This window comes from Marinobacter gelidimuriae (assembly GCF_000372805.1).
In the GTDB taxonomy this organism is placed as follows: domain Bacteria; phylum Pseudomonadota; class Gammaproteobacteria; order Pseudomonadales; family Oleiphilaceae; genus Marinobacter; species Marinobacter gelidimuriae.
This window is the reverse complement of record NZ_KB889872.1, coordinates 1-57,671: the sequence shown is the minus strand read 5'-3', so window position 1 is coordinate 57,671 and position 57,671 is coordinate 1. Positions and strand designations below refer to the sequence as shown.

The following is a 57,671-nucleotide window of genomic DNA, read 5'->3' as shown; positions in this document are numbered from 1 at the left end:
CGACGCCGGCCTGGTAAAAGTGATCACCGTTCACAAATCCAAAGGCCTGGAATACCCGCTGGTATTTTTGCCCTTTGGCACCGCCTGCCGCGCTGAAAACGAGAAACAGGCGTTTGTGCGTTATCACGACGACAACGACCAGCTGATCACCGTGTTCGACCCCACACCAAACGACGTCGAACAGGCGGACAAAGAGCGCCTGGGCGAAGACATCCGCAAACTCTACGTCGCCTTGACTCGCGCCCGGTTTGCCACCTGGGTAGGCGTGACCGAAATTGAAAACTGGCAGCTTAGCGGCTTGGGGTATCTGCTAAGCGGTAACCCTGCCGCCAAACACTCGCTGAGTGGCGCCCTGCAGCAGCTGGCCGTTGACCACAGCGAACTCTTCGTGGAATCGTTACCGGAAGCCACCGGCCAGCACTATGCAGAACCGGCGCCTGGAGCCCTGGGGCTCGCACGGGTGTCTACCCGCGAGGCTCGCGAAGACTGGTGGATTGCCAGCTACTCATCCCTGGAATACGGCGGCCTGTCTGGCACCGGCATTGTGTTTGACAGCGAGTTCGAAGACGCTGAAACCCAGAACCTGCTCGAAGAAAGCACGCACACCAACGATGAAGAAGACGCTGCCATTGTGCTCAGCCACAGCCTGCACTATTTTCCCAAAGGCGCAGGCCCCGGCACCTTTCTGCACGATATTCTGGAATGGTGTGTACAACAGGGCCTGCAACACCTTGTGGACAACCCACCGCTGCTGCGAGAACAGCTCACCCGCCGCTGCAGTACCCGGGGCTGGAGCGATTGGGTAGACACTCTGGAACATTGGATACTCGCGCTGATCCGCCAGCCGCTGCCGCTGGGCCATGGCAGTGACAGCAGTAATAGCGGCGACAGCACCAGCCTGGCCAGCCTGAAAACGCTGCGCCCGGAACTGGAGTTCTGGTTTGAAAGCCGCAACGTCAGCACCCGCGCACTGGACAAGTTGGTTACCCAACACACCCTCAATGGCGCTGACCGTCCACGAGTAGAAGGCGGGCGTTTCAACGGCATGCTCAAAGGTTTTATTGATCTGGTGTTTGAACACAACGGGCAGTATTACGTGCTGGACTACAAATCCAATGTGCTGGGTGACAACGACAGCGCCTACACCAACCAGGCCATGGGCGAAGCCATTTTAGAAAAACGCTATGACCTGCAATATGTACTTTATCTGCTGGCCCTGCACCGGCTGCTGAAAGCACGTCTGCCAGATTACGATTACGATCAACACGTGGGCGGTGCGGTTTATCTGTTTTTGCGCGGCATCCATGCGCCCGGAGCCGGGGCGTTTTGCGACAAGCCACCGAAAGCCTTGATGGAGCAACTGGATGCCATGTTTGATGGCGAAGCCGCCGCCGCGGAGGAAGCAGCATGAGCAAAACCCGGAATTTCGATGACCAGTTTGCCTTTGATCTGGACGAGACGACACCTGTTGTCGCCAGCTCCCGTGATAACAGGCTTGCCCTGCAGCACACCGATGCTCTGCTAGAACAGCTGGACGCATGGCAACAAGCCGGCTGGATACGCCCGCTAGACGTACGCTTTGCGCAGCTGATCCGGGATTTATCAGACGAACAGGGTAAAGCACCGGCACCACTGGTTTTACTGCTCGCCGCACTGGTCTCCCATCAAGTGGGCCGCGGCCACGTGTGCGTGGACCTTGCGACTCTGATGGCTGATGCCGCAACAACATTGTCACTGCCGCCCGAAGAGCCAACGGCAGCCAGCAGCCAGAACAAGGCAAGCCGGGCCAGTTCTGATAAAGAGCTTTTCGCAGATCCGACAAACACCGACCCTGGCCAAACCCGGCCAAGTGATCTGTTGGCACAGGTGTCCGTGCCGGAGTGCCTTGCCGTACTGAACGATGCGTTAGCGGTCAGTGATGGCTCGCACACCACGCCGCTGGTGCTGAGTGGAACCCGGCTGTACCTGCGCCGCTTCTGGCGCTACGAACAGTACATTGCTGCCGGCATTCAACAGCGACTGGCGCAGCCATCCCCTCTGACTGACCCGCTATCGCCCGCGGCGGCCACTTTGACCCAGGCGCTGGACGTGCTGTTTAAACCGCAGGGCTCTTTAAATTCTCAAAGCTCTCAAAATTCTCAAAGCGCTTTAAACTCGCAGAATCCCCAAAGCTCTGTCGATTACCAAAAGCTGGCCTGTGCCCTGGCGGCCCGCAACCGCTTTGCAGTGATTACCGGCGGCCCCGGCACCGGCAAAACCACCACTGTGGTCAACCTGCTTGCGGCCTTGCAGTCAGTCGCAGGCGAGTCACCGGAGCGGGAAGGGCGGGACGGGAAGAAAGGTAGAAAGTACCGCATTCGCCTGGCCGCGCCGACAGGCAAAGCCGCGGCGCGACTGAACGAATCCATCGGCGGCGCTGTCAGCCGGCTGCCCTTGGCACAATTACCGGGGCAGGTCGCATTGGCGGATATACCCACCAAGGTAACCACCCTGCACAGGCTGCTTGGCAGCCGTCCGAACACTCGCAAATTCCGCCACAACCGGGACAACCCCCTGTTGGTGGATATTCTGGTGATTGACGAAGCCTCCATGGTGGATCTGGATATGATGGCGTCGGTGTTCGATGCACTGCCGGCAAGCGCCCAGCTGATACTTCTGGGCGACAAAGATCAGCTAGCCTCGGTAGATGCCGGTGCGGTGCTGGGCGAATTGTGCCAGCGCGCGTCTGACGGGCATTATCTGCCAGCAACAGTGCAATGGCTGAAAGCCGTCACCGGCACCGACATTCCAGCGGTCTTGCAGGGTTCAAACGGCCAGCCTCTGGACCAGGCGGTGGCCATGCTGCGTAAGAGTTACCGCTTTGCCGAAGGCAGCGGCATTCGCCATCTGGCCGAAGCGGTTAACACCAACACGCTGAGCGCCGACACCCTGCAGCAGGCCCGTGACGCAACCTTTGAGGACGTAGTGTGGCTGAATGGCCGCAGCAAAAAATCATCCCTGGAGAGCACCCAAGCGCTGATCTGTGGCCATGCGGTCAGTGGTAGCCAGCAGGCGTTCAATAATAACGGGGAAGGACGAGTTGATGGCAACGGCCAGCCTCTTCCGCCACCGGTGGGTTACCGCCGCTACTTAACACTGATGCAGGATCACAATCTGGACAGCAACAGCACAACCGGGCAGTGGGACCAACTGGCCAAATCGGTATTGCAAGCTTTCAGTGATTTTCAAATACTTTGCGCCCTGCGCCGAGGGCCCTGGGGCGTAGATGGGCTGAACGACTTGATCGCCCGTCACCTGCTGGCGCAACGGCTGATTCCGCGAGCCGAAGGCTGGTACGCCGGGCGGCCGGTGCTGGTTACCGGTAACGATTACAACCTGGGGCTGATGAACGGCGACGTCGGCATTACCTTCAGCGTTCCCTTGGCCATGGGCGCGGTCACGGACCCGCAAAGCGATGACGAGAAAACACAGACAGTGTTGCGCGTGGCTTTTCCCACCAGCGACGGCAGCGGCGACATCCGCTGGATTTCACCCAGCCGACTGCAACAGCTGGAAACCGTGTACGCCATGACCGTGCATAAAGCCCAGGGTTCGGAGTTCAACCACACCTGCCTGATACTGCCCGACCGAGTAAGCCCGGTATTAACGCGAGAGCTGATTTACACCGGCATTACCCGGGCAAGAAACTGGTTCAGTTTGATAACCGGTGACGCCAGCGTATTCAGCGACAGCGTGGGGCAGCAGGTGGTGCGGGCTTCGGGGTTGGGTGCGGTGCTTGGTGCGACACCAGTGAACTGATAATGCTGCTATGGCGGTGACGCTGGCATTTAATTCTCTGCTGATGTTTCATCATCGCTATGCTGTTGCTGTAACCAAAGCCTTGCGTAGTAACCATCTTTCGCCAGCAACTCATTATGCCCACCGCTCTCCACAATCTGGCCCTCGTCCATCACCAGAATGGTGTCGGCGTCGCGCACAGTGGATAGGCGGTGCGCGATTACCAACGTCGTGCGCTGTTGGGTAACCTCGTTAAGGGCATCCAGAATGGCCTGTTCAGAGATCGAGTCCAGCGATGAAGTGGCTTCGTCCAAAATCAGCAACGGCGGGTTTTTCAGTAATACACGAGCAATGGCAACGCGTTGTTTTTCGCCACCGGAAAGCTTCAGTCCACGTTCACCCACTCTGGTGCTATAGCCATCCGGCAGGCTACGGATAAACCCATCCAGGTTGGCCTGGCGGACCGCGTGGTGTATTTCGGCTTCGCTGGCGCCGGGGCGGCCGTAGGCCAGGTTGCTGTAAAGGGTGTCGTTGAACAGCACGGTGTCTTGCGGCACCACACCAATGGCCGAGCGCAGGCTATCTTGGGTAATGTTGCGAATGTCTTGCCCATCAATGGTGATGCTGCCGCTGTTTACATCAAAAAAGCGGAACAGCAGCCGTGCCAAGGTGGATTTACCAGCACCGCTGGCGCCAACTACCGCAATGGTGTGGCCTGCGGGTATGGTGATGTTCACGCCTTTCAAAATGGCCCGTTCCTGATGGTAGCTGAAGCGCACGTCGTGGAATTGCACGTCACCTTTTGTGATCGCCAGGGCTTTGGCATCGGCGGCGTCTTCAATCGCCGGCTTGTCGCCCAATAAACCGAACAGGCGCTCTACATTCACCAGTGACTGGCGAATTTCGCGGTACACAAACCCCAAAGCATTCAGCGGAATGAACAACTGGATCAGGTAGGCATTCACCATGGTGAAGTCGCCCAGGGTCATCTGCCCACTGGCCACTTCGCGTACGGCCATGGCCATAATGGCCACCATAGAGGACCCAATAATAAACGCCTGGCCAATGTTCAGCACCGCCATAGACGTGCGGTTTTTAAGCCTCGCCTGCTCCCACAAATCCAGATCTTCGTCGTATTGCTCGGCTTCAAAGCGCTCGTTATTAAAGTATTTAACGGTTTCGTAGTTCAGCAGGCTGTCGATAGCACGGGAGTTAGACTGGTTGTCGCGGTTGTTGGCTTCGCGCACGAAGGCCGTGCGCCATTCGGTCACGCGGATAGAAAAAACCACGAATACCACCACTGACACCAGTATCGCCAGCACGTAACTGACGTTGAAGGCGACCAGCAGAATGCCTGCCACCATCGCGATTTCGAGCAGGGTGGGCACAATATTGAACAGGGTGCTACCAAAACGCAGCGCGCCATAGGCCAGCACTAACATCAGCGGGATCCACAGCACCATGTCAGCGCCACGATTTTGATCCAGATAATCGACGATGTATTTCAATGCAATCGGCGTAGTGACTATGGCCACTTTCGCCATGATCAGCATGCTGACCGCCAGTATCACCCGGCCACGGTATTCCGCCAGGTAGGGCCACAGGCCGGCGATGATTTTCCAGTCCGGCTTATGGTTGGCAGGGTAGTCGTTATCGGCGTAGGGGCGCACAGAGATTCCTTAATGGTCACAGAGCAGAGGGGCGTATGATAAACCCTTTGGCAATACAGATCGTAAGTCTGCGGGAGTTTACAGTACCCACTCATCAGGAGGCACACTATCAACACCGTTCATCGCGAGGCTTTGAAACTGGTTGTCGGGTTTATTCATCCCTATCGCAAAGCCGTTGCTGGTGCGATAGTGGCCCTAGTTATTACGGCGGGAATCACCCTTGGATTAGGTCAGGGGCTACGTATTCTGGTGGACCAAGGGTTGGCCACCGAGTCACCGGCCAATCTGGCGCGGGCTGTGGGACTGTTTTTTGTTTTGGTTCTTGGCCTGGCGGCGGGTTCTTTCGCCCGGTTTTATCTGGTGTCGTGGATTGGCGAGCGGGTAGTCGCCGATATCCGTAAACGGGTGTTCAACCACTTGATTGATCTGAACCCAGGATTTTTCGAGAGCAACCGGGCGCTGGAAATACAGTCGCGATTTACGGCTGATACCACGGTGCTGCAATCAGTGATTGGCTCCACGGTGTCGATTGCGCTGCGAAACGCGCTGATGCTGGTCGGCGGTTTGCTGCTGTTGTTTATCACCAACGCCAAGCTGGCGTCAGTAATAGTGCTGGGTTTTCCGCTGGTGATTGTGCCCATCGTTATTTTTGGCCGCCGCGTGCGGCAGCTGTCGCGCTTAAGCCAAGACCGGGTAGCCGATGTGGGCAGCTACGTGGGCGAAAATTTAACCCAGATAAAAACCGTGCAGGCGTTTAACCATCAGCCCCACGACCGCCAGCATTTTTCTGAAGTTTCTGAAAACGCCTTTGATATCGCCCATGCCCGCATTCGCCAGCGCGCCTGGCTAACCACCATGGCCATTACTCTGGTGATGGGAGCGGTGGGCGTGGTGATCTGGATTGGGGGTCTGGATGTGATTTACGGCCGCATTACACCAGGCGAGCTGGCCGCCTTTGTATTTTACAGCTTATTAGTAGGTGTTGCCGCCGGCGCCATCAGCGAAGTGATCGGAGAACTGCAACGGGCGGCAGGGTCGGCCGCACGACTGTTCGAACTATTGCAGACCAAGTCTGAGTTTCAGCGCGCGGTCGATTTACCCGAGCAGTTTCCTCAGCCGGTAAAAGGTGGAATACGTCTTGAACACCTGACGTTCAGCTACCCGGGCCGCAGTGCTCAACCCGCCCTGCAGGACGTGTGCCTTGAGGTGCGGGCAGGCGAGACGTTAGCGATCGTGGGACCATCAGGGGCGGGCAAATCCACCTTGTTTGATCTACTGCTACACTTTTATCAACCCAGCGGCGGCTGCGTGCGCATTGATGGCACGGATACCCGTGATGTATCACTGCAAGCCCTGCGCTGCTGCTTTGCCTTGGTGCCACAGAACCCTGCGCTGTTCCACGGTACGGTTGCCGATAACATTCGCTACGCACGTCCGCAGGCGACTCAGGCAGATGTCGAAGAGGCCGCCGGCATTGCCCACGCCCATGAGTTTATCGTGGCTCTACCCGACGGCTACCAAACCCGACTGGGTGATGGCGGGTTGGGGCTGTCCGGTGGCCAGAAGCAACGCCTGGCCATTGCCCGTGCGCTATTGGCGGATGCTCCCATTCTGCTGCTAGACGAAGCCACCAGCGCGCTGGATGCCCATAGCGAGAACCTGGTTCAGCAGGCCATGCCAGCACTCACAACCGGCCGTACCACGCTGGTGATTGCCCACCGCCTGGCCACGGTGCGGGATGCAGATCGCATTGCGGTGTTTGACCAAGGCCGTTTACTGGCGGTGGGCAGCCATCAGCAATTAATGCAGGAAAACAGCCTCTACCAGCGCCTGGCGCAGCTCCAGTTCCGCAGCCAAACTGGAGAATAGCGTTGTTTTGTGCTACCGTAGCTCTCATAATTTTGCAATAAATCGAACCAAATTTAATCCAGGTTCGTCCAAATATACCCACTCAGGGAGAACAGCAACGTGAGTAACAAAGAACTTCAAGCACTTAAAGAACGTTACGTAGCCGCCGGAGCCGCAAGCCCCAACGAGCAGTTTGCAGACCATGCCACCAACGCCGAGCTGTGGGATGCAGACGGCAAACGCATGATCGACTTCGCCGGCGGTATTGGCGTGCTGAACATCGGCCACCGCCATCCGAAAGTGGTGGAAGCAATAAAAGCCCAGCTGGACAAACTAATGCACACTTGCCAGACGGTCATGCCCTACGAGGGCTATGTGCGGCTGGCGCAGAAACTCAGCGACGTGGTACCTGTTCGCGGCCACGCCAAAGTTATGCTGGCCAATTCCGGAGCCGAAGCCCTGGAAAACGCGGTGAAGATTGCCCGCGCAGCGACCGGTCGCACTAACGTGATTTGTTTCGATGGCGGCTATCACGGCCGCACCTTCATGACCATGGCAATGAACGGCAAAGCGGCTCCTTACCAGACCGACTTCGGCCCCATGCCGGGCATGGTGTACCGGGCTCCCTATCCAGTGCCCTATCACGGCGTCAGCGAAGACGAAGCGCTGCGTGGCCTGGCCATGACCATGAAAGCGGACTCACCGGCCCGCAACACCGCCGCCATTGTTATTGAACCCGTATTGGGCGAGGGCGGCTTCTACCCGGCACCTACCAGCTTTATGAAAGCCCTGCGCACAATCTGCGATGACAACGGCATCGTGTTGATTGTGGATGAAGTACAAAGCGGGTTTGGCCGTACCGGCAAGATGTTTGCAATTGAGCACACAGGCGTTGAACCAGACATGATGACCATGGCCAAGAGCATGGCCGACGGTATGCCAATTTCTGCCATTGTGGGCACCGACAAAATCATGGACTCGTGTGGTCCCAACTCTTTGGGCGGCACCTACGCCGGCAGCCCCACTGCCTGTGCAGCTGCGCTAGCGGTGTTTGAAGTATTCGAGACCGAGGATATTCTGGGCAAAAGCCAGCGCCTGGGCGAAAAACTGAACCAACGCTTCAGCCAGTGGCAGGAGCAGTTTGCCCACGTTGACAACGTGCGTACCCTGGGTTCCATGGCCGCGTTTGAATTGGTAGAAAGTAAAGATACCCACAAACCCATGCCAGAGCTGGTCGGAGCTATTACCAAACTTGCCAAAGCCAAAGGGTTGATTTTGCTTGGCTGTGGTTTGTACGGCAACACGCTACGTTTTCTGATGCCGGTTACCATCGAAGACGAGGTACTGGAAGAAGGTTTGGCCATTTTGGAGCAGTGTTTGAAAGAAGCTGGCGCCTAATCCGCACTCGCTTACTCTGATAAGCCGGGCAAAGTGCCCGGCTTTTTTGTGTCTGTTAGTCACCAGAAATTGAATCGACCGTGCCAGGCTCGGCGTATTTACCCAGGTGCCCTTATTTCTCGTATACTGTGCCCAGTGAGGCTCGCGTAACTTTGCCAGCCTCGTCGCCGTTTCATTAACCAGGCAGAATCATGACGTCACCGAATACTGCATCTGTATCCGATCACAAACCCAGGCCCTGGATAGACCTGCTGGTCAGTATTGTTATCCCTTCCGTTATTCTGATGAAGTTCAGCGGCGATGAATACCTGGGCAGCGTAAATGCGCTGATTGTTGGCCTGGCGTTTCCCCTGGGCTGGGGTCTGTTTGAATTAATTCGCTATGGAAAAAAGAACTTTATCGCCCTGTTGGGGATAATCAGTGTGACCCTCACCGGCGGCATTGGCTTGCTGGAACTGGACGCCGGCTGGCTGGCCATCAAAGAAGCCGCGGTGCCTGCGGTGATTGGTCTGGCAGTGCTGGTGTCTACACGCACCCGTTACCCACTGGTGCGCACCTTGCTGTACAACCCCAACGTGCTGGACGTGGATAAGATTCACCAAACGTTGGCAGAGAAGGGCAAAGTCGCAGAATTTGAAGCCCGGTTGCTGAACGCCAGCTACTTTTTTGCCGCTACTTTTCTGTTCTCATCCATCATGAACTACGTGCTTGCACGCTGGATTGTGACCAGTGACGCCGGCACCCAAGCGTTCAACGAGGAACTGGGGAGAATGACGCTGGTCAGCTATCCGATGATTGCCATTCCTTCTATGGTGATGATGATGCTTATTTTCTGGTATTTGTGGCGCACCATCAGCCGCTTGACGGGTTATAAGTTAGAACAGGTAATGGCTTCTCATCTAGCTGATAAATAAAGTAAATTTCAAGTATAAAAAAACGGCGAAGATGTAAATCTTCGCCGTTTTTTTATCCCGAATTTTAGAAAGATCAGATATCCAGGTTGGTCACTTCCAAAGCGTGTGTCTGAATGAAGTTACGGCGCGGCTCAACATCGTCGCCCATCAACGTGGTGAACATCTGGTCAGCGGCGAAAGCGTCTGCAATGGTCACTTTCATCATACGGCGGGATTCCGGGTCCATGGTGGTTTCCCACAGCTGTTCCGGGTTCATCTCGCCCAGACCTTTATAACGCTGAAGGGTCAGGCCGCGCTGAGCTTCTTTCATCAGCCAGGCAAGGGCGCCTTCAAACGACAAAACAGCCTGCTTACGCTCACCACGCTGGACGTAAGCTCCTTCTTCAACCAGAGCGTCCAGGGTTTCACCCAGGCGGGCGATGGCTTTGTAAGACGGCGCCTCAAAGAACGTATGGCTAAAAACGTGCTCGTGGGCCATGCCGTGCAAATGCACGGTTACCATTGGCAGATACAGATCGCGCTCGGTATCGTGATGTACCGAGAACACGTATTTGGTGCCAGTGCGGGTATCCAGTTCCAGGTTATTACCCAAGCGACCTACCCAGCTTGCAACGGCTGCTTCGTCTTTCAGCTGTTCCGATGTGAGGGTGTTATTGTGCAGCATCTGCGCCAGCACCTTAGACGGGTAAGCCCGTGACAGGCGGTCAATCATGGCCATCACGGCTTGATAGTCCTTCACCATGGTTTCCAGAGCAGAATCCTTGATGGCAGGCGCATCGGCGTTAACGAACAGCTGCGCGCCTTCCAATGCGGTCTGGGTCAAATAGCTCTCGCGGGCATTTTCATCCTTTAGATACTGCTCTTGCTTGCCACGCTTTACTTTGTAAAGCGGTGGCATGGCAATGAACACGTGGCCTCGCTCAATCACTTCACGCATTTGACGGAACAGGAAGGTCAGCAGCAGGGTGCGGATGTGCGAACCATCTACGTCGGCGTCAGTCATGATGATAATGGAATGATAACGCAGTTTTTCAACGTTAAACTCTTCGCGCCCAATGCCACAGCCCAGAGCCGTAATCAGGTTACCGACTTCTGCTGATGACAGCATCTTGTCAAATCGGGCTTTTTCAACATTCAGGATTTTACCCTTCAGCGGCAAAATCGCCTGGTTTCGCCGTTCCCTACCCTGCTTTGCGCTACCGCCCGCGGAATCACCCTCCACTATAAACAATTCGGAAAGAGCGGGATCTTTTTCCTGACAGTCGGCCAGTTTGCCGGGAAGACCGGCAATATCCAGAGCGCCTTTACGGCGGGTCATGTCCCGGGCTTTACGCGCTGCTTCGCGGGCACGGGCGGCCTCAATCATCTTGTTGACGATTAGCCGCGCTTCACTGGGCTGCTCCTGAAGATAAGCTGTAAAGCTCTGATAGAGCTCCTGTTCTACAGCAGTTTTCACCTCGGAGGAAACCAACTTGTCTTTGGTCTGGGAAGAAAACTTTGGGTCTGGTACTTTCACACTGATGATAGCCGTCAGACCTTCGCGAGCGTCGTCGCCGGAAGTGCTTACTTTGGCCTTCTTACCCAAGCCTTCGTGCTCAATGTAGCTGTTCAAAGAACGAGTCAGCGCCGTGCGAAACCCAACGAGGTGCGTACCGCCGTCACGCTGTGGAATATTATTGGTAAAACAGTAGATATTTTCCTGGAAGGCATCGTTCCACTGCATAGCCACTTCCACTTCAATACCGTCTTCACGCTGTTGGGTAAAATAGAACACCCGATTGATAGGGGTTTTGTTGGTGTTCAGGTGTTCTACAAACGCCCTCAAACCACCCTCATATTCAAAGAGTTCTTCTTTTCCACTGCGCTCATCGGTCAGGCGAATGCGTACACCGCTGTTCAAAAACGCCAGTTCCCGAACCCGTTTTGCCAGAATTTCGTAGTGAAACTTGATGTTGGTGAACGTAGCTTCTGAAGGAATGAAGTGTACCTTGGTGCCGCTGGCGTCAGTGCTGCCAACCTCGTGCAAAGGCGCCGCCGGAACACCGTGGTTATAAGTCTGCTCGTATACTTTGCCGCTGCGACGAATGGTTAACGTCAACACCGACGATAGGGCATTAACAACCGACACGCCCACACCGTGAAGACCACCCGACACTTTATAGGTGTTGTCGTCAAACTTACCGCCAGCGTGAAGTACGGTCATGATAACTTCGGCAGCAGAAATGCCTTCGCCTTCGTGCAGATCAACTGGAATGCCGCGACCATTGTCGTGCACGCTGACAGATTCGTCAGGATGGATACGAATTCCGATTTCTGTGCAGTGGCCGGCTAGCGCTTCGTCAATGGAGTTGTCTACCAGTTCGAACACCATGTGGTGCAGGCCAGTGCCGTCGTCCGTATCGCCGATGTACATGCCAGGCCGCTTGCGCACGGCGTCCAGGCCTTTCAGTACTTTGATACTGGAGGAATTGTAGGCTGATTCACTCATTAAAAAACTCCTGAAGGCTGATGGCCGCAGCGTGATTAAAAAATGCGGCCAGCTAATGTTCTTCCGTTACCTGACCATGTTCCACGTGGAACATTCTGAAATCGGGCGTTGTTGTACCCGGCCATAAGGTGTCGGGCGTCTGCTGTTCGATGGAGGTGATGAGCACCTGACACTGCAGCAATCGTAATTTTTCGGCCAACATTTGCCGATGTCGACTATCGAGTTCGGCGTTTATGTCGTCCAGTAAAAACGTGACCTGCTTTCCCAACGGCCGTAAAACCATGCCTTGGGCAATCTTCATCAAAATAACCAATGTTTTTTGCTGACCGCGGGACAGTATTTCCGCCACCGGCCAGCCTTGTATTTTTAGACGAATGTCAGCTCGATTGGGCCCATACAAAGTGTGGCCCATTCGACGTTCTTGATCCCGATGACTCACCAGCACTTCCGACAACCGTTGGGTATGGTCCCAACCGGGATAAAACTCCAGTTTTAGTTGATTCGCCCAGGCTGCATCGGTTTCCCCGAGAAGCAACCAGAAGGCCTCTTTAAACAGGGCAAACGCTGCAAGACGGGCATCCGTCACTCGATTGCTTAACAGGTCGTACTGGGCATCCCAGGCCCTCATCAACGATTCATCTATTCTACCATTTCTCAGCGTTTGGTTCCGCTGTGATATTACTCGCTGACATTGCTGCCAGGCGCCGCCAAAAGAAGGTTCCACGTGGAACACTGACCAATCCAAGAACTGCCGTCGCTTACCGGGGCCGCCGGCCACAATATCAAATACTCCCGGGTCGATCACCAATACCGGGAGATGTCGCGCCAACGCCGACAGACTGCGCACGGCTTCACCGTCTACTCTTAGAACTGTCTCCTTAAGGCCGACATCTCTGGAAATACCCAAGCGATGCGCATAGCTTGAGGCCCCTGCTTCAGGTGCCGTCTTTAGTTCAGAATTCGGAATACAAGAGTTGCGAGCATCGGAGTTACCCGTATCAGGATTTGGAGCGCCAGAATTGAACGCGCCAGAATTGGAACCACTACAATTAAGAGTGCCGGCATCCAGGCCGCCAAACACCGTAAATCGCTGCTGTTGATGTTGAACGACAGCCTGGTGGCGACTGACGCGAAACGAGCGGCCCAGGCCCAGGTAGCCGATGGCTTCCAGCAAACTGGTTTTACCACTGCCGTTAGCGCCGTATATCAGATTAAAAGCGGGGGAGAAGGTGACAGGCTTTGCCGCCAAGTTACGGAAGTGTTCGGTTTGCAGTGTAATCAGTGCCATAAAAAAACTAAGGGCCAAAGCCCCTAGTGCAACATCTTTAAGCGGTCGTCCATGAACATGTCCATTTCCGGCGCCAATATGTGTACGTAACGGTCAAAATACAAAAATTGCTTCAACAGCAACGCAAATTCCCGCGGGAAGTGCAGCCCATGGCTTTCCCCTACTTTGACCATATCCATCAGCAGATGATTTACGTCGTCTTCGGCCCGGTCCGCCGTGTAAGCAACGGTATCTGGCACCATCTGATCCATCTTAGAGTAAAGCGTGCGCAAATCATTAGCAAGCAAACTGGCTTCAACCGTGTGTCGAGTAACCCCAATGCGGATCATTGCATCGGCCATGCCGTCGAAATTGCCCACCAGCACAGTCTGAATAAAATCGTTCACCGCCTGCCAGGTGTCGGGCGAAATTCGCCCAACTATCCCGAAGTCGATAAACCCAACCCGACCGTCGCGCAACACCATCAGATTACCGGCGTGTACATCGGCGTGAAAAAAATCGCATTGCGTAAGGCTGGAAAACCAGGTGTTCATGGCAGTAATCAGGGTTCCTTCCGGATTGTTTGTGTATCCGCGAATACTGTCCAGATCGGTCAAAGGAACACCGTAAAAACGTTCCATTATTAAAATGCGGCGGGAGCTACACTGCTCATACACCTTGGGCACGGTGGCGTCGGTGTTATGAGTGTCGTGTAGAAACTGCCTGAAAACCTCAAGGTTATTGGCTTCCTTGATAAAATCGCACTCTTCCATCATCGTGCGCTGAATTTCATCAACAATATCGGATAACGATGTCCACGACAGCTTTGGAGCTAAAGTTTCAAGGATTCGGGCAGATACGTACAAAAAGTTCAGGTCCGTGAGCAGAATATTGCGCACGCCGGGCTTTTGCACCTTGATAACCACTTCTTCGCCGCTGATCAACCTCGCGACATGCACCTGGGCGATGGATGCCGAGGCCAAGGCTACCGGATCTATATCTGTGAACACCTCTTCCACCGGACGGCCCAATTCTTCCTCAATGATTTTGCGGATCACCCGATACGGCAGGCTTGGGGTGCTATCCAGGCAACCCTGAAACTCTTCCACATACTCTTTCGGAAAAAAGGTCGGTGAGCTGGCAATGAATTGCCCCAGCTTTATATAGGTGGCACCAAGGGACTCAAAGGTCTGCCGCAACAAACGCGGAGCAGGGGGGCGGTCACCGCGCACCCAGTTAAACCCAATACGCCCGAGCACGCTCATGGTCTGACCAATACGAAAAGCACCTTTTATACCGTCTTTTAAACGTGTGACCATGCCCCGGAACTCCTGTTATTAAAACCTTTCAGAACTTTTTATCCGTGAGTTGCATACACCGACTATACGCGGGGTGCTCGCGCCGGCTGTTTGTGGGGTGCCGCGGCAACCTACAAACGCATTGGCATAACCACATAGAGGCAACGAGCATCCGTCTGGGATTCGATTAACGCGCTGCTATTAGGGTTCGACAAAGTGACCTTTACCTGGTCATCATCCAACGCGTTCATGACGTCTATCAGATAGCCGACATTGAAGCCGATTTGCAGGGTTTCACCCTGATAATCTACCGGCAACGCGTCTTCCGCCTGTTCCTGGTCCGGGTTATTGGCAAACACCTGGAGTTCATTGGCGGCCAGATTTAAACGCACACCGCGAATATTTTCATGAGACAGAATACCTGCCCGCTGCAGAGTATTCTTCAGGGTAATGCGATCGGCCAACACTACTTTGTCGCCCCCGCGGGGGATAACCCGGTTGTAATCGGGGAATTTTCCCTCAATCAGCTTGGACGTGAACGTATAACTGCCCACGGTTGCGCGCAAGTGATTATCGCCAATCACCAGGGTGACCGGTGTGTCCACGTCATCCAGTAAGCGCGCAAGCTCTAGCACGCCTTTACGCGGCACGATCACCTGACGCGCCTCTGGGCAACCGGTTTCAACATCCTGATGGGCCATCGCCAGGCGGTGACCATCGGTGGCTACGGTACGAACGTGATCTGCCGCAACTTCCAACAGCAAACCGTTCAAGTAATAACGAACATCCTGCTGAGCCATGGCAAACGCGGTGCTATCGAACATACGCCGCAGCTCTTTTTGCGGCAGCTCCAAACGGAAACTCTCAGCTTCGTCTTCCACATTGGGAAAATGCTCGGCCGGCAAGGTCGCCAGGGTGAAGTGGCTTTTGCCACAGCGCAGACGCAGGCGGTCGCCCTGCTGGTCCAGCTCGATGGGCGATTCCTCACCCAGCGCGCGGCAAATGTCCGCAAGCTTGCGTGCCGGCACCGTTATACGCCCAGGCTGATCTATATGAACCGGAGTGATGCGCGCTACTAGCTCCACTTCCATATTAGTGCCGGTCAGGGTCAGGGTGTTGTCCTCGGCTACCAGCAACACGTTGGAGAGCACCGGCATGGTCTGTTTCTTTTCAACCACGCCGGCAATGCTTTGCAGCGGGGTGAGCAGGGATTCACGGCTGATCGTCAGTTTCATGGCACTCAACATTCTTTTGGTGAAATTTGTCAGGGTTCAAAGCCGGCAGACAGAACGCAGTAGCGCAGCTGTCAACTGGTCAATAGTCGCATAAAGTTCTGGTAGTCTTCTCGAATACCCGGGTCACTCTCCTGCAATTCTACGATTTTTTTGCAGGCGTGAAGCACTGTGGTGTGGTCTCGGCCACCAAAAGCACCGCCAATCTCCGGCAAACTGTGATTCGTCAGCTCTTTCGACAGTGACATAGCCACTTGGCGCGGACGGGTCACATTACGTGTGCGGCGCTTGGAATGCAGATCCGCCACTTTGATTTTGTAATATTCCGCAACCGTGCGTTGAATGTTATCAATACTGACCTGTTTTTCATGCAGTGCCAGCAAATCTTTCAGACTTTCGCGAATAAACGGCGGCGTGATTTCCGAGCCCGTAAAGTGAGCGTTGGCAATTACCAGGCGTAAAGCCCCTTCCAGTTCGCGCACGTTCGAACGAATTTTCTGAGCAATAAAAAAAGCCGCTTCGCTGCTGAGCTTTACGTTCACCTGCTCGGCTTTTTTCATCAGGATCGCCACCCGGGTTTCCAGCTCCGGCGGCTCAACCATCACCGTCAGACCCCAGCCAAAGCGGGATTTCAGTCGTTCTTCCAGATCCACAATTTCTTTCGGGAATCGGTCACTGGTCACAATGACCTGCTGGCCACCCTCAAGCAACGCGTTAAAGGTGTGAAAAAATTCTTCCTGGGAGCGCTCTTTCCGGGCAAAAAACTGAATGTCATCAATCAGCAGAGCGTCTACCGAGCGGTAATAACGTTTAAATTCGTTGATGGCGTTCAGCTGCAGTGCTTTTACCATGTCCGCCACAAAGCGTTCTGAACGAAGATAGGCGACCTTCGCATTCGGATTGCGACGCACAATTTCATTGCCCACCGCGTGCATCAAGTGGGTTTTACCCAGACCAACGCCGCCGTATAAAAATAGTGGGTTATAGGCACCGCCAGGGTTTTCTGCGACCTGCATAGACGCAGCGCGGGCCAACTGGTTGGACTTGCCCTCAATGAAGGTCTGAAATGTGAATGTCTCGTTCAGGAAGCCCTGGTGCTTTGTATCACCTTCAACCTGAGCACCGGGCCGGGTACCAGATGTTCTTGGACGCGAAGCTGCTGGCGCAGTTACGGGCGCTGCCGGCCTGATCTGCTGGCTTACCGATTCACCGCGATCGTTTTTTATCACCGGCCTGGTATTGGTTGCTGTCGGCTCGGGGCGCTCTGAATCACCGGCTTTGGGCGCAGAACCCACCTTTATACCCACTCTGGGGGCGTGGCCACCGTTCAGCTCTTTCAGTATTTCTTCGATACGGCGAAGGTATTTTTCATTCACCCAGTCCATTACAAATCGGTTCGGAGCAAAAAGAACCAATTGGCCATCGAGCAAATCTGGCTGCAAAGGTCGCAACCAGGTGTTGAACTGCTGTGCCGGAAACTCGTCCCGGAGTACTTCAAGACATTGCTGCCACATACCGTATCGGCACCACCTGATAACAAAACACTGCGTTTTTCTGAGGCCTTGCGATTCTTGCACCACCGGCCTTTGAAGAGAACTCGCGATTCTACCCTGCCGAGGCCATCAGTAAAAGCACTCGAAGCAATTCATAAACAGCCTGTGGAAAAAAATAACAATGTGTTTCATAGTCTTATAGACTTACTGACAGCCTTGTGTACAGAAAATAAAAAGCACAAAAGTTACGCACAGAGGTGTGTGTACATCCACCACTAACCCCTGTGGAAAACCTGAGTACGCACGGTGCATAACTAACCCTATATTCTCGGTCTTAAGTTATCCACAATTCATATCACCCTTATCCACAGCCCCCACTGGCACTTATCATCACCTTCGCCAACTGGACACCTCCATGATTTATATCGTTTTAAATCGCTTATCCACAGAAAAAGGCCTACGTAATAACAGTAGTATTCAATCTTTAAAGAGAATTATAAAAGAACAATTACTACAGTTAGCTAAACGTGTTTTCAGGTTTTTTGCTCGAACGAAGCACCCGCTGAAAAAGGCAATTGGCCGAGCCCGTTGAGCTTATTCCAGTGTCCATAAAAACAACCCTTTTATTAGCGTTGAATTCCCACCGGGATTTGCATAGAATGCCGCTCCTGTTTTGGTTGTTCATTTTCCAACCACAGACTGAATTCCTAATCCAGAATTGTGAGATCATTCCCATGAAAAGAACGTTTCAACCAAGCGTACTGAAGCGTAAGCGCGTTCACGGCTTTCGTGCCCGTATGGCCACTGCAAACGGCCGTAAAGTTCTGGCTCGCCGTCGTGCAAAAGGTCGCGCACGTCTGTCTGCGTAAATTTTGGTCTGCCTCATGAAGGCTTTGAACTTTCCGAAATCACATCGCCTGCTCAAACCGGCTGATTACGGCAAAGTCTTCGATGACGTGCAACTGAAAATTCCGCACCGGAATTTTCTGATTCTGGCAACGCCCAATTCTCTGGGACATGCCAGAATCGGTCTTATATTTGCAAAAAAGAACCTGAAGCTGGCTGTTCAGCGCAACCGTGTTAAACGCCGAATTCGTGAAACATTCAGGTTGAAACAGCAACTCCCGGCGCTGGACATCATTGTTCTTGGCCGTCAGGGCTTAGCCCAGTTAGATAACAATCAGGTCAACCTGGCCCTGCTGGATCTCTGGCAGCGATTGGAACGCAAATACAGCAAACTGCAATCTACCCCGGCATCCGTAGCCTCGATACCACCAGGTAAAGCAAAAGGAACGGAATAATGCGCCAGCTTTTGCTACTGCCCATTCGTTTTTACCAGTATTGTCTAAGTCCGATGCTACCCAGCCGTTGCCGTTATTACCCCACCTGTTCAGATTACGCTGCCCAAGCTATTACCCAGCACGGCGCCGCTAAAGGCTCTTTGCTCGCGCTAAAACGATTGCTGCGGTGTCATCCATGGGGGAGTTCCGGTTATGATCCGGTTCCGGATACCTGTTCTGCCAAGCGCCATCAAGTTCCAACAACTCACGAACCCAGACAGTAAATTTATGGATATCAAACGCATCGTACTTTTTGCCGGCCTGGCAATTGTCAGTTATTTGATGGTACTCGCCTGGAACGAGGACTATCACCAGCCTGTGCCAGTTGCTCAAAACAGCGAGCCGGCGGACTTTTCTGCCGCTGGCAACAGCGACACTATGACGTTGCCTGAAGCTGCCGACGCCAACGCCGGCAGCTCCGATGAGTTCGCCACACCGGAAAGCGGAACGTCACTAAGCAGTACAAATAACGCCGGCAACGTCAGCAATCAGTACGTTCACGTCATAACCGATGTGCTTGATATCACCATAGACCGAGTCAGCGGTAATCTCGTCAGCAGCTCCCTTCTGCAATATGACAGAGAACTGAACGGCAACGAGCCATTGAAACTGCTGTCGAATACCCAAAACAGGCTATACGTGCTGGAAAGCGGATTAATAGGTCGCGATGGCCCGGATAACAGCCGCAATGGCGATGCACCGGTGTACAGCTCCACCCAGAATAGCTACCAGATGGCGGAAGGCAAAAATCAGCTTGCAGTGGATTTAAACTACACCACTGACAGCGGCGTAAATATCATCAAACGCTTCACTTTCAACCGCGATGACTACCAGATCGATATTCGCTATTTGATCGATAACCAGTCAGAAAGTGAGTGGCAAGCGAACTTTACCGGCAAAATTGTGCGTGACCAGGCCGGTGATCCAACGTCCCAGAACAGCATGGGTATCAAAGCTTACTTGGGATTAGTCGTCAGCACGCCTGAAGATCCGTATGAAAAGTATGACTTTGACGATCTTAAAGACAAACCGATCAACCAGTCTGTCACCAACGGCTGGATGGCGTTTCTACAGCACTATTTCCTGGCAGCCTGGATACCAGAGCCAGACCAACAGGCCCAGTTCCAAACCACCCGCCGCGGCCCTTTGGCCGTTATGGGTTTTGTGTATCCGGCAACTAGCGTACCCGCTGGTACAACCGTGGAAGTAGGCGCATCGGCCTACGTTGGTCCAAAAATTATTGATCGGCTGGAAACGGTGGCTCCAAACCTGGACCGTACCGTGGACTTTGGCTGGCTGTTCTTCATCTCACTTCCATTGTTTGTTGTGCTGAACTGGTTTCACGGCATCATCGGTAACTGGGGTGTATCGATCATACTGCTGACCGTGTTGGTTAAAAGCCTGTTCTTCCATCTTTCAGCAACCAGTTACCGCTCTATGGCACGAATGCGGGCCGTAGCGCCTAAGTTAGCCCGTATGAAAGAACTGTACGGTGATGACCGCCAGCGTATGTCGACAGAAATGATGGCGCTGTACAAGCGTGAGAAAATCAACCCGTTGGGCGGCTGTTTGCCCATAGTGGTCCAAATGCCAGTGTTTATTTCCCTGTACTGGGTTCTGTTTGAAAGCGTGCAACTGCGCCACGCACCTTTCGCGCTGTGGATTCACGATTTGTCGGTGATGGACCCGTACTTCATTCTGCCGATTATCATGGGTGCCAGCATGATGTTGCAGATGCACCTGAACCCCACGCCGCCAGACCCCATGCAGGCGAAAATCATGAAGTTGATGCCGGTCGTATTCACCATCTTCTTCCTGTGGTTCCCGGCAGGTCTGGTACTGTACTGGGTCGTGAACAACGTTCTGTCTATCAGTCAGCAGTGGTACATTACTCGCAAGATTGAAGCCCAAATGGCGGGAAAAAAGCACTAAAGAGTCCAATCAGTCAGGTTATCCAGCAATGGCTCCGTTACGGGGCCTTTGTTGTTTCAGTACTGTGGAAAACCAAGCGTTTTAAACCATCTTATCCCGCTCATATTACCCTGGAGCCGCGGCCATGGATCACCCCACAGAAACGATTGCAGCCATCGCCACCGCACCCGGCCAAGCCGGCGTCGGCATTGTGCGGGTTTCTGGCCCCCAGGCAACCGTTATTGCCCACAGCCTGCTTGGATACGCACCCAAACCGCGCTATGCCCACTACGGCCCGTTTAAAGACCGCCAGGGCGAACTGATAGACGAAGGCATTGGCCTGTTTTTTCCAAACCCCCACTCGTTCACTGGAGAAGACGTGTTCGAACTCCAGGGCCATGGCGGAACCGTAATTCTGGACCTGCTGCTACGAGAGGTATGCGCTCTGGGCGCAAGGCTGGCCAGGCCCGGAGAATTCTCGGAGCGGGCCTTTCTTAATGACAAGCTCGACCTGGCCCAGGCAGAAGCCATTGCCGATCTGATTGAGAGCAGCTCGGAACAGGCAGCCAGATGCGCGGTGCGCTCTATGCAAGGCGTGTTCTCTCGGCGCATCGAAACGCTGGTAGAAGCTGTTACCCACCTGCGGATTTATGTGGAAGCCGCTATCGATTTTCCGGAAGAAGAAATCGATTTTCTGGCCGATGGAAAAGTTGCCACCGATCTTCAGAATCTACGAGACCAGCTTCAGGGCATCATGCTGGAAGCCCAGCAGGGCACCATTTTGCGCGATGGCATGAAAGTGGTGATCGCCGGCAGGCCCAACGCCGGTAAATCCAGCCTGCTGAACGCCCTTGCCGGCCGTGAGGCAGCGATTGTGACCGCTATCGAAGGCACTACCCGCGACGTATTACGGGAACACATTCACATTGACGGCATGCCGCTGCACATCATCGACACCGCCGGCCTGCGCGATAGCCCAGACGAAGTGGAACAGATTGGCATTGCCCGCGCATGGGATGAAATTCACCAAGCCGACCGCATACTGCTCATGGTGGATGCCACCACCACCGATAAAACCAACCCCCATAAAATTTGGCCAGATTTTATTGACCAACTGCCAGTTGCCGCGCCGATTACGGTCATCCGCAACAAGGTGGATTTATCGGGTGAAAGCGTAGGTTTATCCGAATCATCACCGCAGCAGGCCCCGGTGGTGCGCTTGGCAGCCAAATCCAGCGCGGGTTTGGACGCACTAAGGGACCACCTTAAGCAATGTATGGGCTTCGCCAGCACCACTGAGGGCGGCTTCCTGGCTCGCCGCCGCCATTTGGACGCGCTTGAACGCGCTGCGGACTTTCTGGTTCAGGGCCAGGCTCAGCTAGAAGGCTACGGCGCCGGTGAACTGCTAGCGGAGGATCTGCGCGCTGCGCAGGATGCATTGGGAGAAATTACCGGACAAATAACGCCGGATGAGCTTTTGGGCAAGATTTTTGGCTCGTTTTGCATCGGGAAGTAATAGCGCTATCTCCAAACGGGGACAGATTTAAAATCTGTCCCCTATCCTCCGATATGCCAACAGGTTGCCAGAACTCGAGGCCTCAAATGAATTTGCCTGTCACTCTGTCTTGGAATAACAGGTCTTGAATTGGTTATTTTGGTAGCAAGCTTTTTAGTAAGGGCTACACTGTAGTTTGGTGCTTATAGAATTCTAATATTTTGAATGTTAGGACAAATTCATGGCTGAATACTACCGGAATTTTCATTTGCAACCGCTGGCAAGGGAGTGGCGCGAAGGTAGCGGCAAAGATGCCCGTGCCGTTGTGAACCCATACACCGGCGAAACACTGGTTTTCATTCGTTCTGCGACGTCTGCCGATCTGGATGCGGCCTACAAAAAAGCCGCAGAAGCTCAGGTTGACTGGGCAGAAGCGCCTCTCGCCGAACGCGCCGCATTGATGCATAAAGCAGTGTCCATTTTTGACCAACGCAAAGAAGAGATCATTGACTGGCTGATCCACGAGTCTGGCAGTACCCGTTTGTGGTGCTGGAAGATGCAGACGTCGAGCAGGCTGTAAAAGCAGCGATTTTTGGCAAGTTTTTGCACCAGGGCCAGATCTGCATGGCCATCAACCGGATGTTGATCTGGCACTGCCGGGTCCGTTGGGGTGTGGTCTCCAGACTGGCGCAGGAACGATTCTGAATCGCCTGAAGCCGGAATTCGGTTCCAGTGTGGTGGTTTACGGTGCTGGTGCTGTGGGCCTTAGCGCCGTTATGGCGGCCAGAATAGTTGGCTGCCAGTACATCATCGCGGTGGATGTTCATGACAGCCGGCTTAATTTGGCTCTGGAACTGGGCGCAACCCATGTTTTCAACGGTAAAAAAGTCGATGTGGTAGCGGAAGTCAAAAAGCTTACCGGTGGAGGCAGTCATTATGCGCTTGAAACCACCGGTGTGCCCCAGGTGGTCAAGCAGTCATTGAATGCCCTGCGGCCACTGGGAACCTGCGCGATCGTCGGCATTACGCCCGAAGTAAAGCTTGATATTCATAATGACTTGATGGCCGAAGGCAAGAGCATGATAGGTGTCATTGAAGGTGATTCTATCCCCAGGGTGTTTATTCCGCAGTTGATTGCGTACTACAAAGCGGGGCAGTTTCCGTTTGACAAACTGATCAAGTTTTATGATTTTCAGCAAATTAATCAGGCATTTGAGGACTCAGCGAGTGGCGTTACCATCAAACTAATTGTGAAGATGGCCTGGAAATGCACCTGGCCGCTGTCACCGGTTTGGCCACCGTCCAGAATGTGCAGCGACACCCAGTCGGGCGTGCCGGCAATGGCTCCGTCGGGAACGGCATTTGAGTGATTGAGAAAAGTGTGACCCATTTTGTGCCGTCAGCCGCGGTAATATTTCAGCGCTGTGGAGTTCTGGTGTAAACTTGTGGCCCAACCCTCTTAAAGCCGCCTGTTACCCGCAAACGACAGGACGACAAAAATAAGGATACAGCGCCATGAGTGATACCCCCCAAGACCCTCGCCGCCGTTTCTCCGCCCCGGTTGTGGACGGTGTGGCTAAATCCGCCAGCCGCTCCATGCTGAGGGCCGTCGGTTTTAACGACGAAGATTTCAGCAAACCGCAGATCGGCATTGCCTCCACCTGGAGCATGGTTACCCCGTGTAACAGTCACATCAACGAGCTGGCCGACATTGCTTGTAAGGGTGCGGACCAGGCCGGTGGCAAAGGCGTTATTTTTAACACCATTACGATTTCTGATGGCATTGCCAACGGCACCGAAGGCATGAAGTATTCCCTGGTGTCGCGGGAAGTCATCGCCGACTCCATTGAAACTGTGGCCGGTTGTGAAGGTTTTGACGGTCTGGTAGCCATTGGCGGCTGTGACAAAAACATGCCTGGCTGCATCATGGGCCTGGCGCGGCTGAACCGGCCTAGCGTGTTTGTTTACGGCGGTACTATTTTGCCCGGCGAAGGCCACACCGACATTATTTCCGTGTTCGAAGCGGTGGGCGCCCATGCCAAGGGCGAGATGTCGCTGATCGAAGTGAAGCAGATTGAAGAAACCGCCATTCCGGGCCCCGGTTCCTGTGGCGGTATGTACACCGCCAACACCATGGCCTCGGCCATCGAAGCGCTGGGTATGAGCCTGCCCGGCAGCTCGGCGCAGAACGCAGTGTCGAATGACAAAAAAGCCGACTGCGAAGCCGCCGGCGCCGCGGTCATGAATCTGTTGGACCGGGATATCAAACCCTCCGACATCATGACCCAACCCGCCTTTGAAAACGCTATCACTGTGATCATCACTCTGGGTGGTTCCACCAACGCTGTACTGCACCTGATTGGCATGGCCCACACGGTGGGTGTAGAGCTAAGCCTGGATGACTTCACCCGCATTGGTAAAAAGGTTCCATTGTTGGCGGACCTGCGCCCTAGCGGTCACTACATGATGAGCGAATGGGTGGCCATTGGCGGCATTCAGCCGCTGATGAAAATGCTGCTAGACGCCGGCATGTTGCACGGCGACTGTCTGACGGTAACCGGCAAAACCCTGGCGGAAAACCTGGCCACGGTAGAACCCTACGCCGACGGCCAGAAAATCATCATGCCTCTGGATCAGCCGATCAAAGCGGAAAGCCATCTGCGCATTTTGTTTGGTAATCTGGCGCCGGAAGGCTCTGTGGCAAAAATTACCGGTAAAGAAGGCACCCACTTTAAAGGTCGGGCGCGGGTGTTTGGTTCGGAAGAAGAAGCCCAGGCGCGAATTCTGGATGGCACCGTGGTGGCTGGCGATGTGCTGGTGATCCGCTATGAAGGCCCACGCGGCGGCCCTGGCATGCGCGAAATGCTGTCACCCACCTCGGCGATTATGGGCCGTGGGCTGGGCAGCGATGTGGCTTTGATAACCGACGGTCGTTTCTCCGGTGGTAGCCACGGCTTTGTAGTAGGCCACGTTACTCCGGAAGCCTTTGACGGCGGCCCTATTGCCTTGGTGCAAGACGGCGACGAAATTGTGATTGACGCCGTGGCCGACAGTATTGAACTGAGCGTCAGTGACGACGAACTGCAACGCCGCCGCGAAGCTTGGCAGCAACCGCAACCGCGCTACACCCGCGGTGTGCTAGCCAAGTACGCGCGCACCGTTAGTTCGGCGTCGACCGGTGCAGTGACGGATCTGCCCGAGTCCTGAGGACAAGCTCGGCGCCGTTACCGCAGATAGCGGTACGGCGCCGGATGTCAATTGCTGAAATCTTCACTATGCAAGCCAATGGGTAGTTAACGAAAAAGCGGCTTTAAACGACATCAGTCAAGCTCTTTGCAACCGCTTTGCGCTCTAATAGAGCCCACTCTTAGAGCGCACTCTAAATTACCAAAACCCAAGAACACGTTTAGGTGCCTATTAATGTCACTCTCAATGTTACTCTCCCTAGCTGTGGCCGCCCGGCGCTGGCCGGTCTTCCTTCTCAGTGTATTTTTTGCCCTATTTGCTTTTAGTGGTTCTGCCTTGGCCGCACCGGCCGAGACCATGGACCTGACCAACCATCCGGTGGGTTACATCGCCATTCTGCTGTTTGTAATCGCCTATATTTTCGTGATGATGGAAGAAAAGTTGCACCTGCGAAAATCCAAGCCGGTGCTGATAGCCGCGGGTTTGATCTGGTTTGCGGTAGCCGCGGTTTACGTGGCCAATGGTGATAACGAAAGCACCGCGGTGGCACTGCGCCACAACCTGCTGGAATTTTCCGAGCTGATGCTGTTTTTGTTGGTGGCGATGACCTACATAAACGCTATGGAGGAGCGGCAGCTGTTTGACGCCTTGCGGGCCTGGTTGGTTGGCAAAGGTTTCAGTTACCGGAGTCTGTTCTGGATTACCGGTGTGTTGGCATTTTGTATATCGCCGGTGGCCGATAACCTGACTACCGCGTTGCTGATGTGCGCGGTACTGCTAAAAGTGGGTGAGAACAGTCCGAAATTTATCAGCCTGGGCTGTATTAACATTGTGGTGGCGGCCAACGCCGGTGGTGCATTTTCGCCCTTTGGCGACATCACCACGCTGATGGTGTGGCAAAAGGGCGTGGTTAATTTCACCGAGTTTTTTGACCTGTTTATACCGGCGCTTATCAGCTTTATGGTACCGGCCATCATCATGAGTTTCTTTATTCCCAATGACACGCCCAACCCGGCGACGGAAGCGGTCATTATGAAGCGTGGTGCACGCCGCACCGTGGCGTTGTTTCTGTTGACCATTATCACCGCTGTTTGCGGCAGCAACTTCCTGCACTTGCCGCCGGTGGTGGGCATGATGATGGGTCTGGGATACCTCCAGATATTTGGTTATTATCTGGGCCGGACTTTCAAACGGCATGTGGAAAATGAACGCAAACGGGCTGAGGTGCACCAGGATTTCCGCCTGCTGAACCGCCTGGACAAGGCGCTGCCGTTTAACGTGTTCAACCCGATTGCCCGTGCTGAATGGGACACCCTGTTGTTCTTCTACGGTGTGGTGCTGGCGGTGGGTGGTCTTGGTTATATCGGTTACCTGAGCGAAATTTCCACGCTTATTTACACTGGCTGGAACCACACCCTGGCTAACGCTGCGGTGGGTATTTTATCGGCGGTGGTGGATAACATACCGGTGATGTTCGCGGTGCTGTCGATGAACCCGGATATGTCCCACGGCCAGTGGCTGCTGGTTACCCTGACAGCGGGTGTGGGCGGTTCGATGCTGTCTATTGGCTCGGCTGCCGGTGTGGCACTGATGGGCCAGGCCCGTGGCCACTACACCTTTATGAGTCACCTGCGCTGGACTCCGGCTATTGCCCTAGGCTACGTGCTGGCCATACTTTCCCACCTTTGGCTTAACGCCGGTCTGTTCTGAAACTCTGGCGCCCACCGAAATCTGATCGGAACCCCAGGCGCCAGCGTAGTCTCCCCAAACAAGCGCTATTCTTGCGGTGGTTGCTATATCGTGGCCGCCGCACCACGCCATAGTCCCAGGGAGTGTAAAAATGATGCAAATTTTGTGTTTCAGCCGTGTATGGGGCTGGAAACGACTGTGGATACTGCTACCGTTCTTTCTACTTGGCGGCTGTGCCGGCCCATCGTTGGATGATTATCAAGATCGCTCACCGGCGTTGGTGCCCGACCAATTCTTCGCTGGCAACCTGTCTGCCCGCGGTGTGGTCAAAGACTGGTCTGGCGCTGTTATTCGTACTTTTGACGCGGATATCACGGCATCATGGACCGAGCAGGGCGTGGGCACGTTAGACGAGGTGTTCCGCTTTGATGATGGCGAAGTACAAACCCGTGTATGGACCTTAACGCCAGACGGCGAGAGTTATCGCGCCGCCGGTGACGTCACCGAAGCCGGCACTATGCGCTGGTCGGGCAATGCCATACACATGAATTATATGCTTGAGGTGGCCAAAGGTGATTTGCTGTTACGCCTCGATGATCGCCAGGCCCAGGCCAAACGCCAATACGATCGCGCCCGCCAGTTAAGCTCCAGTAACAGCATCGCTATTGCCCAGATGGACGAGCTGCGCACCGCAGCCGACGTGCTTCAGGCACAGCGCGTAGCCGCCAGAGTAAATCTTGAAAACCACCGTATCAGCGCGCCGTTTGCCGGTGCGCTCATGGCGCTCTGGCTGACCGGCATCAGCCTGAATATTTACAGCCAGATTGGCATTATTATGCTGTTGGGGTTGATGGCGAAAAACGGCATTTTGATTGTCGAATTTGCCAATCAGCTGCGGGATCAGGGCTACTCGGTACGCGACGCCATTGTGGAAGGCTCCGTATTGCGCTTCCGCCCGGTACTGATGACCACCATCTCTACGGTGTTTGGTGCTGTTCCTCTGGTACTGGCCACCGGCGCCGAAAGCCGTGCCGCCATTGGCGTGGTTATACTGGGCGGGCTGGTGTTCGCCACCAGCATGACGCTGTTCATTGTGCCGGTGCTGTACAATCTGCTGGCGCGCTTTGCCAGCTCTGCCAACACCGTTGAGCGAAAGTTGGAAGCGCTCAGTGAGCAGTCCTGATACCAGTACGAATAGCAGTTCGAGCCAATTTCAGCTATTGCGCCAGCGGCGATTTTTGCCGTTTTACCTGACCCAGTTCAGCGGCGCTTTCAACGACAACCTTTACAAAAACGCGCTCTTGCTGCTGATCACCTTTACCACCGTAGGCTGGGCCGGCCTGCCGGTGGACCTGGTGGTTAATCTGGCGGCGTTTTTGTTCATTGTGCCTTATTTTCTGTTTTCCGGGCTGGCCGGCCAGTTGGCTGACCGCCACGAAAAAGCCCGCATTATTCGCTGGGTGAAAGCCTCAGAAATCGTCATCATGACCTTGGCTGCGTTAGCGCTGTGGCAAGGTTGGTACGGCGTATTGCTGTGTCTGCTGTTCTTGATGGGCACTCAGTCTGCTTTTTTTGGCCCGGTCAAATATTCCATTTTGCCCCAGGTGCTGGAACCCAGCGAGCTGGTAGGCGGTAATGGTCTGGTGAGCGGCGGCACATTCTTGGCTATACTGCTGGGCACCATTGCCGCTGGCGTACTGGCCAGTTTCCCCCTGGCAACCCCGCTGATAGCCTTTGCTGTGGTTATTATGGCGCTATTGGGCTACCTGAGTGCGCGCCAAATACCCGCTACGGCCGCGCCGGAATTACCAAAATCAATGAGCCCCATGCGCTGGCAGCCCCTGCGGGAAAGTTGGCGTCTGATGGCGGTGGCCGCCGAACAGCGCCCGGTGTTGCTGGCGATATTGGCCATCTCCTGGTTCTGGTTTTTGGGCGCAGCCTATCTAACCCAGTTCCCCAATTTTGCCCGGCTGTATCTGCAGGGCGATGAAACCGTTGTTACCTTGTTGCTGTCACTGTTTATTGTCGGAATTGCCAGTGGTTCGGTGTTGTGTGAGCGGCTAACCCACCACAGTGTCAGCCTGGCGCCCGTGCCCTGGGGCACCTTGGGTTTAACCTTACCGGGTATCGATCTTTTTTTTGCACTGCCGGCCAGCGCCGTGCCAACCACCTGGTGGTTGTTACTGAGCCAACCTGAATACTGGAGGCTGCTGGTCGATCTGGTGTTGATCGGCGCCGCCGGCGGGCTCTTTATTGTGCCTTTGTACGCTTATATTCAGAGTGCCACCGAGGCCCATAAACGCGCCCGCATTATCGCCGCGCTGAACGTCATCAATTCGTTGTTTATGCTGGTCAGTGCGCTGGCGGGTATGCTTCTGCTGGGAATTGCCGGTTTGAGTATTCCATTGTTTTTGTTGATCTTGTCTGTGGTGAATCTGTTGGTGCTGCCGCTGGTGTTACGGATTCGCCGCTACAAAGAGCAGGAATCAACCGTCAACCATGTGGATAAATAAGTGAACAAGCTGAGGGCAGCAATTGAAATTTTTTTTTAAAAGATATACAAAACAGATTGTTATGCTGTTAATAAGGGCAATAAACAAATGCGTCGATCTGTGGATAACTTTATAGTGACGGACTTGAAAAAGGTCTGGCAAGCGGTTGAAATTTAGCCAATTTCACAGCCATTTCCGAGGCCGTTGACGAATTTTGCTAAGGGTTGCCTTAACTGGTTAAAATTTGCACATCCCGACTGCAATTTAGCAGCCGAGGCGTTATACTCGCCGCCTTGTTTTTACTTGATTCTGTTCCCGTTGTTTGAGGTGATTTGTGGATTTTCCGACCCGTTTCGATGTCATTGTTATTGGTGGTGGCCATTCGGGCACCGAAGCCGCGTTGGCAGCGGCGCGTATGGGTTCACACACCCTGTTGCTGACCCACAACATTGAAACTCTGGGGCAGATGTCCTGCAACCCGGCCATTGGCGGTATTGGCAAAAGCCATCTGGTAAAAGAAATTGACGCGTTAGGCGGAGCCATGGCCCATGCCACGGACAGGGCCGGCATCCAGTTTCGCGTGTTGAATGGCCGCAAGGGTCCCGCCGTGCGCGCTACCCGCGCCCAGACCGACCGCATTCTGTACAAAGCGGCTATCCGCGAAATACTGGAAAACCAGCCTAATTTGACTCTGTTCCAGCAGTCCGCCGATGATCTGATTGTGGAGAACGAGCGGGTAACCGGCGTAATCACCCAGACCGGCATCCGTTTCCTGGGAAAAACAGTGGTGCTGACCACCGGCACGTTTCTGGGCGGCGTAATACACATCGGCATGAAGAATCAGGCCGGTGGCCGTGCTGGCGATGCTCCGGCCAATGCGCTGGCCCAGCGCCTGCGGGAACTACCGTTTAACGTCGGCCGACTGAAAACCGGCACACCGCCGCGCATTGATGCCCGCAGCGTAGACTTTTCAGTGATGCAGCAACAATGGGGCGATGACCCATCGCCAGTTATGTCGTTTATGGGTTCCCGCGAGGAACACCCACGGCAGGTTTGCTGCCACATCACCCGTACCACCGAAGAAACCCACGACATTATTCGCAGCGGCTTTGACCGCTCACCGATGTTCACCGGCAAAATTGACGGTGTTGGCCCACGCTACTGCCCGTCTTTAGAAGACAAGGTAAGCCGGTTTGCCGACAAGAGCTCGCACCAGATTTTTGTCGAGCCTGAAGGCCTGACCACGCATGAGCTTTATCCCAACGGCATTTCCACCAGCTTGCCGTTTGATATCCAGGTTAGGGCAGTGCAGTCGATTCCGGGTTTTGAAAAGGCCCACATCATGCGCCCGGGCTACGCTATCGAATACGATTATCTGAACCCGCAGGATTTACGCCACACCCTGGAAACCAAGTTCATTCAGGGTCTGTATTTGGCCGGCCAGATTAACGGTACTACCGGTTACGAGGAAGCGGCAGCCCAGGGCTTGCTTGCGGGCATTAACGCTGCACGGCAGGCGCAGGAAAAAGACGCCTGGTATCCGCGCCGTGATGAGGCCTACATTGGTGTACTGGTGGATGACTTGATCACCATGGGTACTTCCGAGCCCTATCGCATGTTCACCAGCCGAGCCGAATACCGACTCATTTTGCGCGAAGACAACGCCGACCTGCGCCTGACCGACAGCGGCCGCGAACTGGGCCTGGTAGACGACGAGCGCTGGCGTAAATTCAACACCAAGCGCGAAGCCATAGGCACCGAGCGCAGTCGCCTGGAAGGCACGCGTGTGCATCCGAACACCGCGGCGGGTGAGCGTGCCAATCAGTATCTGAAGCAGCCTCTGAGCCGAGACCACACGTTGGCCGAGCTGCTGCGGCGCCCGGAAATAGTGTACGCTCACATTGCTGATATCGCGGAATATCGGGCCGATGACGCCGTAGTGGCTGACCAGGTTGAAATCGAGATTAAGTACGAAGGCTATATTTCGCGCCAGGCCGATGAGATTGAGCGCCTGCGCAAAAACGAGAACACCGCGCTGCCAGTCGATCTGGATTATGGCATAATTGGCGGATTATCCAACGAAATCAAGCAGAAGCTAGGAGCTGTGCGACCCGAAACCGTCGCCCAGGCGTCCCGAGTTCAAGGCGTTACACCGGCCGCCATAAGCCAGATTCTGGTGCATATGAAAAAGCGCGAATTGTTGCGCAAGCAGAGCGCGTAAATGGCACAGAATCCGGTATGGCAGCGCCAGCTTGACGAAGGCCTGGCGCAAATGGAGCTCAAGCTCGACGCCAGCCAACAGCGACAGTTGTTGGCATTTTTGGCGTTGCTGGCCAAATGGAACAAGGCTTTCAATCTGACCGCCGTGCGTGACGAGCGCGAGATGGTGTCGCGACAACTGCTGGACAGCCTCAGCATTGTGCCGTTTGTGACCACCTACCACTTGCTAGACGCCGGCGCTGGTGGCGGTTTGCCGGGAATTCCGCTGGCCATTGGCCTACCAGATACGCGCTTTACACTGCTGGACAGTAACGGTAAGAAAACCCGCTTCCTTAAGCAGTGTGTGCTGGAGTTGGGACTGCGCAACCTAGACGTTATTCACAATCGCGCCGAGGCGTACCAGCCCCGTGAGCTGTTTACCCAGATCAGCAGCCGTGGGTTTGCCGCGCTGGACAACCAGGTGAACTGGTGCGACCACCTGCTAGCAGGTAACGGTGAGTTTATTGCCATGAAAGGCCAGTATCCCGCTGATGAAGTGGCTGCCCTTGGCCGTGGCTGGCAGGTAAACTCTAGCCATAGGCTGGCAGTACCCGGCGTAGAGGGCGAACGTAATGTGCTAATTATTGGCCGCAACGGACACCCACACTGAGGAATTCAGCAGCGCTGATCCTTTAACCGACAACCCATTCCGGCACAGGAGGCAAGCGATGGCGCGCGTGATTGCGGTGACCAATCAAAAAGGCGGTGTGGGTAAAACCACCACCTGCGTCAACCTTGCCGCATCTCTGGCAGCGACCAAACGCCGGGTGCTACTGGTAGACATGGACCCCCAGGGCAATGCCACCATGGGCAGCGGCATTGATAAAAACGGCCTGCAACTCTCTGGTTATGATTTGCTCACCAAGCGCGCTAGCGCCAGTGAGATCATCATTTACAACGAGATGGGCGATTATGACATTATGCCGGGTAACGGTGATTTGACGGCAGCTGAAGTGGAGCTGATGATGGAAATTGGCCGCGAGCATCGTCTGCGTCAAGCTCTGAACCCGCTTCGTGACAACTACGATTACGTGCTGATTGATTGCCCCCCATCGCTGAACCTGCTGACGGTGAATGCGCTGTCGTTCGCCGATTCCATTCTGATTCCGATGCAATGTGAGTATTACGCGTTGGAAGGCCTGGCAGCGCTCATGAACACGGTGCAGCAGATTCAGGAAACGGTAAACCCCAATCTGCAGGTTGAGGGCATTCTGCGCACCATGTACGACCCCCGCAGCAGTTTGACGCGGGATGTGTCTGGCCAGCTCACCGAATTTTTTGGCGATAAAGTGTACCGCGTCGTCATTCCCCGTAACGTGCGCCTGGCGGAAGCACCCAGCCACGGCATGCCTGCCTTGAAGTACGACAAAGCCTCGAAAGGCGCTATTGCCTATCTGGCTCTGGCGGGTGAAATGGTTCGCCGGTACGGAGCAAAGAAAGCATCTAACGCGGTTGCCGTGTAAGATGCCGCCAACGCAAAACCCAATTTGATGGACATTAACGGAAACATTGGCTGACACCATGGCGGCGAAAAAACGAGGACTTGGGGAACGCGGGCTAGGAGCCCTATTAGCAAATTCCCGCGTAAATCTGGAGCAGACACCGGCCAGCCAAGACGGCGAGCTGCGGGATATTGCTTTGGATTTGATTCAGCGTGGCCGCTATCAGCCGCGCCGCGACATGGACCCGGCAGCCTTGCAAGAGCTGGCCGACTCCATCCGCCAACAAGGCGTGATGCAGCCCGTTGTGGTACGCCCTCTGGCCGCCGAACACTTTGAACTGATCGCTGGTGAGCGCCGTTGGCGCGCCGCCCAGATGGCCGGCCTGGAGTCGATACCGGCTATTATTCGGGACGTATCAGACGAAGCGGCCATCGCTATGGCCCTGATCGAGAACATTCAGCGCGAAAACCTGAACCCCATCGAGGAAGCGTTTGCCCTGCAACGTTTACAGGACGAGTTCGGGCTGACTCAGGCTCAAGTGGCCGAAGCGGTCGGCAAGTCACGTACCACCATCACCAACTTGCTGCGCCTGATTGGCTTGACTGAAGATGTGCGGCTGATGCTGGAACACGGCGATCTTGAAATGGGCCATGGCCGCGCCATGCTGACTCTGGCGCCAGAGCAGCAAATGCAGGTGGCCCGGCAGGTAGTGGCACGTTCACTATCGGTGCGCCAAACCGAAGCTCTAGTGCGCCAGCTGCAGCAGGAGAAACCCGACAGCGGCAAAGCGGCCAAGCCCAGGGTGGACGCAAATATCCGGGCCCTGCAGGACGATCTGGCCGAGCGTCTGGGCGCTCGGGTGGCGATTAATCACAGCCAGCGTGGCAAAGGCAAGCTGGTGATTGAGTACAGTTCACTTGATGAGCTTGATGGAATTTTGGGTCACATCCGTTAAATCGTTGGATTTTCTTGAACTTTCGAGTCCCCTCCAAAAGTTTGCTGCCGCTGTGATGCACAATATGTAGTGGTGAAAAATTGAGAGAATGCCTATTTGTGTCGAATAAGAGCCAGACCCAGTTATACTGAAGTTTCACGCGGTTCGGGTTCTGTTGATTCATGCACATTGAACATATACAATCTGCGGCGCTAATGTCAGTGTGCCGGCTAATTTTTCAGGCGGCATCGGTTAAAAGCACTGAATTCTAGGACAAACATGGCCAAACCAGCTCCGGGTGGCATTCAACGCCCGCCCATCGAACGATGGTTTGCAGTAGAAAGTGTGGTACTTGTCCTGGTTAGCCTGGCGTTTTTGTTGCGTGGTCAGGTTTCCGGTTATTCAGCGCTTCTGGGCGGTCTCATTTTTCTGCTGCCCCACGGTTATTTTGCGCTTAAGGCATTCCGCTACTCCGGTGCGCGGTCTGCCAAAAAGATCATGAGCTCTTTTTATCAGGGTGAGTCCGGAAAACTCATTCTGTGCGCCATCTCGTTTACGGTGGTGTTTAAATGGATTCAGCCGCTTGACGTAGCGGCACTTTTTTTAACATTTGCGATCATGCTGGTCGCCAACTGGTTCACGCCGTTTTTGGTAAACAGCACGCAGCGACGCTAACAGGACCTGAGAGAACGATATGGCAGGCAAAACCGCATCCGAGTATATCCAGCATCACCTCCAGAACCTGACCTATGGGCAGCTGCCGGTAGATTATGAACGTTTTGACGGTACTGTGCTTTCTGAAACATCCTGGACCATTGCACAAACATCCAAAGAAGCTGCCGATATGGGCTTCTGGGCGATTCACGTAGATACCATGGCCTGGGCCATCGGTCTTGGCGCATTGTTCCTGTTTGTGTTCCGTCTTGCCGCCAAGCGGGCAACCTCCGGGGTTCCCGGTGGCCTCCAGAACTTCGTCGAAGTGATGGTCGAGTTTGTTGATACCAGCGTTAAAGAAACGTTTCACGGAAAAAATGCCGTTATTGCACCGTTGGCACTGACTATTTTCTGTTGGGTTTTCTTGATGAACCTGATGGATCTGATACCGGTTGATTTCATTACGCATCTGTTTACTCTCGCAGGTTTCCCGTTCATGAAGATCGTTCCGACTACGGACATCAACGTGAGCCTGGGCATGGCGCTGTCAGTATTCGTGCTGATTATCTATTACAGCATCAAGATCAAAGGTGTGAGCGGCTTCGTGGGCGAACTTACGCTGCACCCGTTCTCATCTGACAATCTCTTCCTGAAGCTTGTGCTAATTCCGATCAACCTGCTTCTGGAAGGTGTCAGCCTGCTGGCCAAGCCAGTTTCACTGGCGCTGCGTCTGTTTGGTAACCTCTACGCAGGCGAGCTGATCTTTATCCTGATTGCCCTGCTGCCGTTCTGGGCGCAGTGGGCATTGTCTGTTCCCTGGGCCATCTTCCACATACTGATCATCACGTTGCAGGCCTTCATCTTTATGATGCTGACCATCGTGTACCTCAGTATGGCGCACGAAGACAGTCACTGATTTTGTATTGAAAACGTAGTTCTAAACCCTTAACCCTTAACCCTTAAACTGAAAAACTAAACTGAAAACTGGGAGTTATCATGGAAACTGTAGTTGGAATGACCGCGATTGCTGTTGCATTGCTGATCGGCCTGGGCGCACTGGGCACCGCTATCGGCTTTGGTATTCTGGGTGGCAAGTTCCTGGAAGGCGCCGCGCGCCAGCCGGAAATGACCCCGATGCTGCAGGTCAAAATGTTTATCGTTGCAGGTCTGCTGGATGCTGTAACCATGATCGGTGTTGGTATTGCACTGTTCTTCACCTTCGCCAACCCGTTTGTTGGCCAGCTTGCCGGTTAATCGAATCGCCACCGGAATGTTCTGGAAAGGTGTTTTCTTACATAACAGGCGAGAGGTGAAGACGTGAACATTAATTTGACGATTCTTGGTCAAGCCATCGCGTTCTTTATCTTTGTTGTTTTCTGCATGAAGTTGGTCTGGCCTCCGGTCATTGCCGCTTTGCAGGAACGACAAAAGAAGATCGCTGACGGACTTGCTGCTTCAGATCGTGCGGAACGTGACCTTGAACTGGCGCAGGAAAAGTCAGCTCAGGAACTGCGTGAAGCCAAGCAGCAGGCCGCCGGCCTTATTGAGCAGGCTAACAAGCGCGCTGCCCAGATTGTGGAAGCATCCAAGGGTGACGCCCGCAAAGAAGGTGAGAAGCTGATTGAGCAGGCCAAGGCCGAAATTGTACAAGAACTGAATCAGGCTCGTGAGGCGCTGCGGTCAGAAATTGGCGTCATAGCCATTGCGGGTGCCGAGAAGATTCTTGAAACCTCTGTCGATGCCTCCAAGCACAACGAAATGTTGGAAAAACTGGCGGCAGAACTTTAAACGACGAGGTTCATCATGGCAGAACTGAGAACGCTGGCCCGTCCTTACGCAAAGGCAGCATTTTCTGTAGCCCGGGAGCACGACCAGCTTGCTGAGTGGTACCGGGTACTGACGATCGCCGGACAGGTCACTGCGATTAAAGACATTCGACAGCTTCTCGCGAATCCGGGTCTGGAAGAGCAGAAGAAGGCAGACATGATTCTGGAGGTTGCTGAAGCCGGCGACTCAGATCAGGTACGCAACTTCTTTGCTGTGCTGGCTGAAAACGGCCGGCTCGCTCTTCTTACCGAGATTGCAGCTCTCTTCGACACGTACTGGGCTAATTTGAAGCGCACGGTTGATATCGAAGTGACCGCAGCCTTTGAACTGACGGACGAACAGCAAAACAAGCTCGCCCAGGCACTCTCGAAGAAGCTCGAGCGGCAAGTATCACTCGCAGCGTCATTAGACAAGTCACTGATTGGTGGTGTGATTATCCGCACTGGCGATATGGTGATTGACGCATCTGTACGCGGAAAGCTGACTAAACTGGCCGACGCTCTGGGCTCCTGATTTCAGCATAAGGTTTGAGGATATTGGCATGCAGCAACTGAATCCATCCGAGATCAGTGACATCATCAAGAAGAGAATCGAAAAACTCGATATCTCTTCTGAAGCAAAAAATGAAGGCACCATCCTGTCTGTAGCAGACGGTATTGTGCTTATCCACGGTCTGGCCGACGTTATGTCGGGCGAAATGATCGAATTCGCCAACGGCGAATTCGGCATCGCTCTGAACCTGGAGCGCGACTCTGTCGGCGCCGTAGTTCTGGGTGACTACGAAGATCTGGCCGAAGGCCAGAAAGTTCGTTGCACTGGGCGTATCCTGGAAGTTCCGGTTGGCCCGGAATTGATGGGCCGCGTTGTAGACGGTCTGGGCAATCCTATTGATGGCAAGGGCGAGCTGGGTACCACCCTGACCGATGCGGTTGAAAAGGTTGCACCGGGTGTTATCGAACGTCAGTCGGTTGACCAGCCTATTCAAACCGGTATGAAAGCGATCGACACCATGGTTCCGGTTGGCCGTGGCCAGCGCGAGCTGATCATCGGTGACCGCCAGATTGGTAAGACCGCTGTTGCCATCGACGCGATCATCAACCAGAAGAATTCCGGCATCAAATGCATCTACGTTGCCATCGGTCAGAAGCAGTCGTCGATCGCTGCGATTGTGCGCAAGCTGGAAGAGCACGGCGCGATGGATCATACCATTGTGGTGGCTGCAGGCGCGGCAGATCCGGCAGCCATGCAGTTTTTGGCACCGTATTCCGGCACCACCATGGGCGAATACTTTCGTGACCGTGGCGAAGACGCTCTGATTGTGTACGACGACCTGTCAAAGCAGGCTGTTGCTTACCGCCAGATCTCTCTGCTGTTGCGTCGTCCGCCAGGCCGTGAAGCCTATCCGGGTGATGTGTTCTATTTGCACTCCCGTCTGCTGGAGCGTGCCTCCCGTGTGAATGCGGACTACGTTGAAAAGTTCACCAACGGTGAAGTGAAAGGCAAGACCGGTTCTCTGACCGCGCTGCCGATCATTGAAACCCAGGCGGGTGACGTGTCGGCCTTCGTACCGACCAACGTAATTTCCATCACTGACGGCCAGATCTTCCTTGAGACCAACATGTTCAACTCCGGTATCCGTCCGGCCATGAATGCCGGTATTTCGGTATCACGGGTAGGTGGTGCCGCTCAAACCAAGATCATGAAGAAACTGGGCGGTAACATTCGTCTGGCTCTGGCTCAGTACCGTGAACTGGCAGCTTTTGCCCAGTTCGCCTCGGATCTCGACGAATCCACCCGTAAGCAGCTTGAGCACGGTCAGCGCGTCACCGAGCTGATGAAGCAGAACCAGTACAGCCCGATGTCTGTGGCTGAAATGGGCACCGTTCTGTACGCCGCCAACGAAGGCTTCCTTGATGACGTAGACGTTACCAAGGTGGTTGAGTTTGAAACCCAGTTGTTGGACTGGATGCGTGCAGAGCAAAAAGACCTGCTTGAGAAAATCGGTTCCGCTGGCAACTACAATGACGACGTTGCCGCTGGCCTGAAAGCTGCGCTGGAGAAATTCAAGACCACTCAAACCTGGTAACAGCGCCGGCCCGCTGCGGCGGGCCTGTGGTCCAAATGAGTGTCTAACTTGAAAGGGCAGTGACCTATGGCCATCGGAAAAGAAATACGTAATCAGATCGGCAGCATCAAGAGCACGCAAAAAATCACCAGCGCCATGGAAATGGTGGCGGCGAGTAAAATGCGCAAAGCTCAGGAACGCATGCGGGCGACTCGCCCTTATGCTGAAAAGATGCGCCAGGTAATTGGACACATTGCCAAGTCCAACAAAGATTATCGGCATCCGTTCATGCTTGAGCGTGAGGTGAAGCGTGTAGGCTACATCGTTATCTCCTCTGATCGCGGTTTGTGCGGCGGTTTGAACAGCAACGCGTTCAAACTGCTGGTGCGCGAAATGCGTGACTGGAAAAATATAGATGTTGCGATTGATCTCTGTGCAATCGGGCAGAAAGGCGCCTCATTTTTCCGCAGCTACGGCGGTAACGTGGTTGCGGCTCTTGCGCACATCGGTGACGCCCCCAGCGCGGAAGCTTTGATCGGTAACGTTAAGGTAATGCTGGATTCTTTCCGGGACGGCAAGATCGACCGGTTGTACCTGGTTAGCAACGAATTCGTCAATACCATGACGCAAATGCCGAAAGCACAGCAATTGCTGCCGCTGCCGCTGCCGGAAGGCAAAGAAGACGACATCGGTCACCAGTGGGATTACATCTACGAGCCGGATGCGCGCCCGATTCTGGACGCGCTACTGCCACGCTATATTGAGTCCCAGGTTTATCAGGGCGTGGTAGAAAATCTGGCCTGCGAACAGGCTGCCCGGATGATTGCCATGAAGAGTGCTACCGATAACGCCGGTGACATTATTAAAGACCTGCAGTTGGTATACAACAAAGCTCGTCAGGCAGCCATTACGCAAGAGATTTCGGAAATTGTGAGCGGCGCGGCATCGGTCTGATTCGCCACAATCCTACGGGTATTATTGACTATGAAGATAGCGAGGAACCGAGCATGAGTAGCGGACACATCGTTCAGATCATTGGCGCGGTTATCGACGTGGAATTTCCACGTGATGCCGTACCCGGCATTTACGACGCACTGTTGCTTGAAGGTGGCGACACAACTCTCGAAGTTCAGCAACAGCTGGGCGACGGCGTTGTACGTACCATCGCGATGGGCAGCACCGAGGGCCTGAAGCGCGGCCTGAAAGCAGAAAATACACACAAGCCGATTTCAGTACCTGTGGGCACCAAGACTCTTGGCCGCATCATGGACGTTCTGGGTCGTCCTATCGACGAACAGGGCCCGATTGGCGAAGAAGAGCGTTGGGCTATCCACCGCAAAGCACCCGGTTATGCTGATCAGGCTGCATCTGCAGACCTGCTGGAAACCGGCATCAAGGTTATCGATCTGATCTGCCCGTTTGCCAAGGGCGGCAAAGTGGGTCTGTTCGGCGGCGCCGGTGTAGGCAAGACCGTTAACATGATGGAGCTGATCAACAACATCGCTAAAGAGCACTCGGGTTTGTCCGTATTCGCCGGTGTTGGTGAGCGGACTCGTGAAGGTAACGACTTCTACTACGAAATGAAGGACTCTAACGTTCTTGATAAAGTAGCGATGGTCTATGGCCAGATGAACGAGCCCCCGGGAAACCGTCTTCGTGTTGCACTGACCGGCCTGACGATAGCCGAGAAGTTCCGTGACGAAGGTCGTGACGTACTGTTTTTCGTTGACAATATCTACCGTTACACCCTGGCCGGTACCGAAGTATCCGCACTGCTGGGCCGTATGCCCTCCGCAGTAGGTTATCAGCCGACGCTGGCCCAGGAAATGGGTGAGTTGCAGGAGCGTATTACCTCCACCAAAGACGGCTCTATTACGTCAATCCAGGCGGTCTATGTACCGGCGGATGACTTGACCGACCCGTCACCGGCCACCACCTTCTCCCACCTCGACGCCACCGTGGTACTGAGTCGTGACATCGCCTCCAAGGGTATCTACCCGGCGATCGACCCGCTTGATTCTACCTCGCGTCAGCTGGATCCGCTGGTGATTGGTGAGCAGCACTATACCGTTGCCCGTGGTGTACAGAACGTACTGCAGCGCTACAAGGAACTGAAAGACATTATCGCGATTCTGGGTATGGATGAGCTGTCAGAAGAAGACAAGCAGACCGTATCCCGCGCCCGGAAAATTGAGCGGTTTTTGTCTCAGCCGTTCCACGTTGCTGAAGTATTTACCGGTTCACCGGGCAAGTACGTGTCTTTGAAAGAGACTATCAGCAGCTTCGAAGGCATCCTCAATGGCGACTATGACGATATGCCTGAACAGGCGTTCTACATGGTCGGCACCATGGATGAAGCCGTCGAAAAAGCGAAGGCTATGAAATTGAAAGAAAGTAAGTAAATCTCTTTCAATTTCTGACCCAAGAGGTTTAGATAATGGCTATGACTGTACATTGCGACGTCGTAAGCGCTGAAAAGAAGATTTACTCCGGTCTGGTAGAGATGCTGATCGCTACTGGCTCCGAGGGTGAGTTGGGCATTCAGTTAGGCCATGCTCCGCTGCTGTCTGCGCTCAAACCGGGCGCTGTGCGGATCATCAAGCAAGGTGGTGAAGAAGAAATTCTGTATGTGTCCGGGGGCTACCTGGAAGTACAGCCGAATCTTGTCACCCTGATGGCCGACACCGCGGTGCGCGCGAAAGACGTCGACGAGGCCGCAGCATTGCAGGCCCAGAAAGACGCCGAAGCGACACTGGCGAATAAAACGGGCGAGTTCGAGTATTACCGTGCCGCGGCCGAGCTGGCAGAAGCCGCCGCTCAGCTACGCACATTGCAAAAACTGCGTAAGAACGTTCGTTAACAGCGTTCGGCAGGGCTCGCCCTGAACAAGCCGCATCCCGACGTGGGTAGCGGGTGTTGTGTCACCGTATTGGGTGAGTGCAATGCCGGCACCCATTGCAAGGATGCGGCTTTTTTATTATCTGCATCACTGTTAAACAGAGTCTGACCACAAAGGATGAGTTACCTCATGTTACCGCTGCACGTTGTTATTCTGGCCGCAGGCCAGGGCTCCCGGATGAAATCATCGCTGCCAAAGGTGCTGCACAAGGTTGCCGGGCGATCCATGCTGCACCACGTGATAGTGACTGCCAAAACCTTGGGCGCGGCGGGGATTCACGGGGTGATTGGTCATGGCGCCGAACAGGTCAAAGCCGCCTCTGCGGGCCATAACGTCAGCTGGGTCATGCAGGAGCAATGCCTGGGCACCGGTCATGCCGTTGCCCAGGCATTGCCAGACTTACCGGATGATGCGCGGGTGCTCGTACTTTATGGCGATGTACCGCTGACCACGGCGGACACGCTGCAAGGCCTGGTTCAGAACCTGGATGAAAAAACCCTCGGGTTGCTAACGGTCACTCTGGATAACCCCCAGGGCTACGGCCGTATTCTGCGCAACAGTGCAGGCCAGGTAACAGCCATCGTGGAACAAAAAGACGCCAGTGCGGAACAGCTGGCGATTTGCGAAGTGAACACCGGCATCCTTGCCGTCAGTGCTCGCCATCTGAAAACCTGGTTGCCACAGCTTTCCAGTAGCAACGCCCAAGGTGAATACTACCTGACCGATATCATCGCCATGGCGGTGGAGGCAGGTATGACGGTCAGCGTTGCTCAACCGAGCAATGCGTTTGAAGTACAAGGCGTGAACAACCGTGTGCAGTTGGCTGAGCTTGAGCGCTGGTATCAAAACCGCGAAGCCGAACGCCTGATGACAGAAGGAGCCACCTTGGCGGACCCGGCGCGGGTAGACGTGCGTGGTGAACTTAGCATTGGTAACGACGTGCTGATTGATGTCAACGTGGTGTTTATTGGTAAGGTGACCCTGGGTAGCCATGTGTCTATTGGCCCCGGCTGTGTGATCACCGATGCGACCATAGCTGACGGCGCGCAGATTCACGCTCACAGCGTGATCGAGCAAGCCAGCGTGGGTGAAAATGCCCAAGTTGGACCCTTTGCGCGCTTGCGGCCGGGTACACAGTTAGCGGCCAACACCAAAGTGGGTAATTTTGTTGAGACCAAGAAAACCATCCTGGGTGAAGGCAGCAAAATTAACCACCTTAGCTACATCGGCGATGCTACGCTGGGTGCTGGCGTGAACGTGGGTGCCGGTACCATCACCTGCAACTATGATGGTGTGAACAAGTTCCAGACGGTGTTGGGCGATGGCGTGTTTATCGGTTCCAACAGTGCCTTGGTAGCACCGGTCACTATTGGCGCTGGTGCCACTGTTGGCGCAGGCTCGACCATCACCAACGATGTCGCAGAGCAAGAACTGGCGGTTGCCCGCGGGCGCCAGCGCAATATACCCGGCTGGGAACAGCCGAAAAAACACTGAGCACGATTGCTTTTTACGGCTTTCCAGAACTTTTTTCACCGTTTTCACGACAAACTTTACGACGAACAGGACAAACAGCATGTGTGGCATTGTAGGTGCGGTTTCAGAACGGGACGTTCACGGCATACTTCTTGAGGGACTGCGTCGCCTTGAATACCGCGGTTACGATTCAGCAGGTATGGCCGTGATTGACTCCGCAGCACAGGTGCATCGCGCCCGCGAAGTGGGCAAAGTGGCTGCTTTGGCTGAAGCTATTGCTGCCAATCCGCCGGCGGGTCCTGTGGGCATCGCCCATACACGTTGGGCCACCCACGGTGCGCCCTCGCAGATAAATGCCCATCCACACATGTCTGGCGACCGACTTGCCATCGTTCACAACGGCATTATCGAAAACTATCAGGACCTGCGTGAGGAACTGAAAGCTGAAGGCTTCGAATTTACCTCGCAAACCGACACCGAAGTGATCGCCCACCTGATCGAAAAAAAATACCGCATCAACGGCGATCTGTATCAAGCGGTTAGCCAGGCGATCAGCCATCTGCGAGGCGCTTACGCCCTGGCGGTCATACACGCCGATGAACCCGATCACATGGTCGTGTGCCGCGAAGGCAGTCCGCTGGTGATTGGCGTAGGCATCGGCGAGAACTTCATCGCATCTGACCAACTTGCGCTGCTGCCGGTAACCGACAGCTTCATGTTTTTGGAAGAAGGCGATATGGCAGACATTCGCCGCGACCGCATGGAAATTCGCGACCGCGAAGGGCAAGTGGTAGAACGCACAGTGAGTCGCTTTGAACACGGCAGCGATTCCGCTGATAAGGGCGAATATCGTCACTTCATGCTGAAGGAAATCTTTGAGCAGCCGCGGGTGATCAAAGCCACCATGGAAGGCCGGGTGACCGCCAAAAAAGTGATGGAACAAGCGCTGGGCACGTCCGCTGGAGACCTGCTCAAGGATGTGCGCCACGTGCAGATTATTGCCTGTGGCACCAGTTACCACGCCGGCATGGTGGCCCGTTACTGGATTGAAGACCTGGCCGGTGTGCCCTGCTCAGTGGAGGTGGCGTCCGAATTCCGCTATCGCAAACACGTAATCCAGCCCGACACCCTGTTCCTGTGCATTTCCCAGTCCGGTGAAACCGCTGATACCCTGGCGGCCTTGCGTCAGGCTAAAAAAGCCGGCTTTCGCGCCGCTTTGGCCATTTGTAACGTGCCAGGCAGCTCGCTGGTGCGCGAATCCGATTTGGTGATGATGACCCAGGCCGGGCCGGAAATTGGTGTGGCCTCCACCAAAGCCTTTACCACCCAGCTCACCGCGCTGCTGATTTTCACTCTGGCGTTGGCGCGCCACAACGGCCTGACTGAAGAGCGCGAAGCCGAAATCGTAGAGGCGCTTCATAAGGTGCCGGGACAGGTCGAACAGGTGTTGGCTTTAGACAGCGCCATCGCCGAGCTGTCTGGCGCCTTTTTGGACAAAGTCCACAGCCTGTTCCTGGGCCGTGGCTCTTTGTTCCCGGTGGCGCTGGAAGGTGCGCTGAAACTGAAAGAAATTTCCTACATACACGCCGAAGCCTATCCGGCTGGCGAGCTCAAACATGGCCCGCTGGCGCTGGTAGACAGCGACATGCCGGTCGTCACCGTCGCCCCGAACAACGCTATGCTGGAAAAGCTCAAGTCCAACCTTGAAGAAGTCCGCGCCCGCGGCGGTGAGCTGTTTGTGTTTGCCGACTCTCAAGCCAATGTAAAAGCGGAAGAAGGCCTGCACGTGTTGTCACTGCCGTCGGTACACGAGATTACCGCGCCCATCGTTTACACCGTGCCTTTGCAGTTGCTGTCGTATCACGTTGCCGTGTTGAAAGGTACTGACGTGGACCAGCCTCGAAATCTGGCGAAGAGTGTTACGGTGGAGTAGGCAAAGATCGCAGCTGCCAACGGTTGTGGCGTGATAATAAAGTTGGTAACAAGGTAATAAAGTTGGTAACTAATGGGGTAAGCCACTGATCTGCTGTCGATAAGGAGTGTAATGCTGGGACAAAGTTACCAACTTTATTTTTTAGCGCCTTCCACAGAAGGTTGCAGGCGCTTCCAATTAATTTAACGCACCAGAGCAACACACCTGGTCGTTGAAGGCCGAAGGCTGGACCTCTTCAAGTCCACAGCCCCAAACCCTGTGTGCCGTTTTGTCACACAAATTGACATAGATGAGAACTCTTGTTATCATCGTTTCCAACACTGACCAATAAGGGCCATTTAAGAAAAAACGCTCGGTCGGGAAGTCATATAAATAGCGGGAGCAAGGAAATGAAAACTCAGACTAATCAGGCGGGTAAAGATCCCCGTCTCGTCGCACGAGTGGATACACAAACGCAGCAATTTATCGCGCAAGCTGCTGAGCTATCTGGGATGACAATGAGCCAGTTTCTCATTGATTCAGCCCGCTCAAAAGCTGAAGAAGTGGTGGATCGGATTACCCGCATTCGGGTTTCTGTTGAGACAGGAAATAGGATGCTGGAAATCTTGGATCGGAAACCTCGGAAGCCATCGAGCAAGCTCATGCAGGATGCGCTCGACTACAAGGAGTCCGTAAATGACACTAACGCAACAAACGAGGCTCACGCCGATCCAGAAACGCCATAACCGCAAAGCTTTTGATTGCGGTTATGCTGACCTGAATGAATTCCTGGCTCACAGCGCCAGAGCTTCATCTGACAAGCGAATAACCCGAACATTCGTGATAGAAGCCCCCTCCGATCCAAACACGATCATGGCGTACATCACGCTAACCTACACAACCGTTGACCTACCCGTTGAGTGCAAGCCTGCGCGGAAACTGAAAAATCCTGTCCCTGCCTTACTCCTTGCAAAAATGGCCGTCGACAATCGATACAAGGGCTCCAGCTACGGAAAGCGCCTTCTCACCTTTGCGATCAAAGAAGCATCAGAGACCTCCAAAAGAGTCGGGGGTGTCGGCTTGGTGATTGACGCAAAAGACAATGACGCGAAGGCGTTTTACCTTAGCCGGGGCGGTGATGATTTCGAGATTATCGATGAGAGCGGCCTAAAGCTTTGGCTTCCTATTGATATCTGCGATGCCATCGCACAGACGCTAGGTGATCCGTGAGTCAAGGAGGTCGTTTCCATTGCTAACGCGTTTCGCCACCGGGAATGCTCTGAAACGCATGTGCGTAGGGTTTGCCGGATCGGGCCAGATCCCGGATCTCCTGATCGGACAACGGATTCGGATTCATTCGCCCTTGACCATCAAACATCTAGAGGCCATCCACATCGCTTGCTGCAAGGTGTCATTCACATCACGATGCGACTGATGATAGAGCTGGGCCGGGGTTGGTTTCGCCTAAGTAAAGCACGACTATCTTTGAACTTGAGCCCCCACTACTTACAAGATCTCGGTCCAGGTGGGCAGTCCCAGGTTGACCACACAGCTATCTCTGAGACCGTGTCAGCCACCTGGTCTTCGCAATTTTTGCGACAGTATGGATTGGGGGTGGATGGTCAGGCAGCCAACCATTGGCTGCCTGACCATATTCCGGAAACATCGACAATCCTTCAGCTACCTTTTATTAGCGACATGAGGCCGTGACGTTTCTGGGGTGCCGGTATCATATTCAATGCGGGATCAGTCAGCGTCGCCAGCCGCCACCCATTCGTCGATCAGATTGCGATTCTCGTCGATCCAGGTCTGGGCGCCCTCCACCGGATCACCGGTCTGCTCGATTTCCGCCATCAGGCCACCCAGAGTGTCATCGTCCATGTACCAGTCATTGAGCACGGCGGTGAGCCATGGATCCTCGTCAGCGAAGTCCTTGCGCGACATCCAGTGAATGTCATCGCTCTCGCCATAGACACCCTCGGGGTCCTCCAGGTACTTGAGGTCGTACTCGGCGAAGGCCCAGTGCGGGCTCCACAGCGTGACGACGATCGGTTTCTCACGCGTCTAGCGCCGCCATCATCGCCGGGCCCGAACTGTTGACCTGATTAAATGGCAACTCGTAGGCGTCGATGGCATCGTCGGTCAGGCTGGCGATGGCCGAGCCGGGACCGATGCCAAGGATGGCCGATCTACCCTGGTATTCATACGCCTCGGCGTTCTCGCCAAGCTCGGGAATGGTGTCGATCTCGGCGTAGCTCGGCACCACCAAGCCCAGGGCAGTGCCTTCGTACCAGACATCGTGTACATCAATTTCATCCTCGTAAGGCGCGAGGAAGGAGGCATCGGTGGTAGGCAGCCAGATCTCCATGGAGATATCGACGTCCTCGTTGGCCAGGCCACTGTAGAGAACGCTCTTTCCGATATCGGATAGCTCGATGTCATAATCGTGCTCTTGCTCAAGGATGATCTTCCACATGTTGGCCACGGTGTGGGATCATAATAAAGTTGGTAACAACTTAAAAGAGTTGGTAACTTTGTAATAAAGTTGGTAACTCACGAACGTTGTGGCAAAGTCAGGTCATTCTTTCCAGGAATCTAGGGAATGACCGATTACAAGCTCGAAAAACGTGTCCAGAAGTGGATCAAAGAAGGAAGAGGCAGCGGGAACGGCAAGGACTACCACCCCTGGCTCACTGTCAGAGATCTATCTTCCCGAGGCCGTTCACATCGGGTGATGGGCCATCTTACGCAACGGACTCATCACCTTCTCTCTGACATGGAACTGGCGGCCTTTCTTTTGCTGGAGTGGAATCCAGCCGTCACTGACATCCGCGAGCAATTCCCCCTCCGTTTAGAAGACACTCTGATTCTTGCTGAAGAAGCCAACATTCGGCACCCTGAAGTGGGCGGGTATACAAAGATCATGTCCTCCGATTTTGTTGTTGATCTCTTCGCGCCGTCCGGGCCTGAGCGATTGGCTATTCAGGTTAAAGATTCCTCTGATCTTAAAGACCCACGAACTGTCGAAAAGCTGGAGCTTGAGCGCCGCTATTGGAAAAGAAGGGCATTTCCTGGTATCTACTCACTGAAAAGCAGATCCCCAAAACCGTGGTGAAAAATCTGGACATTCTTTATTCCGCCAGAGTCCAAAGTGAGAGTCTGGAGATACTGTTTAACAGCCTTCCCGTCTACGTCGACTCTCTGGAAGCTAACCCCAATACCAAGCTCCCGGATATCGGAATGTTGATTGACCGGTCCTATTCGCTGGAAGCCGGCACCTCCCTGGCGCGATTACGAGCGTTGATGGCTCTAAGGGCACTGACATTTGATATCTCAACTCCCTGGAGTCGATTGGTAGCGCGAGATCTTCAGGTTGTTGAGGACATAACATTGTTGAGGGCGAGTTATGCAGCGAATCAATGATGTCATTCAGATGGGGGATGAGCGGTACCGGATACTGACGATGTCTGGAAATTTTGTCATTTGGATTAATATTGATTCAGCCAAAGCTTTTCCGGAAGTTGTCACAACAGACCAAATTGAGCAGTGGATACTTGATGAGTCCCTGCGGAAATTAGACGATCCTTTTTCCTATCTCGCAACTATTCCTGTTCAGCAGGGGGCCAATGCCCAGAAAATCCGCGATGAACGAAATGAACTGATCGCGCCGTTGCTGGCTGACGAAGAGATTTATTATCGCAGCGGCAGGGGGCAGTTGGTGCAAGCCCGTAGTGACGAAACTGGTACGCCACGAAAAACCCTCTACAAGAATCTTCGACAATATTGGCAGCGGGGGGCAATACCCAACGCGCTGTTACCGGATTACAGCAAGTCCGGTGGAAAAGACCAGAAGAAAACTTCCAAGAAGAAACTGGGGCGGCCCCGAAAAACGGCCCCAGGCACTGGCATTACAGTTGATTCGTCTATTGAGGGAATGTTCCGCATCGTACTTGATCGGCATTACGTCAATGATAAGGGGCGCGCCTTGCCCTATGCCCACAGAAAATTCATGGATATGTTTGAGGCGGCAAATCCAGATGTGCACCGAGAGGATTACCCAACGGTGATTCAACTCCGGTACTTCTATGAACGTGAGTACAAGAAAGCTGATCGGATTCGTTTACGTACCAACAGAATAACCTACCAAAAGGACGTCCGCCCATTAATTGGTACCGCCACGGCTGGCGTACTGGGCCCAGGATCAAGATATGAAATCGACGCGACAATTGCCGACATCTACCTCTTGTCGGCCGATCGACACAACGTAATTGGCCGCCCCACGTTATACGTAGTGGTCGATGTCTTCAGCCGGATGGTAACAGGCTTTTATGTTGGGCTGGAAAATCCGTCCTATGTGACGGCCATGGGTGCTTTGGTCACCTCGATGTCTGATAAGACCGATCTGTGTGGTCGGTATGGTCTTGAAATTACCAGTGAGCAATGGCCCACCGTTGGGATACCCGATGCGATCCTAGCGGATCGAGGTGAATTGCTGGGCTACCAGATAGAGTCACTGGAAAAAGCTTTCGGTGTCCGGATAGAAATCACCCCACCTTTCCGGGGCGATGCGAAAGGCATTGTCGAGCGCTACTTCCGCACTCTGCAGGCCGAGTTCAAACCGTTTGCTCCTGGCGTTGTGACCGGCACAAAAGTCAGAAAGCAGGGAGGCAAGGATTATCGATTGGATGCAACGCTGACACTGGAAGACTTTACGCGCATTATGCTCGCCTCCATTCTGCACCGGAATCAGTACGCTGTGCTGCCAAAATATGATCGTGATGCGGATATGCCCAATGATATGGCATTAACCCCGCTCAACATTTGGAACTGGGGCATACAATACCGTACCGGCCGACTGAGAAATGTATCTGAAGACGCTCTACGACTTGCCTTATTGCCAAGGCAAAAAGTCTATTTGTCCGATCTGGGGGTGAGCTGTTTTGGTGCTTACTACACATCGAAAGAGCTGTTGGCATCCGGTTGGCTGCATCGCAACGGTGAGCGCAGGGTAACTAACCTGCGTGCTGCCTATGATCCCGCAGTTGCTGATCATATCTATCTTTTCCCTGAAGATGGCAGCTCAGAATACTGGGTGTGCGCTCTGACTGATCGTTCACGCCAGTATCGAGGCAAGTCGATGTGGGAGCTGTGGGCCAGTCAGGAGCAGCAACGGCAAGCTGCCAGCACCGCAAAGGTTGCTGAAACAACAAGCAAGCGAGACCTCGAAAACCTGGTCAGCCGAACCATCAAAGACGCTGAACGTTCACGCCCCACAGTATTCAAACAATCCAAAGCGGCGACAGTCAGGGGCATACGCGATAATCGAAAGCAAGAGCGGGATGCTCAGAGAACTGAGCAAACAAAAGCACGCCAGCCTGACAACAGCAAACCGAAGTCTGAGGTAACCTACCTGCATGGAAAACCGGATGAAGGCTCTTTCCCGGACTTCATAGACGAGCTGTTTGGAGACGACGAATGACACTACCCGCAGGAATGGTGAGTGCGGTTTACCGGAAGACAGAGGTTCCAGGCTACCAGGGAAATCCATTGATTGAGGCGTTGCCGCCCATCCTTGAGCGCAAACAGCTAAAGGTCGGGCTTAGAGGAAGCATAAAGCTCCGGCCGGCGGATAGTTACCTTGATGGTGAAACCAGAATTCACATTATCTCCCAACTACTCGATGGTTTCTTTCAGCCATTAGCACGCCATATCGAGCTGGAATCCAAAATCTCGATTATGCTACGCCAGGGGTATGTAGGAAGAAACCTGGCGACCGGAGACCTCTCGGCCCATATACAGAACGGGTACGAGCGCGATATTATGGGAACCTCTGAGCAAGCCTGCTCCTGAAGAAAACGTGCTGCGCACCGAATGGGGCGCGTTCACGAGCAAACTCTGGAAATACCAGTGGTTGACCAAAGCCAGTGAGGAGATCTCCGATGAACTGAGAGGTCTGTGGTTCAACCTTTCTCAGGGCATCATGGATGTCGTCATTAAGCTGTTTGTGCTATCCCAGATTCGAGCGGTGGTGACGGGCACGGAACGTATCACGCCCAACATCATGACAGCGGTCTATCAAGATGAGCTGAAACCAATTCATCCCATGATGGAAGCACTGCGGTCGGGCGATCCCAGCAAAATAGCCCGCTATTCTGATCTCACAATTCCGGATATTGATAAGAAAATTTTGGAACTCAGTAACCTGCTGGAATCCAGTAAGGATCAGATCCGAAAATCGGTGCAGTACGGAGGTAACGACCAGGCAATCCGGTTGCATAACATGCTGGTTGATATGGGCTACGAGTCCGATTTTTTGGAACCTCTGATCCAAAGAGCGTTTGAAGAGCACACCGACTTACAGATTAAAGATCTGATGCCCATCATTCTGAACTGGTATCAGTCTTTGGAGCAGTCGCCACCGGCGAAGAGAAAGCAAAAAACCAAATCGATCAAAGTAAAGGAGTGGCACACTCTCGACTCGGACGATTTTCGTTTTATGCACTCCCAGGCGGCGAACGAGGAACAAATGCTGGATGCCGTTCAGCAATCGGGCCTAGTGTTTAAAACAGATCAGTGGCTTACCTTCAGTCACAACGCTCGCGGAGAATACAATGGCCCATTCCAATGAGGATTGAAGCCGAGAATCTGCCAGACAGCACCATCAGCTGCTCAAGCTGTCAGGCTTGCTGTTGTCGCCTCGAAGTCATGCTGATTACAGAGACCGGCGTGCCAGAGCGCTTCATTGCAACGGACCAGTGGGGCAGCCGCACCATGGCCCGACTGGACGACGGCTGGTGCGCCGCGCTGGACCGCCACACCATGTCTTGCTCAATTTATCAGAAGCGCCCGTTCATCTGCCGTGAATTCGAAATGGGCGGCTACGAGTGCATAGTCGAGCGTGCCGTTCCTTAGTGTCCCGTCTGTAAGTCTTATTGCCTGTGCGGGTGTGTTATCGTCATAACTAGCTACTATTACGCGAGCTATTCAAATCGCGACAGCATAAAGTGAAAGGGTGACTGGCAATGAACATAAACGAAGTGGCGTTTTCAGTATTGGATTTAGCCTCCACAAAAGACAACGATGAAGGCGCAACGCCGGCTTTACATCGTTCACTGGCGCTGGCCAAACATGTGGAACAGTTAGGCTTCAACCGTTACTGGGTGGCCGAACACCACAATATGGATGCCATTGTTAGCTCGGCCACCGCGGTTGTGATTGGTTATCTGGCGGCGGGCACGCAGAAAATGCGCGTGGGAGCAGGGGGTGTGATGCTGCCAAACCACGCGCCCATCGTGATCGCCGAACAGTTCGGCACGTTGGAAGCGCTTTACCCTGGCCGTATTGACCTGGGTTTGGGCCGCGCGCCTGGCACTGACCCGCTCACATCCCGCGCTTTGCGCAAACACCTGAGCGGAAGTGTGGATGACTTTCCTGCGGACGTGGAAGAGCTGCAGGCATTTCTGGGGCCGCGCCAGCCAGGCCAAAAGGTTGTGGCTATGCCGGGTGTGGACAGCAACGTGCCGATCTGGTTGTTGGGTTCCAGCTTGTTCAGCGCACAACTGGCGGCAAAGAAGGGTTTGCCTTACGCCTTTGCGTCGCATTTTGCGCCGCGCATGATGATGCAGGCTATAGACATATACCGCAGCCAGTTTCAGCCGTCGGAATTGTTGGACAAGCCCTATGTAATGCTGGGTGTGCCCTTGGTTGCGGCCGACACCGATGAGCAAGCCGAGTTGTTGGCCACCACCACCTATCAACGCATACTGTCGTTAATCCGTGGCCAGAGCCTGAAGATGCGCCCGCCAGTGGCGAGCATGGATGGCCTGTGGCATCCCCAGGAAGAGCAAACCGTGCGAGATTTTCTGGGCCTGGCGATGATTGGCAGTGGCGACACCATCAAACAAAAACTGCAAACGCTTTTGCAGCACACCCAGGCGGATGAGCTTCTTTTCACCTGCGATCTTTATAACCAGCAAGACCGCTTGCGTTCGTTTGAGATTCTGGCTGCTCTCAAGAATTAGCCGGGTCTTAAAATTCTGGCCATAAAGCCCCGGCTTGCTATTTTTCCTGAGCCGTTTTTACTCGTATTTTGTTGGTGCCCAGACGGGTCTCGTGCAACTTTGCCTTGGCCAGTTTCGCCTGTTTTGCATCGGGCATCTCCACGAAACCGAACCCTTTTGATTTGCCGGTTTCTTTATCCAGAACCAGAGTGCATTCGGTTACGGTGCCGTGTGCCTCAAACAGCTCGCGGATTTCCTGTTCGGTGGTGGTGCGGGCGAGATTACGAATTAATAGTTGCATGGTAAGCCACAGTGATAGGGGGTGATAGAAAGTTATTCCCGCGATTGTTTCAGCATGGCTGGATAAGAACAAGCGCCGCAGTTAACTTTGCGTTTTTGGGGAGTCTTTTTGCCGTTGATGTAAGCGTGCTTACGCGGAAGACTCAGCGTTTCCAGAGCAAATAGCTTTCAATCACATCCCGGACAAATACAGCGTAGTCGTCGACGCCAACGCCTTGATCACGATATTTTCGGCGCTTCAAATACCAATCCTGCAACAAGGCCTTTGTCATTAGGGAAACTAAACGCGCGTTTTTTGCGCCGTATATTTTTTTTTTGATGCCATCTTCAATCAAATCCAGAAAGATCTCTTCAATTTCAAGTTCGATCGCAATAGCGTCACGCTTTTGTGGAGCCGGTAGACTCTTTGCTTCCATGTAGGAAAAGTAGAACCAGGCTCGCATTTGTTCGCTCAGATATAGATGGGCCTTGATGGCGGCAAACAATCGATCGCGTATATCCTCGACCTGGCTTGTGTAATGAAGAAGAGTCCGGCGCGTGATAATAAAACCGTGGCTTTGAATCAAATGAATCAGGTCGGCTTTGTTGCTAATGTAGGCGTATAGCCCGCCCATGCTCATCCCTGAATCGGCGCACAAATCTCTCAATGTCATCGCATGAAAACCCTTGGAATTGGCCAGTCGAAGGGTTGACTCAATAATCCGTGTCAGGTTTTTGACCGCAGTTGCCTCCTTTTTAATGCTTATGCGGTCTTTGTTTTGACGGTAAACATCACGGATCACATCCTCCTTCGACAGGCTCAATTCGCCGCGAAACGCTTCATAATTTTCAATCATATCCGCTCCTACAGCGATTATTCCAATCCAGATTACGCGACCGACAAGAACCTTTCCTGAGTGGCCTGGTCAGCTCGCAGTTCGTCACTAGTGGCCTGATGGACAACCTGCCCCTTTTCCAGAATGTAGGCTTTCCGGGCATGTTTCAGTGCGAATCGAACACTCTGGTCAGTGAACAGTATGGTCGTGGTCTGACTAAGATCGTCAATCAACTCCCCAATCTGCTGCACAATAACCGGGGCCAGTCCCTCATTGGGTTCATCCAGCAACAGCAGCCTTGGCTGAGTCATCAACGACCGAGCTACTGCCAGCATTTGCTGCTGTCCGCCAGACAAAGTAGCTCCGTCTTGATCTTCTCGCTCTCCCAACATTTCGTATTTCTTGAGGATATTATCCACTGTCCAACGGGCGGCACTTCCCTTGCGCTGATAAGCGGCCACTTCGAGGTTGTCCCGGACGCTCAGGCTGGGAAAAATCCGGCGATCCTCCGGCACATAACCAATGCCTGAACGGGCAATTCGGTGCGGCGGCAAACCCTGAATTCGCTTGCCGTTAAAGATCACCTCACCAGATCGCGGAGGTGTTAAACCAATAATACTTTTCAGTGTTGTACTCTTTCCGGCTCCGTTCCGGCCGAGTAGACAAACCGTCTCACCCTCTTCCAGTTGAAGAGTAACGCCCTGAAGCGCTTGGCTTTCGCCATAGAACGTCTGGATATTGCGAACATCAAGAATCATGCGCCGGTCTCCTCGGTCACTTCGTCTTCGTCTTCGTCTTCACCCAAGTAGGCACGCCGAACCTCAGGATGGCTCTTCACTTCCGCTGGAGTGCCTGCAAACAATTTTTCACCACGGTGCATGACGAGAATGCGATCCGCTAAATCGAAGACCACATCCATATCATGCTCGGTGATGAGGAACGTATAGTCACCACTGTCTGCCAGACTTTTGATCAGTCTTGTGGTTCGTCGGGTTTCCTCCGGCGTCATTCCTGCCGTTGGCTCGTCCAGCAGAACCAATTTTGGACGCGTCGCCAGAACCATCGCTATTTCTAACAGACGCTTGTCGCCATAACTGATGACCTCGGCACGTTGATCCTTGAGGCTATCGACACCCAGGCGCTTGAGGAGCTCTACCGCTTCCTGCTGAATACCGGTGTTTCGAGACGCAATATTAAACAGCTTGCGACTGTGGCCATGAAAAGCCGACAACACCACTTCAACGTTTTCTTGGACCGTCATCTCAGGAAAAATGTTGTTGATCTGGAAAGAACGTGAAATTCCCAATCTGCTAATTTTATGGGGTGGCAGGCCAGTGATGTCTTTACCATCAAGCGTGATATTGCCCTCAGAGGGCTGCATCCGGCCAGAAACCATGTTGTAAAACGTTGTCTTGCCCGCGCCGTTGGGGCCAATGATAGCCATGGTCTCCTTCCGCATGACGTCCAGATTGATGCTCGAAACCGCAGCGTTTCCACCAAAACGTTTGGTAAGGTTCGATATGGTGAGAATTGGATTAATCATTTCTTTATCTCCATCCACCAGTCAAGGACGGTACCCAGTAAGCCCTTGCGGAAGAAAATGACCATCAGGGCGAGAATAATACCGAGAACAAGCATCCAGGACTCGGTAAAGCTGGTTATCCAGGTTTCCAGCAGTACAAACACCGCCGAGCCAACGAACGGTCCTAAGAAGTAGCCTGTGCCACCCAGGATAGCCATTAGTATCGGCTCTGCAGACATCGACCAATGCAGCAGTTCAGGGCTCGCAACTCGAAGGAACGGAGCCATTAGACCACCTGCCAAGCCAGCAAAAGAGCCTGCAATCACAAAAGCCACCAACCGATAAGTGCGCACATTCAGGCCGGCAAATGACACCCGCTCATGATTCTGGCGAATAGCTCTCAGAATCATGCCGAATGAACTACGACAAATCAGATATAGCACCGCCGAGGCAATAACAACAATGGCTAGCACCACGTGATAGTAGACAGCTGGATTCGCCAGAGTCAGATCAAGCCCGAGCCCGAATGAGCCCAGGGAAAAGCCCGCTAGCCCGTCACTGCCATTGGTGACTGAGCGCCATTGGTATGCAATAGCAAAAACCATCATGCCAAAGGCCAGAGTCAACATGGCGAAATACACTTCATTCAGCCGAACGCAGAAAAAACCAATGATCAAGGCCAATAGCGCGGAGGCACCCATGGATACCAGTAGGCTGACAACGAACGGCCACTCCAGATGTATTAGCATCAGTGCCATAGCGTAGGAGCCGATACCGAAGAAGGCCGCATGCCCGAAACTCAGCATTCCTGTATAGCCAAAAATCAGATTAAAACTGACTGCGAACAAGCCTAGAATAAGAATTTCGGTAAAAATGAAAATATAAAAGTAAGAGACAATCCAAGGCACCGCAATCAGCCCCGCAATCACCAAAGTCAGCAAGGCCCATAAAATCTTGATCTTCATGCCGCTGCCCCTTTGCCCATGATGCCATTAGGTTTGAACCATGCCTATCCGGTTCGTTGCCAATTTATGCTCCTGGGTGAATCCACGAACCGTGATAAAGCGAATCGTAGGTTGGTGCTTCGGTATGAGAAGCCAGGCCGAGGATGGAGTTGAAGGCCGTCATTGGGTAGAAACGCCGGTTGAAACGGAACGTGAACTCGTTGAGATACGCTTGTAGATGCTGCTTACTGACGCCATGGTGAGTGCCCATCAACCAGGTCTTGAGATTGGAGAATGCGATATGGATCGCAGGAAGGTGGGCGTCAGTTTTGGTGCCATCGCCATTGAGCGTTATCGCCTCATGGGCGTAGCCCAAGCTCGCCAGATTTCCGTACCCGCCCCATCCGTCCGTGCGCACCACCGCTTTCACCACGACGTTCTCCTGCACGAACCTCGTCAGCGTCGCGCCTTCCCGGTCAGCCACGACACTCAGCCGCAATCTGCCAGCGTAGTGCGTGTTTCGGTGCTTTCGCCCGGCCGTGTCCATCGACCGCTGGCGGACCTCGATTGCCCCTGCCACCAAGGCTTTGTGGTGGATTCCGCGTCCTTCGCCGCGGGTGCGACCGCCGACCAAAGTCTCGTCAACCTCGACTGGCCACTCGGTTCCAACGGTGTCGCGGTCGGGGCGGATCATGCTGGCGCGCAATTTGTGCAAGATCTGAAAGGCGGTCTCATAGCGCGACAGCCCAAGCTGACGCTGGAACTGCACGGCCGACATCCCCGGCGTCTGCGTCGTCATCAGGTAGGCACCCCAGAACCAAGTCGACAAGGCCATGCGACTGCCGTGCATGGCCGTCCCAGCGGTAAGCGAGATATTGGATTGGCAATGCCGGCAGCGCAAAACAACGGTTTGGCGCTTGGAGAAACGGTAGGGCGCGTCGACGGCGCCGCACCTCGGGCAGGCGAACCCATCCGGCCAGCGAAGGTGTTCAAGGTAGCGCGCGCAAGCTGCGTCATCGGGAAACGCCCGCTGAAATTCCGGGATCGAAGTCGGGAAGCCGCGCTGGTCCATCGGCATAAATTAGCATCGATTTCTCACTTTGGCAACGAACCGGATAGGCATGGTT

General features: G+C 54.1%; 51 protein-coding genes and 4 pseudogenes (1 of these 55 running past the window's edge). 42 read left to right on the top strand and 13 right to left on the bottom strand.

Annotation, left to right across the window (positions count from 1 at the left end):
- Both recB and recD read left to right on the top strand, forming a co-directional pair.
- Nucleotides 1–1,411, top strand: the 3' portion of a protein-coding gene (recB, locus tag A3OI_RS0105585) for an exodeoxyribonuclease V subunit beta (RefSeq protein WP_018403328.1). 2,345 nt of this gene lie to the left of the window's left edge; the window shows 1,411 of its 3,756 coding nt (coding positions 2,346–3,756); its start codon lies off the left edge, out of view; its stop codon occupies nt 1,409–1,411.
- The gene (recD, locus tag A3OI_RS0105580; protein ID WP_018403327.1) at nt 1,408–3,798 is read left to right on the top strand and encodes an exodeoxyribonuclease V subunit alpha; all 2,391 of its coding nucleotides are present in this window, start codon (nt 1,408–1,410) and stop codon (nt 3,796–3,798) included. The genes recB and recD overlap by 4 nt, the downstream gene beginning before the upstream one ends.
- 29 nt (nt 3,799–3,827) lie before the next feature.
- Here the strand turns inward: recD and A3OI_RS0105575 are convergent, their stop codons facing one another.
- A complete protein-coding gene (locus tag A3OI_RS0105575; RefSeq protein WP_018403326.1) occupies nt 3,828–5,447 on the bottom strand; it encodes an ABCB family ABC transporter ATP-binding protein/permease in 1,620 nt (539 codons plus the stop codon).
- 132 nt (nt 5,448–5,579) lie between these two features.
- Between A3OI_RS0105575 and A3OI_RS0105570 the strand changes: the two genes are divergently transcribed.
- The 3 genes from A3OI_RS0105570 to A3OI_RS0105560 all read left to right on the top strand — a co-directional run bounded on the left by A3OI_RS0105570 (nt 5,580) and on the right by A3OI_RS0105560 (nt 9,607).
- The gene (locus A3OI_RS0105570) at nt 5,580–7,316 is read left to right on the top strand and encodes an ABC transporter transmembrane domain-containing protein (RefSeq protein WP_018403325.1); all 1,737 of its coding nucleotides are present in this window, start codon (nt 5,580–5,582) and stop codon (nt 7,314–7,316) included.
- 99 nt (nt 7,317–7,415) lie between these two features.
- Nucleotides 7,416–8,693, top strand: coding sequence for a 4-aminobutyrate--2-oxoglutarate transaminase (gabT, locus tag A3OI_RS0105565; RefSeq protein WP_018403324.1), 1,278 nt, complete (start codon nt 7,416–7,418; stop codon nt 8,691–8,693).
- Between the two features lie 191 nt (nt 8,694–8,884).
- On the top strand, nt 8,885–9,607 hold the full coding sequence (locus tag A3OI_RS0105560) for a VC0807 family protein (protein ID WP_018403323.1): 723 nt from the start codon (nt 8,885–8,887) through the stop codon (nt 9,605–9,607).
- A gap of 73 nt (nt 9,608–9,680) precedes the next feature.
- Here A3OI_RS0105560 and gyrB read toward each other — a convergent pair whose 3' ends face one another.
- The 5 genes from gyrB to dnaA form a co-directional block, all read right to left on the bottom strand.
- On the bottom strand, nt 9,681–12,095 hold the full coding sequence (gene gyrB, locus A3OI_RS0105555) for a DNA topoisomerase (ATP-hydrolyzing) subunit B (protein WP_018403322.1): 2,415 nt from the start codon (nt 12,093–12,095) through the stop codon (nt 9,681–9,683).
- A gap of 52 nt (nt 12,096–12,147) precedes the next feature.
- Complete coding sequence (gene recF / locus A3OI_RS0105550; RefSeq protein WP_018403321.1) at nt 12,148–13,383, bottom strand: DNA replication/repair protein RecF; 1,236 nt, start codon at nt 13,381–13,383, stop codon at nt 12,148–12,150.
- A 23-nt stretch (nt 13,384–13,406) separates the two neighbouring features.
- A complete protein-coding gene (locus tag A3OI_RS0105545; protein ID WP_018403320.1) occupies nt 13,407–14,681 on the bottom strand; it encodes an ABC1 kinase family protein in 1,275 nt (424 codons plus the stop codon).
- A 110-nt stretch (nt 14,682–14,791) separates the two neighbouring features.
- Nucleotides 14,792–15,895, bottom strand: a complete 1,104-nt coding sequence (dnaN, locus tag A3OI_RS0105540) for a DNA polymerase III subunit beta (protein ID WP_018403319.1) — start codon at nt 15,893–15,895, stop codon at nt 14,792–14,794.
- Between the two features lie 71 nt (nt 15,896–15,966).
- Nucleotides 15,967–17,406, bottom strand: a complete 1,440-nt coding sequence (gene dnaA, locus A3OI_RS0105535; protein WP_018403318.1) for a chromosomal replication initiator protein DnaA — start codon at nt 17,404–17,406, stop codon at nt 15,967–15,969.
- Between the two features lie 713 nt (nt 17,407–18,119).
- Here dnaA and rpmH point away from each other — a divergent pair.
- The 30 genes and pseudogenes from rpmH (at nt 18,120) to A3OI_RS0105400 (ending at nt 46,193) form a co-directional block, all read left to right on the top strand.
- Nucleotides 18,120–18,254, top strand: coding sequence for a 50S ribosomal protein L34 (rpmH, locus tag A3OI_RS0105530; RefSeq protein ID WP_026224022.1), 135 nt, complete (start codon nt 18,120–18,122; stop codon nt 18,252–18,254).
- A 15-nt stretch (nt 18,255–18,269) separates the two neighbouring features.
- Nucleotides 18,270–18,686, top strand: coding sequence for a ribonuclease P protein component (gene rnpA / locus A3OI_RS0105525; protein WP_018403316.1), 417 nt, complete (start codon nt 18,270–18,272; stop codon nt 18,684–18,686).
- Entirely contained in the window at nt 18,686–18,949 is a 264-nt protein-coding gene (gene yidD, locus A3OI_RS21705) for a membrane protein insertion efficiency factor YidD (RefSeq protein ID WP_081622888.1), read from the top strand. The genes rnpA and yidD overlap by 1 nt, the downstream gene beginning before the upstream one ends.
- A 4-nt stretch (nt 18,950–18,953) precedes the next feature.
- The gene (yidC, locus tag A3OI_RS0105520; RefSeq protein WP_026224021.1) at nt 18,954–20,657 is read left to right on the top strand and encodes a membrane protein insertase YidC; all 1,704 of its coding nucleotides are present in this window, start codon (nt 18,954–18,956) and stop codon (nt 20,655–20,657) included.
- Between the two features lie 124 nt (nt 20,658–20,781).
- Complete coding sequence (gene mnmE / locus A3OI_RS0105515; RefSeq protein WP_018403314.1) at nt 20,782–22,152, top strand: tRNA uridine-5-carboxymethylaminomethyl(34) synthesis GTPase MnmE; 1,371 nt, start codon at nt 20,782–20,784, stop codon at nt 22,150–22,152.
- Nucleotides 22,153–22,372: 220 nt separating this feature from the next.
- Nucleotides 22,373–22,711 carry an aldehyde dehydrogenase family protein gene (locus A3OI_RS0105510; RefSeq protein ID WP_018403313.1) on the top strand — a complete coding sequence of 113 codons (339 nt, stop codon included), beginning with the start codon at nt 22,373–22,375 and terminating at the stop codon, nt 22,709–22,711.
- Nucleotides 22,669–22,779 (top strand): annotated as a pseudogene (locus A3OI_RS24785) (aldehyde dehydrogenase family protein); the annotation flags it as partial. The gene A3OI_RS0105510 and the pseudogene A3OI_RS24785, both read left to right, overlap by 43 nt.
- Nucleotides 22,780–22,796: 17 nt before the next feature.
- The gene (locus tag A3OI_RS19435) at nt 22,797–23,501 is read left to right on the top strand and encodes a zinc-binding dehydrogenase (RefSeq protein ID WP_228702902.1); all 705 of its coding nucleotides are present in this window, start codon (nt 22,797–22,799) and stop codon (nt 23,499–23,501) included.
- Nucleotides 23,502–23,646: 145 nt separating this feature from the next.
- Complete coding sequence (ilvD, locus tag A3OI_RS0105500) at nt 23,647–25,338, top strand: dihydroxy-acid dehydratase (protein WP_018403311.1); 1,692 nt, start codon at nt 23,647–23,649, stop codon at nt 25,336–25,338.
- A gap of 213 nt (nt 25,339–25,551) precedes the next feature.
- The gene (nhaD, locus tag A3OI_RS0105495; RefSeq protein ID WP_228702901.1) at nt 25,552–27,027 is read left to right on the top strand and encodes a sodium:proton antiporter NhaD; all 1,476 of its coding nucleotides are present in this window, start codon (nt 25,552–25,554) and stop codon (nt 27,025–27,027) included.
- 130 nt (nt 27,028–27,157) lie between these two features.
- Nucleotides 27,158–27,604 (top strand): annotated as a pseudogene (locus A3OI_RS19430) (DUF3833 family protein); the annotation flags it as partial.
- Nucleotides 27,605–27,757: 153 nt separating this feature from the next.
- Nucleotides 27,758–28,189, top strand: a pseudogene (locus A3OI_RS21700) (efflux RND transporter permease subunit); the annotation flags it as partial.
- A complete protein-coding gene (locus A3OI_RS0105485) occupies nt 28,176–29,519 on the top strand; it encodes an MFS transporter (RefSeq protein ID WP_018403308.1) in 1,344 nt (447 codons plus the stop codon). The pseudogene A3OI_RS21700 and the gene A3OI_RS0105485, both read left to right, overlap by 14 nt.
- Nucleotides 29,520–29,832: 313 nt before the next feature.
- On the top strand, nt 29,833–31,719 hold the full coding sequence (mnmG, locus tag A3OI_RS0105480; protein ID WP_018403307.1) for a tRNA uridine-5-carboxymethylaminomethyl(34) synthesis enzyme MnmG: 1,887 nt from the start codon (nt 29,833–29,835) through the stop codon (nt 31,717–31,719).
- Nucleotides 31,720–32,367 (top strand): 16S rRNA (guanine(527)-N(7))-methyltransferase RsmG, encoded by a 648-nt coding sequence (gene rsmG / locus A3OI_RS0105475; RefSeq protein ID WP_018403306.1) that lies wholly within the window; start codon nt 31,720–31,722, stop codon nt 32,365–32,367. It abuts the gene before it with no gap.
- Between the two features lie 58 nt (nt 32,368–32,425).
- Nucleotides 32,426–33,220 (top strand): ParA family protein, encoded by a 795-nt coding sequence (locus tag A3OI_RS0105470; protein WP_018403305.1) that lies wholly within the window; start codon nt 32,426–32,428, stop codon nt 33,218–33,220.
- 58 nt (nt 33,221–33,278) lie between these two features.
- Nucleotides 33,279–34,154 (top strand): ParB/RepB/Spo0J family partition protein, encoded by an 876-nt coding sequence (locus A3OI_RS0105465; protein ID WP_018403304.1) that lies wholly within the window; start codon nt 33,279–33,281, stop codon nt 34,152–34,154.
- A gap of 258 nt (nt 34,155–34,412) precedes the next feature.
- Entirely contained in the window at nt 34,413–34,808 is a 396-nt protein-coding gene (locus A3OI_RS0105460) for a F0F1 ATP synthase subunit I (RefSeq protein ID WP_018403303.1), read from the top strand.
- A 19-nt stretch (nt 34,809–34,827) separates the two neighbouring features.
- Nucleotides 34,828–35,703, top strand: a complete 876-nt coding sequence (gene atpB / locus A3OI_RS0105455) for a F0F1 ATP synthase subunit A (RefSeq protein ID WP_018403302.1) — start codon at nt 34,828–34,830, stop codon at nt 35,701–35,703.
- A gap of 80 nt (nt 35,704–35,783) precedes the next feature.
- Nucleotides 35,784–36,041: a F0F1 ATP synthase subunit C gene (gene atpE, locus A3OI_RS0105450; RefSeq protein WP_026224019.1), complete on the top strand. Its 258-nt coding sequence runs from the start codon at nt 35,784–35,786 to the stop codon at nt 36,039–36,041.
- A gap of 63 nt (nt 36,042–36,104) precedes the next feature.
- The gene (locus A3OI_RS0105445) at nt 36,105–36,575 is read left to right on the top strand and encodes a F0F1 ATP synthase subunit B (RefSeq protein WP_018403300.1); all 471 of its coding nucleotides are present in this window, start codon (nt 36,105–36,107) and stop codon (nt 36,573–36,575) included.
- Between the two features lie 15 nt (nt 36,576–36,590).
- Nucleotides 36,591–37,127 (top strand): F0F1 ATP synthase subunit delta, encoded by a 537-nt coding sequence (locus A3OI_RS0105440; protein WP_018403299.1) that lies wholly within the window; start codon nt 36,591–36,593, stop codon nt 37,125–37,127.
- A gap of 28 nt (nt 37,128–37,155) precedes the next feature.
- Nucleotides 37,156–38,700, top strand: a complete 1,545-nt coding sequence (gene atpA / locus A3OI_RS0105435) for a F0F1 ATP synthase subunit alpha (protein ID WP_018403298.1) — start codon at nt 37,156–37,158, stop codon at nt 38,698–38,700.
- Nucleotides 38,701–38,766: 66 nt separating this feature from the next.
- The gene (gene atpG / locus A3OI_RS0105430; protein ID WP_018403297.1) at nt 38,767–39,633 is read left to right on the top strand and encodes a F0F1 ATP synthase subunit gamma; all 867 of its coding nucleotides are present in this window, start codon (nt 38,767–38,769) and stop codon (nt 39,631–39,633) included.
- 53 nt (nt 39,634–39,686) lie between these two features.
- Nucleotides 39,687–41,081 (top strand): F0F1 ATP synthase subunit beta, encoded by a 1,395-nt coding sequence (atpD, locus tag A3OI_RS0105425; protein WP_018403296.1) that lies wholly within the window; start codon nt 39,687–39,689, stop codon nt 41,079–41,081.
- Nucleotides 41,082–41,116: 35 nt separating this feature from the next.
- Nucleotides 41,117–41,539, top strand: a complete 423-nt coding sequence (locus A3OI_RS0105420) for a F0F1 ATP synthase subunit epsilon (RefSeq protein WP_007351284.1) — start codon at nt 41,117–41,119, stop codon at nt 41,537–41,539.
- Between the two features lie 168 nt (nt 41,540–41,707).
- Complete coding sequence (gene glmU, locus A3OI_RS0105415) at nt 41,708–43,072, top strand: bifunctional UDP-N-acetylglucosamine diphosphorylase/glucosamine-1-phosphate N-acetyltransferase GlmU (RefSeq protein WP_018403295.1); 1,365 nt, start codon at nt 41,708–41,710, stop codon at nt 43,070–43,072.
- Nucleotides 43,073–43,151: 79 nt separating this feature from the next.
- Nucleotides 43,152–44,984 carry a glutamine--fructose-6-phosphate transaminase (isomerizing) gene (glmS, locus tag A3OI_RS0105410; RefSeq protein WP_018403294.1) on the top strand — a complete coding sequence of 611 codons (1,833 nt, stop codon included), beginning with the start codon at nt 43,152–43,154 and terminating at the stop codon, nt 44,982–44,984.
- Nucleotides 44,985–45,373: 389 nt separating this feature from the next.
- Entirely contained in the window at nt 45,374–45,709 is a 336-nt protein-coding gene (locus tag A3OI_RS0105405; protein WP_018403293.1) for a type II toxin-antitoxin system TacA family antitoxin, read from the top strand.
- Nucleotides 45,660–46,193 (top strand): GNAT family N-acetyltransferase, encoded by a 534-nt coding sequence (locus A3OI_RS0105400; protein ID WP_018403292.1) that lies wholly within the window; start codon nt 45,660–45,662, stop codon nt 46,191–46,193. The genes A3OI_RS0105405 and A3OI_RS0105400 overlap by 50 nt, the downstream gene beginning before the upstream one ends.
- A 516-nt stretch (nt 46,194–46,709) precedes the next feature.
- On the opposite strand, the pseudogene A3OI_RS23715 reads toward A3OI_RS0105400, so the two are convergent.
- Nucleotides 46,710–47,439: pseudogene (locus A3OI_RS23715) on the bottom strand (glycine betaine ABC transporter substrate-binding protein).
- 126 nt (nt 47,440–47,565) lie between these two features.
- Here A3OI_RS23715 and A3OI_RS23710 point away from each other — a divergent pair.
- The 7 genes from A3OI_RS23710 (at nt 47,566) to A3OI_RS0105370 (ending at nt 52,984) form a co-directional block, all read left to right on the top strand.
- Nucleotides 47,566–48,078, top strand: a complete 513-nt coding sequence (locus A3OI_RS23710; RefSeq protein ID WP_228702900.1) for a TnsA endonuclease N-terminal domain-containing protein — start codon at nt 47,566–47,568, stop codon at nt 48,076–48,078.
- Nucleotides 48,072–48,386, top strand: coding sequence for a TnsA endonuclease C-terminal domain-containing protein (locus A3OI_RS23705; protein ID WP_228702899.1), 315 nt, complete (start codon nt 48,072–48,074; stop codon nt 48,384–48,386). The genes A3OI_RS23710 and A3OI_RS23705 overlap by 7 nt, the downstream gene beginning before the upstream one ends.
- On the top strand, nt 48,370–50,442 hold the full coding sequence (locus A3OI_RS0105385) for a DDE-type integrase/transposase/recombinase (protein WP_026224018.1): 2,073 nt from the start codon (nt 48,370–48,372) through the stop codon (nt 50,440–50,442). The genes A3OI_RS23705 and A3OI_RS0105385 overlap by 17 nt, the downstream gene beginning before the upstream one ends.
- Nucleotides 50,439–50,813, top strand: coding sequence for a hypothetical protein (locus tag A3OI_RS23700; protein WP_051078069.1), 375 nt, complete (start codon nt 50,439–50,441; stop codon nt 50,811–50,813). The genes A3OI_RS0105385 and A3OI_RS23700 overlap by 4 nt, the downstream gene beginning before the upstream one ends.
- Before the next feature lie 7 nt (nt 50,814–50,820).
- Nucleotides 50,821–51,591 carry a hypothetical protein gene (locus A3OI_RS21070; RefSeq protein WP_051078068.1) on the top strand — a complete coding sequence of 257 codons (771 nt, stop codon included), beginning with the start codon at nt 50,821–50,823 and terminating at the stop codon, nt 51,589–51,591.
- Nucleotides 51,588–51,875, top strand: coding sequence for a YkgJ family cysteine cluster protein (locus tag A3OI_RS0105375; RefSeq protein ID WP_018403290.1), 288 nt, complete (start codon nt 51,588–51,590; stop codon nt 51,873–51,875). Before A3OI_RS21070 ends, A3OI_RS0105375 begins: the two co-directional genes overlap by 4 nt.
- A gap of 110 nt (nt 51,876–51,985) precedes the next feature.
- Nucleotides 51,986–52,984: an LLM class flavin-dependent oxidoreductase gene (locus A3OI_RS0105370; RefSeq protein ID WP_018403289.1), complete on the top strand. Its 999-nt coding sequence runs from the start codon at nt 51,986–51,988 to the stop codon at nt 52,982–52,984.
- 37 nt (nt 52,985–53,021) lie between these two features.
- Here A3OI_RS0105370 and A3OI_RS0105365 read toward each other — a convergent pair whose 3' ends face one another.
- From A3OI_RS0105365 to A3OI_RS0105340, 6 genes are all read right to left on the bottom strand, one after another.
- Nucleotides 53,022–53,264 carry an RNA recognition motif domain-containing protein gene (locus A3OI_RS0105365; RefSeq protein WP_018403288.1) on the bottom strand — a complete coding sequence of 81 codons (243 nt, stop codon included), beginning with the start codon at nt 53,262–53,264 and terminating at the stop codon, nt 53,022–53,024.
- A gap of 142 nt (nt 53,265–53,406) precedes the next feature.
- Nucleotides 53,407–54,099 (bottom strand): TetR/AcrR family transcriptional regulator, encoded by a 693-nt coding sequence (locus A3OI_RS0105360; RefSeq protein WP_018403287.1) that lies wholly within the window; start codon nt 54,097–54,099, stop codon nt 53,407–53,409.
- Nucleotides 54,100–54,131: 32 nt separating this feature from the next.
- A complete protein-coding gene (locus A3OI_RS0105355; RefSeq protein ID WP_018403286.1) occupies nt 54,132–54,836 on the bottom strand; it encodes an ABC transporter ATP-binding protein in 705 nt (234 codons plus the stop codon).
- Nucleotides 54,833–55,621 (bottom strand): ABC transporter ATP-binding protein, encoded by a 789-nt coding sequence (locus A3OI_RS0105350; protein WP_018403285.1) that lies wholly within the window; start codon nt 55,619–55,621, stop codon nt 54,833–54,835. Before A3OI_RS0105350 ends, A3OI_RS0105355 begins: the two co-directional genes overlap by 4 nt.
- Nucleotides 55,618–56,565, bottom strand: a complete 948-nt coding sequence (locus A3OI_RS0105345; protein ID WP_018403284.1) for a branched-chain amino acid ABC transporter permease — start codon at nt 56,563–56,565, stop codon at nt 55,618–55,620. Before A3OI_RS0105345 ends, A3OI_RS0105350 begins: the two co-directional genes overlap by 4 nt.
- Nucleotides 56,566–56,629: 64 nt before the next feature.
- Nucleotides 56,630–57,616: an IS1595 family transposase gene (locus tag A3OI_RS0105340; RefSeq protein ID WP_407635515.1), complete on the bottom strand. Its 987-nt coding sequence runs from the start codon at nt 57,614–57,616 to the stop codon at nt 56,630–56,632.
- Between the last annotated feature and the right edge of the window lie 55 nt (nt 57,617–57,671).

Excerpts from the sequence above, each read along its gene's own strand:
- recD (WP_018403327.1), top strand. The coding sequence starts at position 1,408 with ATGAGCAAAACCCGGAATTTCGATGACCAGTTTGCCTTTGATCTGGAC.
- A3OI_RS0105560 (WP_018403323.1), top strand. The coding sequence starts at position 8,885 with ATGACGTCACCGAATACTGCATCTGTATCCGATCACAAACCCAGGCCC.
- gyrB (WP_018403322.1), bottom strand. The coding sequence starts at position 12,095 with ATGAGTGAATCAGCCTACAATTCCTCCAGTATCAAAGTACTGAAAGGC.
- recF (WP_018403321.1), bottom strand. The coding sequence starts at position 13,383 with ATGGCACTGATTACACTGCAAACCGAACACTTCCGTAACTTGGCGGCA.
- A3OI_RS0105545 (WP_018403320.1), bottom strand. The coding sequence starts at position 14,681 with ATGGTCACACGTTTAAAAGACGGTATAAAAGGTGCTTTTCGTATTGGT.
- dnaN (WP_018403319.1), bottom strand. The coding sequence starts at position 15,895 with ATGAAACTGACGATCAGCCGTGAATCCCTGCTCACCCCGCTGCAAAGC.
- dnaA (WP_018403318.1), bottom strand. The coding sequence starts at position 17,406 with ATGTGGCAGCAATGTCTTGAAGTACTCCGGGACGAGTTTCCGGCACAG.
- rpmH (WP_026224022.1), top strand. The coding sequence starts at position 18,120 with ATGAAAAGAACGTTTCAACCAAGCGTACTGAAGCGTAAGCGCGTTCAC.
- rnpA (WP_018403316.1), top strand. The coding sequence starts at position 18,270 with ATGAAGGCTTTGAACTTTCCGAAATCACATCGCCTGCTCAAACCGGCT.
- yidD (WP_081622888.1), top strand. The coding sequence starts at position 18,686 with ATGCGCCAGCTTTTGCTACTGCCCATTCGTTTTTACCAGTATTGTCTA.
- yidC (WP_026224021.1), top strand. The coding sequence starts at position 18,954 with ATGGATATCAAACGCATCGTACTTTTTGCCGGCCTGGCAATTGTCAGT.
- mnmE (WP_018403314.1), top strand. The coding sequence starts at position 20,782 with ATGGATCACCCCACAGAAACGATTGCAGCCATCGCCACCGCACCCGGC.
- A3OI_RS0105510 (WP_018403313.1), top strand. The coding sequence starts at position 22,373 with ATGGCTGAATACTACCGGAATTTTCATTTGCAACCGCTGGCAAGGGAG.
- ilvD (WP_018403311.1), top strand. The coding sequence starts at position 23,647 with ATGAGTGATACCCCCCAAGACCCTCGCCGCCGTTTCTCCGCCCCGGTT.
- nhaD (WP_228702901.1), top strand. The coding sequence starts at position 25,552 with ATGTCACTCTCAATGTTACTCTCCCTAGCTGTGGCCGCCCGGCGCTGG.
- rsmG (WP_018403306.1), top strand. The coding sequence starts at position 31,720 with ATGGCACAGAATCCGGTATGGCAGCGCCAGCTTGACGAAGGCCTGGCG.
- A3OI_RS0105470 (WP_018403305.1), top strand. The coding sequence starts at position 32,426 with ATGGCGCGCGTGATTGCGGTGACCAATCAAAAAGGCGGTGTGGGTAAA.
- A3OI_RS0105465 (WP_018403304.1), top strand. The coding sequence starts at position 33,279 with ATGGCGGCGAAAAAACGAGGACTTGGGGAACGCGGGCTAGGAGCCCTA.
- A3OI_RS0105460 (WP_018403303.1), top strand. The coding sequence starts at position 34,413 with ATGGCCAAACCAGCTCCGGGTGGCATTCAACGCCCGCCCATCGAACGA.
- atpB (WP_018403302.1), top strand. The coding sequence starts at position 34,828 with ATGGCAGGCAAAACCGCATCCGAGTATATCCAGCATCACCTCCAGAAC.
- atpE (WP_026224019.1), top strand. The coding sequence starts at position 35,784 with ATGGAAACTGTAGTTGGAATGACCGCGATTGCTGTTGCATTGCTGATC.
- A3OI_RS0105440 (WP_018403299.1), top strand. The coding sequence starts at position 36,591 with ATGGCAGAACTGAGAACGCTGGCCCGTCCTTACGCAAAGGCAGCATTT.
- atpA (WP_018403298.1), top strand. The coding sequence starts at position 37,156 with ATGCAGCAACTGAATCCATCCGAGATCAGTGACATCATCAAGAAGAGA.
- atpG (WP_018403297.1), top strand. The coding sequence starts at position 38,767 with ATGGCCATCGGAAAAGAAATACGTAATCAGATCGGCAGCATCAAGAGC.
- atpD (WP_018403296.1), top strand. The coding sequence starts at position 39,687 with ATGAGTAGCGGACACATCGTTCAGATCATTGGCGCGGTTATCGACGTG.
- A3OI_RS0105420 (WP_007351284.1), top strand. The coding sequence starts at position 41,117 with ATGGCTATGACTGTACATTGCGACGTCGTAAGCGCTGAAAAGAAGATT.
- glmU (WP_018403295.1), top strand. The coding sequence starts at position 41,708 with ATGTTACCGCTGCACGTTGTTATTCTGGCCGCAGGCCAGGGCTCCCGG.
- glmS (WP_018403294.1), top strand. The coding sequence starts at position 43,152 with ATGTGTGGCATTGTAGGTGCGGTTTCAGAACGGGACGTTCACGGCATA.
- A3OI_RS0105405 (WP_018403293.1), top strand. The coding sequence starts at position 45,374 with ATGAAAACTCAGACTAATCAGGCGGGTAAAGATCCCCGTCTCGTCGCA.
- A3OI_RS0105400 (WP_018403292.1), top strand. The coding sequence starts at position 45,660 with ATGACACTAACGCAACAAACGAGGCTCACGCCGATCCAGAAACGCCAT.
- A3OI_RS23710 (WP_228702900.1), top strand. The coding sequence starts at position 47,566 with ATGACCGATTACAAGCTCGAAAAACGTGTCCAGAAGTGGATCAAAGAA.
- A3OI_RS0105385 (WP_026224018.1), top strand. The coding sequence starts at position 48,370 with ATGCAGCGAATCAATGATGTCATTCAGATGGGGGATGAGCGGTACCGG.
- A3OI_RS23700 (WP_051078069.1), top strand. The coding sequence starts at position 50,439 with ATGACACTACCCGCAGGAATGGTGAGTGCGGTTTACCGGAAGACAGAG.
- A3OI_RS0105375 (WP_018403290.1), top strand. The coding sequence starts at position 51,588 with ATGAGGATTGAAGCCGAGAATCTGCCAGACAGCACCATCAGCTGCTCA.
- A3OI_RS0105370 (WP_018403289.1), top strand. The coding sequence starts at position 51,986 with ATGAACATAAACGAAGTGGCGTTTTCAGTATTGGATTTAGCCTCCACA.
- A3OI_RS0105365 (WP_018403288.1), bottom strand. The coding sequence starts at position 53,264 with ATGCAACTATTAATTCGTAATCTCGCCCGCACCACCACCGAACAGGAA.
- A3OI_RS0105360 (WP_018403287.1), bottom strand. The coding sequence starts at position 54,099 with ATGATTGAAAATTATGAAGCGTTTCGCGGCGAATTGAGCCTGTCGAAG.
- A3OI_RS0105355 (WP_018403286.1), bottom strand. The coding sequence starts at position 54,836 with ATGATTCTTGATGTTCGCAATATCCAGACGTTCTATGGCGAAAGCCAA.
- A3OI_RS0105350 (WP_018403285.1), bottom strand. The coding sequence starts at position 55,621 with ATGATTAATCCAATTCTCACCATATCGAACCTTACCAAACGTTTTGGT.
- A3OI_RS0105345 (WP_018403284.1), bottom strand. The coding sequence starts at position 56,565 with ATGAAGATCAAGATTTTATGGGCCTTGCTGACTTTGGTGATTGCGGGG.
- A3OI_RS0105340 (WP_407635515.1), bottom strand. The coding sequence starts at position 57,616 with ATGGACCAGCGCGGCTTCCCGACTTCGATCCCGGAATTTCAGCGGGCG.